Annotated in this window: 53 protein-coding genes (1 of these 53 running past the window's edge); 24 read left to right on the plus strand and 29 right to left on the minus strand. The window is 64.7% G+C overall.

Annotated features, from left to right (window positions below):
- On the minus strand, positions 1-667 hold the 5' portion of the coding sequence (locus tag J1M81_RS18710) for a LysR family transcriptional regulator (protein ID WP_032367892.1). It extends 269 nt beyond the left edge of the window; 667 of the gene's 936 nt are visible here — the first part of the coding sequence; its start codon is at positions 665-667; the stop codon falls past the left edge of the window.
- 137 nt (positions 668-804) lie between these two features.
- Between J1M81_RS18710 and J1M81_RS18715 the strand changes: the two genes are divergently transcribed.
- A complete protein-coding gene (locus J1M81_RS18715) occupies positions 805-2,223 on the plus strand; it encodes an SLC13 family permease (RefSeq protein ID WP_206498569.1) in 1,419 nt (472 codons plus the stop codon).
- Between the two features lie 113 nt (positions 2,224-2,336).
- Positions 2,337-3,473, plus strand: coding sequence for a PrpF domain-containing protein (locus J1M81_RS18720; RefSeq protein ID WP_241258257.1), 1,137 nt, complete (start codon positions 2,337-2,339; stop codon positions 3,471-3,473).
- A 60-nt stretch (positions 3,474-3,533) separates the two neighbouring features.
- Here the strand turns inward: J1M81_RS18720 and J1M81_RS18725 are convergent, their stop codons facing one another.
- Positions 3,534-4,133 carry a TetR/AcrR family transcriptional regulator gene (locus tag J1M81_RS18725; protein ID WP_283348108.1) on the minus strand — a complete coding sequence of 200 codons (600 nt, stop codon included), beginning with the start codon at positions 4,131-4,133 and terminating at the stop codon, positions 3,534-3,536.
- 62 nt (positions 4,134-4,195) lie between these two features.
- Between J1M81_RS18725 and J1M81_RS18730 the strand changes: the two genes are divergently transcribed.
- Positions 4,196-5,731: an acetyl-CoA acetyltransferase gene (locus tag J1M81_RS18730; RefSeq protein ID WP_241258258.1), complete on the plus strand. Its 1,536-nt coding sequence runs from the start codon at positions 4,196-4,198 to the stop codon at positions 5,729-5,731.
- Positions 5,715-6,524, plus strand: coding sequence for an enoyl-CoA hydratase/isomerase family protein (locus J1M81_RS18735; protein ID WP_032382313.1), 810 nt, complete (start codon positions 5,715-5,717; stop codon positions 6,522-6,524). Before J1M81_RS18730 ends, J1M81_RS18735 begins: the two co-directional genes overlap by 17 nt.
- Before the next feature lie 97 nt (positions 6,525-6,621).
- On the opposite strand, the gene J1M81_RS18740 is transcribed toward J1M81_RS18735, so the two are convergent.
- Positions 6,622-6,840, minus strand: coding sequence for a hypothetical protein (locus J1M81_RS18740; RefSeq protein WP_027494722.1), 219 nt, complete (start codon positions 6,838-6,840; stop codon positions 6,622-6,624).
- 224 nt (positions 6,841-7,064) lie between these two features.
- Here J1M81_RS18740 and bla point away from each other — a divergent pair, with 224 nt between their 5' ends.
- The gene (gene bla / locus J1M81_RS18745; RefSeq protein WP_206498571.1) at positions 7,065-7,994 is read left to right on the plus strand and encodes a class A beta-lactamase; all 930 of its coding nucleotides are present in this window, start codon (positions 7,065-7,067) and stop codon (positions 7,992-7,994) included.
- A gap of 2 nt (positions 7,995-7,996) precedes the next feature.
- On the opposite strand, the gene J1M81_RS18750 is transcribed toward bla, so the two are convergent.
- The 6 genes from J1M81_RS18750 to J1M81_RS18775 all read right to left on the minus strand — a co-directional run bounded on the left by J1M81_RS18750 (position 7,997) and on the right by J1M81_RS18775 (position 14,552).
- Complete coding sequence (locus J1M81_RS18750) at positions 7,997-8,449, minus strand: MarR family winged helix-turn-helix transcriptional regulator (protein ID WP_206498572.1); 453 nt, start codon at positions 8,447-8,449, stop codon at positions 7,997-7,999.
- 68 nt (positions 8,450-8,517) lie between these two features.
- Positions 8,518-9,327 carry a CoA ester lyase gene (locus J1M81_RS18755; protein WP_204847090.1) on the minus strand — a complete coding sequence of 270 codons (810 nt, stop codon included), beginning with the start codon at positions 9,325-9,327 and terminating at the stop codon, positions 8,518-8,520.
- Complete coding sequence (locus tag J1M81_RS18760; RefSeq protein WP_027494718.1) at positions 9,324-9,809, minus strand: MaoC family dehydratase; 486 nt, start codon at positions 9,807-9,809, stop codon at positions 9,324-9,326. The genes J1M81_RS18755 and J1M81_RS18760 overlap by 4 nt, the downstream gene beginning before the upstream one ends.
- Positions 9,806-10,972 carry an acyl-CoA dehydrogenase family protein gene (locus tag J1M81_RS18765; protein WP_027494717.1) on the minus strand — a complete coding sequence of 389 codons (1,167 nt, stop codon included), beginning with the start codon at positions 10,970-10,972 and terminating at the stop codon, positions 9,806-9,808. Before J1M81_RS18765 ends, J1M81_RS18760 begins: the two co-directional genes overlap by 4 nt.
- Positions 10,969-12,969 (minus strand): acetyl/propionyl/methylcrotonyl-CoA carboxylase subunit alpha, encoded by a 2,001-nt coding sequence (locus J1M81_RS18770; protein WP_206498573.1) that lies wholly within the window; start codon positions 12,967-12,969, stop codon positions 10,969-10,971. The genes J1M81_RS18765 and J1M81_RS18770 overlap by 4 nt, the downstream gene beginning before the upstream one ends.
- A gap of 5 nt (positions 12,970-12,974) precedes the next feature.
- A complete protein-coding gene (locus J1M81_RS18775) occupies positions 12,975-14,552 on the minus strand; it encodes a carboxyl transferase domain-containing protein (RefSeq protein ID WP_206498574.1) in 1,578 nt (525 codons plus the stop codon).
- A 116-nt stretch (positions 14,553-14,668) separates the two neighbouring features.
- Between J1M81_RS18775 and J1M81_RS18780 the strand changes: the two genes are divergently transcribed.
- From J1M81_RS18780 to J1M81_RS18790, 3 genes are all read left to right on the plus strand, one after another.
- Positions 14,669-15,271, plus strand: coding sequence for a TetR/AcrR family transcriptional regulator (locus J1M81_RS18780; RefSeq protein ID WP_371831421.1), 603 nt, complete (start codon positions 14,669-14,671; stop codon positions 15,269-15,271).
- A 126-nt stretch (positions 15,272-15,397) separates the two neighbouring features.
- Complete coding sequence (locus tag J1M81_RS18785) at positions 15,398-16,519, plus strand: HoxN/HupN/NixA family nickel/cobalt transporter (protein ID WP_051365299.1); 1,122 nt, start codon at positions 15,398-15,400, stop codon at positions 16,517-16,519.
- A gap of 53 nt (positions 16,520-16,572) precedes the next feature.
- The gene (locus J1M81_RS18790) at positions 16,573-17,673 is read left to right on the plus strand and encodes a S9 family peptidase (protein WP_155288933.1); all 1,101 of its coding nucleotides are present in this window, start codon (positions 16,573-16,575) and stop codon (positions 17,671-17,673) included.
- On the opposite strand, the gene J1M81_RS18795 is transcribed toward J1M81_RS18790, so the two are convergent.
- The 4 genes from J1M81_RS18795 to J1M81_RS18810 are packed head-to-tail and all read right to left on the minus strand — an operon-like array spanning position 17,670 to position 22,151.
- Positions 17,670-18,485, minus strand: coding sequence for an SDR family oxidoreductase (locus J1M81_RS18795; protein ID WP_032392900.1), 816 nt, complete (start codon positions 18,483-18,485; stop codon positions 17,670-17,672). The two genes, J1M81_RS18790 and J1M81_RS18795, sit on opposite strands and share 4 nt — an antisense overlap.
- On the minus strand, positions 18,482-20,089 hold the full coding sequence (locus J1M81_RS18800) for a bifunctional 3-(3-hydroxy-phenyl)propionate/3-hydroxycinnamic acid hydroxylase (RefSeq protein WP_206498576.1): 1,608 nt from the start codon (positions 20,087-20,089) through the stop codon (positions 18,482-18,484). The genes J1M81_RS18795 and J1M81_RS18800 overlap by 4 nt, the downstream gene beginning before the upstream one ends.
- Positions 20,086-21,021, minus strand: coding sequence for a fumarylacetoacetate hydrolase family protein (locus tag J1M81_RS18805; RefSeq protein WP_206498577.1), 936 nt, complete (start codon positions 21,019-21,021; stop codon positions 20,086-20,088). Before J1M81_RS18805 ends, J1M81_RS18800 begins: the two co-directional genes overlap by 4 nt.
- Positions 21,018-22,151, minus strand: a complete 1,134-nt coding sequence (locus tag J1M81_RS18810) for a VOC family protein (protein ID WP_045841497.1) — start codon at positions 22,149-22,151, stop codon at positions 21,018-21,020. Before J1M81_RS18810 ends, J1M81_RS18805 begins: the two co-directional genes overlap by 4 nt.
- A 124-nt stretch (positions 22,152-22,275) precedes the next feature.
- On the opposite strand from J1M81_RS18810, the gene J1M81_RS18815 reads away from it, so the two are divergent.
- Complete coding sequence (locus J1M81_RS18815) at positions 22,276-22,920, plus strand: TetR/AcrR family transcriptional regulator (protein ID WP_094644156.1); 645 nt, start codon at positions 22,276-22,278, stop codon at positions 22,918-22,920.
- A 16-nt stretch (positions 22,921-22,936) separates the two neighbouring features.
- On the opposite strand, the gene J1M81_RS18820 is transcribed toward J1M81_RS18815, so the two are convergent.
- The 4 genes from J1M81_RS18820 to J1M81_RS18835 are packed head-to-tail and all read right to left on the minus strand — an operon-like array spanning position 22,937 to position 27,326.
- Complete coding sequence (locus J1M81_RS18820; RefSeq protein ID WP_094644157.1) at positions 22,937-23,770, minus strand: SDR family NAD(P)-dependent oxidoreductase; 834 nt, start codon at positions 23,768-23,770, stop codon at positions 22,937-22,939.
- Complete coding sequence (locus J1M81_RS18825; RefSeq protein WP_206498578.1) at positions 23,767-25,290, minus strand: NAD(P)/FAD-dependent oxidoreductase; 1,524 nt, start codon at positions 25,288-25,290, stop codon at positions 23,767-23,769. The genes J1M81_RS18820 and J1M81_RS18825 overlap by 4 nt, the downstream gene beginning before the upstream one ends.
- A gap of 15 nt (positions 25,291-25,305) precedes the next feature.
- Positions 25,306-26,415, minus strand: a complete 1,110-nt coding sequence (locus J1M81_RS18830; protein WP_283348107.1) for a PDR/VanB family oxidoreductase — start codon at positions 26,413-26,415, stop codon at positions 25,306-25,308.
- Positions 26,412-27,326 carry a metal-dependent hydrolase gene (locus J1M81_RS18835; RefSeq protein ID WP_027494703.1) on the minus strand — a complete coding sequence of 305 codons (915 nt, stop codon included), beginning with the start codon at positions 27,324-27,326 and terminating at the stop codon, positions 26,412-26,414. Before J1M81_RS18835 ends, J1M81_RS18830 begins: the two co-directional genes overlap by 4 nt.
- Positions 27,327-27,428: 102 nt before the next feature.
- Between J1M81_RS18835 and J1M81_RS18840 the strand changes: the two genes are divergently transcribed.
- Genes J1M81_RS18840 through J1M81_RS18850 form a run of 3 tightly spaced genes read left to right on the plus strand, consistent with a single transcriptional unit; the run spans position 27,429 to position 29,978 of the window.
- Positions 27,429-28,010, plus strand: a complete 582-nt coding sequence (locus tag J1M81_RS18840; protein ID WP_032368713.1) for a TetR/AcrR family transcriptional regulator — start codon at positions 27,429-27,431, stop codon at positions 28,008-28,010.
- 23 nt (positions 28,011-28,033) lie between these two features.
- Positions 28,034-29,080, plus strand: a complete 1,047-nt coding sequence (locus J1M81_RS18845; protein ID WP_080729037.1) for an ABC transporter substrate-binding protein — start codon at positions 28,034-28,036, stop codon at positions 29,078-29,080.
- Positions 29,081-29,090: 10 nt separating this feature from the next.
- Entirely contained in the window at positions 29,091-29,978 is an 888-nt protein-coding gene (locus tag J1M81_RS18850; RefSeq protein WP_206498579.1) for a siderophore-interacting protein, read from the plus strand.
- A gap of 37 nt (positions 29,979-30,015) precedes the next feature.
- Here J1M81_RS18850 and J1M81_RS18855 read toward each other — a convergent pair whose 3' ends face one another.
- From J1M81_RS18855 to J1M81_RS18875, 5 genes are all read right to left on the minus strand, one after another.
- Positions 30,016-31,563: a long-chain fatty acid--CoA ligase gene (locus tag J1M81_RS18855; RefSeq protein ID WP_206498612.1), complete on the minus strand. Its 1,548-nt coding sequence runs from the start codon at positions 31,561-31,563 to the stop codon at positions 30,016-30,018.
- Between the two features lie 134 nt (positions 31,564-31,697).
- Positions 31,698-32,327, minus strand: coding sequence for a TetR/AcrR family transcriptional regulator (locus J1M81_RS18860; protein WP_306427547.1), 630 nt, complete (start codon positions 32,325-32,327; stop codon positions 31,698-31,700).
- A 28-nt stretch (positions 32,328-32,355) separates the two neighbouring features.
- Positions 32,356-34,530 (minus strand): 3-hydroxyacyl-CoA dehydrogenase NAD-binding domain-containing protein, encoded by a 2,175-nt coding sequence (locus J1M81_RS18865; RefSeq protein ID WP_206498580.1) that lies wholly within the window; start codon positions 34,528-34,530, stop codon positions 32,356-32,358.
- A gap of 24 nt (positions 34,531-34,554) precedes the next feature.
- A complete protein-coding gene (locus J1M81_RS18870) occupies positions 34,555-35,709 on the minus strand; it encodes an acyl-CoA dehydrogenase family protein (protein ID WP_204847088.1) in 1,155 nt (384 codons plus the stop codon).
- Between the two features lie 106 nt (positions 35,710-35,815).
- Complete coding sequence (locus J1M81_RS18875; protein WP_201010502.1) at positions 35,816-36,514, minus strand: FadR/GntR family transcriptional regulator; 699 nt, start codon at positions 36,512-36,514, stop codon at positions 35,816-35,818.
- A 191-nt stretch (positions 36,515-36,705) separates the two neighbouring features.
- On the opposite strand from J1M81_RS18875, the gene J1M81_RS18880 reads away from it, so the two are divergent.
- The 3 genes from J1M81_RS18880 (at position 36,706) to J1M81_RS18890 (ending at position 40,917) form a co-directional block, all read left to right on the plus strand.
- Positions 36,706-38,076, plus strand: coding sequence for an SLC13 family permease (locus J1M81_RS18880; protein ID WP_206498581.1), 1,371 nt, complete (start codon positions 36,706-36,708; stop codon positions 38,074-38,076).
- 142 nt (positions 38,077-38,218) lie between these two features.
- Entirely contained in the window at positions 38,219-39,418 is a 1,200-nt protein-coding gene (locus tag J1M81_RS18885; RefSeq protein WP_206498582.1) for a CaiB/BaiF CoA-transferase family protein, read from the plus strand.
- Positions 39,415-40,917 (plus strand): carboxyl transferase domain-containing protein, encoded by a 1,503-nt coding sequence (locus tag J1M81_RS18890; RefSeq protein ID WP_206498583.1) that lies wholly within the window; start codon positions 39,415-39,417, stop codon positions 40,915-40,917. Before J1M81_RS18885 ends, J1M81_RS18890 begins: the two co-directional genes overlap by 4 nt.
- A gap of 70 nt (positions 40,918-40,987) precedes the next feature.
- On the opposite strand, the gene J1M81_RS18895 is transcribed toward J1M81_RS18890, so the two are convergent.
- Complete coding sequence (locus J1M81_RS18895; protein WP_027494691.1) at positions 40,988-41,728, minus strand: SDR family oxidoreductase; 741 nt, start codon at positions 41,726-41,728, stop codon at positions 40,988-40,990.
- A gap of 106 nt (positions 41,729-41,834) precedes the next feature.
- Complete coding sequence (locus J1M81_RS18900; protein WP_027494690.1) at positions 41,835-42,698, minus strand: RNA polymerase sigma-70 factor; 864 nt, start codon at positions 42,696-42,698, stop codon at positions 41,835-41,837.
- Positions 42,699-42,745: 47 nt separating this feature from the next.
- Here J1M81_RS18900 and J1M81_RS18905 point away from each other — a divergent pair, with 47 nt between their 5' ends.
- From J1M81_RS18905 to catC, 6 genes are all read left to right on the plus strand, one after another.
- On the plus strand, positions 42,746-43,495 hold the full coding sequence (locus J1M81_RS18905; RefSeq protein WP_027494689.1) for an IclR family transcriptional regulator: 750 nt from the start codon (positions 42,746-42,748) through the stop codon (positions 43,493-43,495).
- Positions 43,496-43,561: 66 nt separating this feature from the next.
- A complete protein-coding gene (locus J1M81_RS18910; protein ID WP_032388050.1) occupies positions 43,562-44,737 on the plus strand; it encodes a 4-hydroxybenzoate 3-monooxygenase in 1,176 nt (391 codons plus the stop codon).
- A gap of 144 nt (positions 44,738-44,881) precedes the next feature.
- The gene (locus tag J1M81_RS18915; RefSeq protein WP_094651590.1) at positions 44,882-45,811 is read left to right on the plus strand and encodes a LysR family transcriptional regulator; all 930 of its coding nucleotides are present in this window, start codon (positions 44,882-44,884) and stop codon (positions 45,809-45,811) included.
- Entirely contained in the window at positions 45,808-46,911 is a 1,104-nt protein-coding gene (locus tag J1M81_RS18920; RefSeq protein ID WP_204858573.1) for a mandelate racemase/muconate lactonizing enzyme family protein, read from the plus strand. The genes J1M81_RS18915 and J1M81_RS18920 overlap by 4 nt, the downstream gene beginning before the upstream one ends.
- Positions 46,912-46,954: 43 nt before the next feature.
- Complete coding sequence (gene catA / locus J1M81_RS18925) at positions 46,955-47,821, plus strand: catechol 1,2-dioxygenase (RefSeq protein WP_032367867.1); 867 nt, start codon at positions 46,955-46,957, stop codon at positions 47,819-47,821.
- A 5-nt stretch (positions 47,822-47,826) separates the two neighbouring features.
- Positions 47,827-48,111, plus strand: a complete 285-nt coding sequence (gene catC / locus J1M81_RS18930; protein ID WP_032384188.1) for a muconolactone Delta-isomerase — start codon at positions 47,827-47,829, stop codon at positions 48,109-48,111.
- Positions 48,112-48,162: 51 nt separating this feature from the next.
- Here the strand turns inward: catC and J1M81_RS18935 are convergent, their stop codons facing one another.
- On the minus strand, positions 48,163-49,308 hold the full coding sequence (locus J1M81_RS18935) for an SGNH/GDSL hydrolase family protein (RefSeq protein WP_027494683.1): 1,146 nt from the start codon (positions 49,306-49,308) through the stop codon (positions 48,163-48,165).
- A gap of 141 nt (positions 49,309-49,449) precedes the next feature.
- Between J1M81_RS18935 and J1M81_RS18940 the strand changes: the two genes are divergently transcribed.
- Positions 49,450-50,934, plus strand: a complete 1,485-nt coding sequence (locus tag J1M81_RS18940) for an amidase (RefSeq protein ID WP_206498584.1) — start codon at positions 49,450-49,452, stop codon at positions 50,932-50,934.
- Positions 50,935-50,966: 32 nt separating this feature from the next.
- Here the strand turns inward: J1M81_RS18940 and J1M81_RS18945 are convergent, their stop codons facing one another.
- The gene (locus J1M81_RS18945; RefSeq protein WP_206498585.1) at positions 50,967-52,049 is read right to left on the minus strand and encodes an NAD(P)H-binding protein; all 1,083 of its coding nucleotides are present in this window, start codon (positions 52,047-52,049) and stop codon (positions 50,967-50,969) included.
- 56 nt (positions 52,050-52,105) lie between these two features.
- Here J1M81_RS18945 and J1M81_RS18950 point away from each other — a divergent pair, with 56 nt between their 5' ends.
- Entirely contained in the window at positions 52,106-52,906 is an 801-nt protein-coding gene (locus J1M81_RS18950; RefSeq protein WP_032400644.1) for an alpha/beta fold hydrolase, read from the plus strand.
- Positions 52,903-54,063 (plus strand): PP2C family protein-serine/threonine phosphatase, encoded by a 1,161-nt coding sequence (locus J1M81_RS18955; RefSeq protein ID WP_283348106.1) that lies wholly within the window; start codon positions 52,903-52,905, stop codon positions 54,061-54,063. Before J1M81_RS18950 ends, J1M81_RS18955 begins: the two co-directional genes overlap by 4 nt.
- Here the strand turns inward: J1M81_RS18955 and J1M81_RS18960 are convergent.
- The 3 genes from J1M81_RS18960 to J1M81_RS18970 form a co-directional block, all read right to left on the minus strand.
- Positions 54,040-54,399, minus strand: a complete 360-nt coding sequence (locus J1M81_RS18960) for an STAS domain-containing protein (RefSeq protein ID WP_032367862.1) — start codon at positions 54,397-54,399, stop codon at positions 54,040-54,042. The genes J1M81_RS18955 and J1M81_RS18960 overlap by 24 nt on opposite strands.
- Before the next feature lie 67 nt (positions 54,400-54,466).
- Positions 54,467-55,798: an MCE family protein gene (locus tag J1M81_RS18965; protein ID WP_206498586.1), complete on the minus strand. Its 1,332-nt coding sequence runs from the start codon at positions 55,796-55,798 to the stop codon at positions 54,467-54,469.
- Between the two features lie 139 nt (positions 55,799-55,937).
- Positions 55,938-56,393 (minus strand): hypothetical protein, encoded by a 456-nt coding sequence (locus tag J1M81_RS18970; RefSeq protein WP_032368697.1) that lies wholly within the window; start codon positions 56,391-56,393, stop codon positions 55,938-55,940.
- Positions 56,394-56,409: the final 16 nt, after the last annotated feature.

Raw genomic sequence — 56,409 nt, forward strand, 5'->3', positions numbered from 1 at the left:
CGGGCTCGAATCCTGCTACGCGACAACTGCGATAGAGAACTTCGGCAGCCGGGTGGTCGTTGCTGCGGATGATCCATCGCGCGTCACGAAGATCGTGCAGCGACACATCGTGCTGCACCCGATCGTCGTCGATCGGCAGCAGCAGCACGGTCGGGTCTTCCATCAGCGGCTCGAGTGACAGCGATCGTTCGGCCTCCTCCGTCCAGGCGTAGCTCCACAGCAGCGCCAGGTCGATCTCGCTCGAATGCAGCATGTCGAGCAACTGCGGGCGCACCGCCGATCGCACGCGAACGTCCACACCGGGCCATCGTGAGTGATAGTCCTTCAGCGCGTCCGAGAGCAGCGACGCGCTGACCGTGGGAAACGAGCCGAGCCGAACCGAACCGCGTTCGAGCCCTCGGATCGCTTCGAGGTCGCCGCTCGCGGCGCGCATCTCCCGTCGAAACAGACGGGCGCGGCTGGTGAGGATTTCCCCGGCTTCGGTGAGTTGTACGCCGCGTGGCAGGCGGGTCAACACGGGCTGTTTGATGCCGTGTTCGAGTTTGCTGATGCGTTGGGACGCCGCGGAGGGCGTCATGTTCGCCCGCTCGGCACCGGCCGTCAGCGATCCGGCCTCGGCGATGTCGAGAAGAAGAAACAACGTCACGACGTCGAAAGTGTGGTTCATGCGGACATCTTTCAGCTCAGCTAAACGGCTAGGTAGCAAAACGATATTGTCCTAAAAGGCCGGCGTCAATAATGTGACAGGGACAACGATCGAGTGCGGATGTAACCGAGCACCTACCAGCCACCTGAAAGACGCCCATGACCTCCATCGAGATCCTCCCGCTCATCGCATTGGTTGCGATGTTCGTGATCGCAACCTTCTTTCCGATCAACATCGGCATCCTCGGCTTCATCGGTGCCTTCGTGGTCGGGTACTTCGCGCTGGGATTCGACGACAAGGAAATTCTGAACGAGTTCCCCAGCTCGATCGTGTTGACCATCGTCGGAGTCACTTATTTCTTCGGCATGGCCAAACGCAACGGCACCATCGATCTTCTGGTCAACAGCTGCATCCGAGCGGTGCACGGTCGAGTGACGGTGGTTCCGTGGGTGTTCTTCTTCGTCGCCTCGGTCCTGACTGCACTCGGTACCTTCAGCCCCGCCGCGGTGGCGCTCATCGTGCCTGCAGCCATGGCATTCGCAGCTCGAACCGGCATGAGCCCGCTGGTCATGGGCATCATGGTCATCAACGGTGCCCATGCAGGCGCGTTCTCCCCGATCTCCGTCTCCGGTGTCCTGGTTCGCGACATCGTCGAGAACAACGGCCTCGCCCTGAACCCGTGGACGCTGTTCTTAGCCAGCTACGGCATCAACCTGCTGCTCTCGGTGCTGACGGTTGTCGGCTACGCGGCCCTGGCCCGCATGAAGGGCTTCGAGTACACCGCAACGGGGTCCACCGATCCCGCTCCCGGCAGTGGCCCCGTCGGCGGAACGCCGGTCAAGACGTCCGCCCCCACCGGCGGCGGTACCGGCGGTACCGGCGGTACCGGCGGTACCGGCGGCGGCAGCTCGGCAGGCGGCAGCACCCAGGTGCTCACTCGTCCGACCACAACCACCCTGGTCGACGCCCCGGCCCCGGTCACGTTCGTCCAGAAGCTCACGCTCTTCCTCATCGGCGCACTCCTGGTACTCGTTCTCGTACTGCACCTGCCGATCAGCTTCATCGCCATCGGAGCCGGAGCGGTCCTGGCGTTCACGGATCTGAAGAAGCAGAACGAGGCGATCGCAGACATCAGTTGGTCGACGGTTCTGCTGGTCGCCGGCATGGTCACCTACATCTCGATCCTGCAAGAAGTGGGCACCATCGATCACCTGGCCGAAATGGCGATCACCATCGGCGCTCCGATCATCGTGGCCATCGTGCTCTGCTACGTCATCGGCATCACCTCGGCGTTCGCGTCCTCCACCGCTCTGCTGGCCGCCGTCATTCCGCTGGCCATGCCGCTGCTGGGAACCGGTGCACTGCCGGTCGTCGGAGTCGTCGCTGCTCTGGCCATCTCGGCGACCGTCGTCGACGTCTCGCCCTTCTCTACCAACGGTGCGCTGGTGCTGGCCAACGCGCAGAACATCGAGCGCCCGCGCTTCTACCGTCAGCTGCTGCTCAATGCAGGAATCGTCGTCGCCATCGCGCCGGCCCTGTGCTGGTTGATCCTGGTGGTCGTGCCCGAGCTGTTCTGACCGGGACGCTTGCGTTAAGCGCTCCTGCACGGCCTGAACATATTTCGTAATTGTGCTTGACCATCCTCTGTCGCAGGGTGGAAGCATCGGATCCTGATCGGAAGGCACACCAGATGTTCACTCTTCGTGGAACGTGGATGCGTGGAGGCACCAGCAAGTGCTGGCTGTTCAACGCGGTCGACATCGACCCGTACATCGCCGACGCCGGCGGTCTCGACAACATCCTGACCGCGGCCTTCGGTTCGGGTGACCCGCGTCAGCTCGACGGGGTAGGGGGTGGCAGCTCCACCACCTCCAAGGCCGCCATCGTTCGACGCTCCAGCGCACCCGGTATCGATGTCGACTACCTGTTCGCTCAGGTCGCCATCGAGAACCGCACCGTGGAGTGGGGCAGCAACTGCGGAAACTGTGCGACGGCAATCGGCCTCTACGCCGTGCAGACCGGTCTCGTCGCTGTGGACGACCACGTCACCGTGGTTCGGATGCGCAACGAGAACACCGGCGCAATTCTGGCGGCGGAGATCGCGACCCCCGGCGGACGCATTCCTGCCGAGGGCGACGCGTCCGTCCCCGGCACCACGGCTCTCGGCGTCCCGGTGGGATTGACCTTCACCGATCCGGCCTCGGATCGAGTAACGATGCTTCCCACCGGTGCCGAGGTCGATCGAGTCGTTCTCGGCGGCAACGAGTTTTGCGGAACGTTCGTTCGAGCGGGTGCGCCCGCCGCATTGTTCGACGCCGCCGATTTCGGATTGACCGGGTCGGAGTCCAACGACGTCGTCGCCGCTCACGTCCCCACCCTCATCGCGCTACGGCGACAGGCCGCTCTGCGGATGGGGCTGAGCAAGCCCGAAGAACCTGTCTCGCATGCCATTCCGAAGGTCGGGCTCGTCGGCCCGCCGCGGGAGTACGTGACGACGACGGGTGAGCACGTAGCATCCGCGGATTACGACATCTCGGTACGCATGCTCTCGATGATGGCCCCGCACCCGGCGATCGGACTGACTTCCGCGGTGGCCGTGGCCGCAGCGGCGACGGTCATCGGTGGGGTCGTCACCGCCAACGCAGGGTCCGGCCGTCCAGGAACAATTCGGATCGGCACCGCCGCGGGAGTGCTCGAGGTCGACTACACGGTGGACGCCAACGGGTTACTTCAATCGGTCACCCTGCACCGCGCAGTGCGACGCATCGCCACCGCAGACCTCTTCGTAGTGCCGATGCCGGCTCTGGTCGGTGCGCACGCGTTCTGAGCAGCTTCCCTCGTGCGCGTTTTGCGTACCTGGAGGGCCGCAAAACGCGCACGACAGTAGCTACACACCACCGAGGACCGCGTCGACCAAACTTTCTGCGTAGACGCGGTCCTCGGTGTCTCCTCGATCGGCATCGGTCTGATGCGAGAAGATGACATGGCTGAGAACCGCTCCTGTCACGAGTTCGAGAATCCTGGTGGTATCGGCCGACTCGGGTAATTCGCCCCGTTTCTGGGCTCGGTGCACGATCAGCCGGGCCGCAACCAGTCGGCTTCGGTTGAGTGTGTCGATCATGTGCCCGAGTAGATCGGGGTGCACCCGCGCATCGAGGGCGACGCGCAGGCTGACGAGACCGGCCGTTCCTCGGTAGCCCTGCAAAAGCTGCACCGCCAATTCGACGAGATCCGCCCGCAGGTTGCCGAGGTCGATCGGTGTCGCGAGCGGACTTCGAGCTTCCAGCGCATCGACGACCAAGGCCCCCTTCGATTCCCAGCGTCGGTAGAGCGCCGCCCTGCCGACGGACGCGCGGCGAGCAACGGCGTCGAGCGTGAAACCCGACCAGCCTTTCTCCCAGTAGACCTCGAGCACTGCGTCGTAGACGCGGTCCTCCAGATCGGGATCACGCGGCCTGCCCCGTCGGCTCGTGGTTTTGTCGGTCACCCAGGGATTGTGGCACCTACCCGGCATTGCGGACAATCTGTGTCTGTAATAGGTTCCCGGTCATGAGTTCTGTACGCCACGAGGCGTCGACGGTGGATCCGAGACGTGTTCCGGTGATCGTGGCTATCGGTGAGACAAGCGGCCGCGGCGAACCCATGGGCGTCGAACCCATGGAACTGATCACGCGCGCTGCCACCGAGGCACTTCAGGATTCGCCGACGTCGGAGCCGTGGATTCGCAGAGCGGACAGCATCACGTTCTGCCACATCGCCAGCTGGGCTTACGCCAGTCCCGCCGCTGCGCTGGCCCGTAGATTCGGTGCCACCCCCACAGATGTGTTCGACGCGCCGATCGGTGGCCAGTGGCCCGCGCGCCTTCTCGATCGCGCAGCCTCGCGCATTGCGTCCGGGGAGTCGACGGTAGCGGTGATCGCGGGCGGTGAAGCGCAGGCCTCGATGGGCGCCTTGGTCAAGGCCGGGCGAGAGCCCGTGCGGGATGGGGGATGGAGCGCGGACCCGGGAGGTCCGCCCACCTTCGACCTCGATCAACTCGGAAGTGCCGCAATGCAAGAGGCCGGCCTCATCACTCCGGTTCGGATCTATCCGTTGTTCGAGAGCCGCTTCAGATTCGAGGCCGGACTGGATCCGGAGTCTCGACTGGTCGAGTGCAGCGACCTTTATGCGGAGTTTTCCGTTGTCGCCCAGAAGAACCCGTACTCGTGGAACGGGCGAGTGCGGACGGCTGCCGACATCGGCACGCCGTCGCCGAAGAACCGCATCGTGTGCGAGCCGTATCCGTTGTCGATGAACGCCATGCCCTTCGTCGACCAGGCGGCGTGCATCGTGGTGACCAGCTTGGCCGAAGCCCGAGAACGCGGTGTCCCCGAGGGCGACCTCGTGTTCGTCTGGGGCGGTGCGGGTGCCGAGGATTCGGTCGACATTCTCGACCGCAGCGATTTCGGCCGGTCTCCAGCGATGGAGGATGCGATGGACCGAGCCTTGCGCGCCGCAGAGATCGGAGTCGAACAACTCGACGCGGTCGATGTGTACAGCTGCTTCCCGATCGTGCCGACCCTCGCCACCCGACACCTCGGAACGCCGAAATCATTGGTACCCAGTGTGACCGGTGGTCATTCGTCCTTCGGTGGTCCCCTCAGTAGTCATTCGCTGCATTCGATCACCGCATCCGTCCGCGAGATTCGCGGCGGCAAGAACTGCGCACTGGTGCACGCGAACGGTGGCTATATGACGTATCACCACTCGGTGCTGCTCGGTGGCGACCAGCACCCACAGGGCTACGTAGGAAATCCCGAACCCGCAGTGCTGACGCCGGATTCACCGCCTCGTGCACCTGTACAGGACGGGACTCTCGTGGTGGAGACAGTGTCCGTCGAGCATTCTCGGCAGCAGGAACCGAACCAGGCGTTCCTCGTCGCGAGAGACGAACGCGGACGACGCGTCGCCGCACAGACGGCACCCGGGGACACGGCCAGCGCCCGTGCGCTGTCCCTGTATCGAACCGACCCGGCACGCGAAATCATCGGGACCACAGTCACTGTCGACACCATCGAGGGGAACATCCGTGTCCGAAGCCGCTAGCACCGAACCTGTCGTACTGACCAGGCGGGAAGGTCACGTACTCGTCGTCACCATCAACCGACCGCGAGCTGCCAACAGCATCGACGCCCGCGTGCACACGTTGCTCGGGGAGGCGTGGGAGTCCGCCGAGGCAGATCGAGACATCCGAGCCATCGTCCTGACCGGCGCGGGATCGGCGACTTTCTGTGGCGGTGCCGATCTGAAGGCCCTCGGCACCGGAGGACCCGGCGCGGTGACCCCGCCCGAGACCGAGCACTGGGGGTTCGCCGGCATTGTGCAACACCCGATCTCGGTCCCGGTCATCGCGGCCGTGAACGGGTCGGCGATGGGAGGAGGAACCGAGATCGCGCTGGTCTCGGACATGGTCGTCGCGTCGGACACGGCAGTGTTCGGCCTGCCCGAGATCCGGCGTGGTCTCATCGCTGGTGCAGGTGGCGCTTTTCGGCTGATGTCCGCGGTGCCGGAACACATTGCCCTGGAGATGATCTTGACCGGACAGCCGATCTCCGCGCAGGAAGCCGCACGGTGGGGATTGGTCAACAGAGTTGTGGCCCCGACCGAGGTCCTCGACACCGCCCTCGAACTCGCTCGGCTCTGTGCTGAAGGCGCTCCGCTGGCGGTGCGCGCATCCAAGCGTCTGGCCCGACGTATCACCGACGGTGCCATCGCGCACGAGAAAGATTCGTGGGCACAGAACCGTCAGGAATTGGATCGACTCACCACCACGCAGGACGTCGTCGAAGGAATCACCGCATTCCTACAGAAACGCGATCCGACATGGACCGCGCAGTGAACGCACGGCCGTGAGCGTGGGAAATCCAAGCTTTACTCAGGCGGTTGCAGTGCGGGAGGCACCGTCGAAAGCCGAGTGATCCTCCCGCAGTGTTCCTCTATCGGGCAGTGACCTGCTCGTGCTCGTCGCTTGTGGGATTCTCGGTCCAGGGATTGGCTTCCCAGGCGAAATTCAGTCCGAAGACGACGCCCGCACCGACCAGAACCATCGATGCGGCTCGCCAGAGCGGGATGTCCCCGCCGACGCCCCAGAGAATTGCCAGCGCGACGATGGCACCCACGACCGGGCTCAATATCGCGCGTGTGGTGGCGTTCATGAAGTGCCTCCTGATTGTTGTCGTCCGGGCGGCTCGTTCGAGGTCGATTGAGCTCTCCGTTACGTACCAGAAGTAACGATAATGGAGCCGAAGGTTCCACGCACCCGCGTGGTCGGCTTTCGCCACCAGGCGCTCGAGCCCGCGAACAGCTGCTGGGCCGAAAGCGGAATGGAAGGCCGAGGGGCCAGTAGCTACGTACCCAGGTTCTGTGATCGCATGACCCCATGCGTACCTCGACATCCACCCGACTGATCACCGTGATCGCGGCGGCAACGTTGACGGCAGGCGTCGCGTGCTCCTCGACGGCCACTACCGAACCACCGCAATCCGCAGCGAGTACATCTCGGACCGCGACTGATCAGGCGATGGCCGAACAGCCATATTCTCAGCTCGAGGCGAGGGACAGCGCTCGGCTCGGCGTCAGCGCACTCGATCTCACGTCCGGATCCATCCAGAGTTATCGCGGTGACGAACGTTTCGCGTTCTGCTCGACGTTCAAGGTGTATGCCGTCGGTGCCGTACTCGCCGCCGTCGACGCAGGCAGGCTGCGGCTGACCGACACCAGAACAATCGCCGCAGAGGACAAGGTGCCCGAGTCGGCCGTCGATTGGGCACCCGGCTCGGTCGTCACCATCGCAGATCTCGCCTCCGCAGCGTTGACGAAGAGCGACAACACATCCGGCAATCTGCTGATACGTGAAGCAGGTGGGACAGCGGCGCTCACCGATTTCGCGCGATCGCTCGGCGACACCGAATTCCGCCTCGATCGCATCGAGCCGGAGTTGAATACGGCCATCCCGGACGACCCTCGGGACACCACAACTCCCAACTCGATGGCCGCCGGCTACCGGACCCTGCTCGACGGCGACGTACTGACACAGGCATCACGACAGCAGTTGCTGGACTGGATGGCCGGCACACAAACCTCCACGGCCCGCTTCCGCGCGGGCATTCCCCCGCAGTGGACGTCGGCCGACAAGACCGGAACCGGTAGCTACGGTGTCTCCAACGACGCGGGCCTGGTGCTCGGACCCGAAGGTCAGAAGATTCTGCTCGTCGTCCTCAGTGCTACGACGTCGGGTGCGGAGGACTCACCGGCCATGAACGCCCTTGTCGCCGACACGACTCGGACGGTCGTCGAACAGCTGGATTGACGTCAGTTCTCGGATCGGCGGACGGCGTCGACGAGGGGTACGAGGTCCGGTTCACGTGCTGATTCGTCGAGGGCCGCACGAAGGGCCGCGTCGTTGGTCGGCCGCGCTGCCTCGAGCAGAGCCAGGCCGTCGTCGCTGACGTCGGTGTAGATGCCGCGGCGGTCGGTGGGGCAGAGATAACGGGTGAGTAGCCCGCGGTCCTCGAGGCGGGTGACCAGACGGGTCGTCGCACTCTGGCTCAGGACGACGGCGTCGGCCACCTGCTTCATCTGCAGGTGTCCGCCCACCCCGTCGTGTTGACGTGCCAGGACGTCGAGCAGCCAATACTCGCGAGCGCTGAGGTTGTGGCCGGCCTGCAGAGCCTTCTCGATGCGGCTCTCGATGCGACCGTGCAGGACGGACAACGCCAGCCAGTTCTGGGCCAGCGCCGTCAGGGCGGGGTCCTTCGCCGTCATTGCTGCGCCTTCCGTGCCGATGCTCGTACAGCCACCGTACAGCGCCTGCCGTTAATCGGCGTCTGCAACTACATCGGTCGGCGGGCGACGATGCGTCGAGCATGGGCCAGCACCGGTGCGTCCACCATCTGACCTCGGAAGGCGAACACCCCGCGATTGTGCTCGACGGCGTCGAGTACGGCTGTGGCCCATTCGATCTCGTCAGGCGTGGGAGCGTAGGCCTCGCGAATGACGGGGATGTGACTGGGGTGGATGGCCACTTTGCCGTCGAAGCCCACGGCCACAGCGTCGTCGGCCTCGGCGCGCACCCCGTCGAGATCGGGGATGTCGAGGTAGACCGAATCCAACGCGAACAGTCCCCGCGCCTTGGCGGCCAGCAATGTCTGCGACCGAACATGCTGTGCGACATCGCGGTACTGCCCACCGGTGTGTCGACTCGAATTCCCGCCCATCGCAGCGACCAGATCCTCGGCACCCCACATGGCACCGATGGCATTGTCGGCTGCGAGTGCGTCGAAGACCGTCACCGCGCCGAGCGGGGATTCGATCAGTGCGACGACATTCAGTGATGCCAGAGCTGTTATCTGATCGGCAGATTCACACTTGGGCAACATGACGGTCGTGTACTCGGTGCGCTGCAACGCGTCGAGGTCGGCGGCCTGGTCCTCGGTGCCGTGTGCATTGACTCGAACGATGGTGCGCGACGGGTCCAGCGGTGTCGACACCACGGACTCGCGAGCGCCGGCTTTGTCCGCGGCACCGACAGCGTCCTCGAGATCCAGAATGACGACATCGGCTCGGGCCGCTGCCTTCTCGTATCGCTCGGGTCGATCAGCGGGACAGAACAGCCACGCCGGGCCAGGGGGAATCCAGGTCATGACGCGTCGTCCTCGGGTCGCATCCGGACGAGAGTCTTGCGGACGGCAATCGCTACGACGTCACCGTGTTGATTTCGACCGGTGTGGGTGAACGTCACGATTCCCTCGCCGGGGCGGGACTTGGATTCGCGCTTGTCCGAGATCACCGTCTCCGCGTAGAGGGTGTCGCCGTGAAACAGCGGCTTCGGGAAGGAGACCTCGGAGAAGCCGAGATTGGCGACAATCGTGCCCTGGGTCAGCTGCGTCACCGACAATCCGACGAGGGTGGACACGGTGAACATCGAATTCACCAGCCGTTGACCGAAAGATGTTGTCTCACTGTAGGCGGCATCGAGATGCAGGGCCTGGGTGTTCATCGTCTGTGTGGTGAACGATGTGTTGTCGGCCTCGGTGATGGTCCGTCCGGGGCGATGTTCGTAGACGGTACCGAGCTCCATCTCCTCGAACCACAGGCCGCGTTGCCGAATGCGCTTGTCGCTCATAGCCCCAGGCTCCGCGCGATGAGCATCAGCTGAACCTCGGTGGTGCCTTCACCGATTTCGAGGATCTTGCTGTCGCGGTAGTGACGGGCGACGACATATTCGTTCATGAACCCGTAGCCGCCGTGAATCTGCGTCGCGTCGCGGGCGTTGTCCATCGCAGCCTCGGAGGCCACGAGCTTGGCGATGGACGCGGCCTTCTTGAAAGGCTTGCCCGCCAACATCAGTGCCGCCGCGTCGTAGTACGCCGTCCGCGCGGTGTGTGCGCGTGCCTCCATGCGGGCGATCTTGAACGAGATCGCCTGATTGCGGGCAATCGGAGCACCGAATGCCTCGCGCTCCTTGGCGTACTTGACGCTCTCGTCGACGCAACCCTGAGCCGCCCCGACCGATACGGCAGCGATCGCGATCCGACCCTCGTCGAGGATGTGCAGGAAGTTCGCGTACCCGCGGCCTTCCTGGCCGAGTAGGTTCTCCTGCGGGACTCGTACATCGGTGAAGCTGAGCGGGTGTGTGTCCGAGGCATTCCAGCCGACCTTGTTGTACGCCGCTTCGGCCACGAACCCGGGCGTGTCGGTGGGCACCAGGATCGACGAGATCTGCTTGCGTCCTGTTGTCTCGTCGACGCCGGTCACAGCGGTGACGGTCACGAGTTCGGTGATGTCGGTGCCGGAGTTGGTGATGAACTGCTTGCTGCCGTTGATGATCCAGTCACCGCCGTCGCGCTTGGCGGTGGTCTTGGTGCCGCCCGCGTCGCTACCGGCACCCGGCTCGGTCAACCCGAAGGCAGCCAGTGCCTTGCCTGCAGTGAGCTTGGGCAGCCACTGCTGCTTCTGCTCGTCGTTGCCGAAGCGGTAGACGGGCATGGCTCCGAGCGAGACGCCTGCCTCGAGTGTCATCGCGACGCTCTGATCGACCTTGCCGAGCTCTTCGAGTGCCAGGCACAGGGCGAAGTAGTCGCCGCCCATGCCGCCGTACTCCTCGGGGAAGGGCAGACCGAAGAGGCCCATCTCGGCCATCCCTGCGACCACCTCGTACGGAAAGGAGTGCTCGGCATCGTGTTTCGCCGAGACCGGCGCGACGACGGTGCGGGTGAAGTCCGCCACGGATTTGACCAGTTGCTGGTATTCGTCGGGCAGATTGGACGACGACAGATGTTCGGTCATGACTTGTCCTCTTCGGTGTCGGTGGGAACGATGCGGGCGAGGACCTGGTCGACGCGGACCTGATCTCCTACTGCGACTGTGAGTTCGACGGTGCCGTCGATGGGCGTGGTCAAGGTGTGTTCCATCTTCATCGCCTCGACGACGACGATGGCCGTGCCTGCGGTGACGGCGCTGCCGGAGGTCGTTCCGATCGCGATGATGGAACCCGGCATCGGCGAGAGGATCTCTGCGTCACCGGACTGCGTGTCGTCCTCGCGCACATTGGGTTCGGCGATTCGATCGATTCTCCAGGTGCCGCGTGAGCTGGATACCCAGGTGGACGATTCGTTTCGGGCCACGGTCATCGACTCGCGTCGATCGTCGAGAACGAGGTCGATGGAATCCTCGATAGCGGAGGCTCGCAGTCGGCGCGGTTCTTCGTCGTCGTCGACGACGACCGTCGCCGCATCGAGTGTCCCGGTGATGGACACGTGCGCGGTTCGAGTGCCGGACGTCAGCCGGAGCTGGAACGGTGCGTGCGCTCCCACCCGCCATCCCGACGGCATTCCCCAGATGTCCTGGCCCGCCTCCTGCCACGTGTCGAGCCAGGCGACGGTGGCTGCGGCGATCATCGCCTCGTCCGGGGCGTCGGCGGCAACGAAATCCTCGACGCGGCGGTCCAGTAGGCCGGTGTCGAGATTGCCGGCACGGACCTCGGTGTCGGCGAGCAGGAATCGAGCGAACTCGATGTTGGTGACGACGCCGAGTACCGAGGTATCGGCCAGGGCACGATCCAGGCTGCGCAGCGCTGTGCTGCGATCGGGGCCGTGTGCGATGACTTTCGAGAGCATGGGGTCGTAATTGCTGCCCACCTCGGTGCCGACGGCGAGACCGGAGTCGACGCGGATGCCCGTGCCGGTGGGCTCGCGCAACCCGACGACGGTGCCGCCGGTCGGGAGGAATCCGCGGCCGGGATCCTCGGCGTAGACGCGCGCCTCGATGGCGTGCCCGGTCAGTCGAATATCGTTCTGACTCAGCGTCAGTGACTCGCCGGCGGCGATCCTGACCTGCCACTCCACGAGGTCGATGCCAGTCACCATCTCGGTCACCGGGTGTTCCACCTGGAGTCGAGTGTTCATCTCCATGAAGAAGAAGTCGTCGGGATGATCGGCGGAGACGATGAACTCGACGGTGCCTGCGCCGGAGTAGTCGACGCTGCGAGCGGTGTTGCAGGCAGCCTCGCCGATACGCGCTCGGGTCTGCGCGTCGAGCAGTGGAGACGGCGCTTCTTCGATGACCTTCTGATGGCGTCGCTGCAGGCTGCATTCACGCTCACCGAGGTGGATGACGTTGCCGTGACCGTCGGCGAGGACCTGCACCTCGATGTGCCGGGGACGCAACACGAATCGCTCGAGGAACAGCGTGTCGTCGCCGAACGAGGAGGCCGCCTCGCGGCGGGCACTGGCCAGCGCGGCGGGCAGATCCTCGGCGCGCTCGACCAGACGCATGCCCTTGCCGCCGCCACCTGCGGACGGTTTGACCAGGACCGGGAATCCGACGTCGGGTGCACCGGCGACGAGGTCGTCGTCGGACAGTCCCGGTCGGGAGATGCCGGGTACAACCGGGACACCGAAAGCGCTGACCGCGGCCTTGGCGGCGATCTTGTCGCCCATCACCTCGATGGCCTTCTCCGGCGGCCCGAGGAAGGCGATTCCGGCTTCGGCGCAGGCCGCAGCGAAGTGGGAGTTCTCCGAGAGGAAGCCGTAGCCGGGGTGAATTCCCTGTGCGCCGGTGGCTTTCGCGGCGGCGATCACCTTGTCGATGTCGAGGTAGCTCTCACGTGCGCTGGCAGGGCCGAGTCGTACCGCGGTATCGGCTTCGCGGACGTGCCGGGCGTCGGCGTCCGGATCGCTGTAGACGGCGACGGTCCGAATGCCCATGCGGCGCAACGTTCGAGCGACGCGTACCGCGATCTCACCGCGGTTGGCGATCAGAATGGTGTCCAACATCGTGGTCATCTCTCTCACATCCGGAAAACGCCGTAGGAGACCGGCTCGAGCGGCGCATTGGCGCATGCCGAGAGTGCCAGTCCGAGAACAGTTCTGGTGTCGGCGGGGTCGATGATGCCGTCGTCCCACAGCCGGGCCGTCGAATAGTAGGGGTTGCCCTGACCTTCGTACTGATCTCGAATCGGTGCCTTGAAGGCCTCCTGGTCTTGCTCCGACCACGGATTACCCGACGCATCCAGTTGGTCACCTCGGACGGTGGCAAGGACGGACGCGGCCTGTTCACCGCCCATCACCGAGATCCGCGCGTTCGGCCACATGAACAGGAAGCGCGGGGAATACGCTCTGCCGCACATGGAGTAGTTGCCTGCACCGTACGAGCCGCCGATGACGACGGTGATCTTCGGAACGCGGGCGCAGGCCACTGCGGTGACCATCTTTGCGCCGTGCTTGGCGATGCCGCCGGCTTCGTAGTCTCGGCCGACCATGAAGCCGGTGATGTTCTGCAAGAACACCAGTGGGATGCTGCGCTTGTCGCAGAGTTCGATGAAATGCGCGCCCTTCATCGCAGATTCGGCGAACAGCACACCGTTGTTGGCGATGATTCCGACGGGATGGCCGTGGAGGTGGGCGAATCCGGTGACGAGTGTCTTGCCGTATTCGGCTTTGAACTCGTCGAATTCGCCTGCGTCGACCACCCGGGTGATCACCTCCCGCACGTCGTACGGGGTGCGTGGGTCGGTGGGGACGACGTCGTAGATCTCGCTCTGGTCGACGATCGGGTCGCGGGTGGGAACGACATCCCATGGCCGTGGGGTGCGGGGCCCGAGGGTGGAGACGATCTTCCGGACGCGGCGCAATGCGTCGCGGTCGTCGTCTGCCAGATGGTCGGTGACTCCGGAGACCTTCGAGTGCAGGTCTCCGCCACCGAGTTCTTCGGCGGTGACGACCTCGCCGGTCGCGGCTTTCACCAGGGGCGGGCCGCCGAGGAAGATGGTGCCCTGGTTCTTGACGATGATGGCCTCGTCGCTCATTGCAGGCACGTATGCCCCACCCGCAGTGCACGAGCCCATCACGGCGGCGATCTGCGCAATTCCTTTGGCGCTCATGGTCGCCTGGTTGAAGAAGATGCGTCCGAAGTGGTCGCGGTCAGGAAACACCTCGTCCTGGCGCGGGAGGAATGCGCCACCGGAGTCGACGAGGTAGATGCACGGCAGTGTGTTCTGCAGGGCGATCTCCTGCGCGCGCAGGTGCTTCTTCACCGTCATCGGGTAGTACGTGCCGCCTTTGACGGTGGCGTCGTTGGCAATGATGATGCACTCTCGACCGGCCACGCGACCGATGCCTGCGATCACGCCTGCCCCGGGGCACTCGTCGTCGTACAGGCCGTTGGCCGCCAGCGGTGCGATCTCGAGGAACGGGCTACCCGGATCCAACAGCTCGTCGACCCGGTCGCGGGGGAGCAGCTTGCCGCGGGCGATGTGCCGTTGCCGGGACTTCTCGCTACCGCCGAGTGCTGCCACGGCGAGCTTCTGGGAGAGCTGCTGCGTGAGTAGCTGATGATCTGCGCGGTTGGCAGCGGTATCGATCGCCATGAGATGCACGCCTTCAGGGGTTGGACGTCGGTGTCACACAGGGTTCAGTTAATGGTTGATAACTGACATGATAGTAAACTACGATTAACCGAGAGTCCAGGTTCGAGGGGGTGGCTGTGCAGGAGATCGAGGTCAAGCCGGCCACGGTGCGTGAGCAACGCAAAGCCGAACGTCGGCAGCAACTGCTCGATGCCGCGGCCTCGCTGTTCGCCGAACGCGGGTTCACGTCGGTGCGGCTCGAGGATCTGGGTGCAGCCGTCGGCATCAGTGGACCGGCCGTCTATCGCCACTTCCCGAACAAGGAGGCGGTGCTCGTCGAACTGATGGTCGGAATCTCGGAGTATCTGCTCGACGGCGGTCGCGAGGTGGTCGGCTCGCGGAAGGTCGATGAGGAGACGGTGTCGGCCCTGGTGGACTTCCACCTCGACTTCGCTTTCGAGACACCGGCTTTCATTCGAATTCAGGATCGCGACCTGCAGAGCCTCCCTGAGGGAGCGCGACGCAAGGTGCGCCGCATGCAGCGCGAGTACGTGGAACTGTGGGTGGCGACCCTGTGTGCCGTCGACCCGGAACTGAACGAGGCCGATGCCCGAACCACCGCGCACGCGGTGTTCGGACTCATCAACTCCACGCCCTACAGCGCGGGCCGCACGCCGTCGCGCAATGCTCGACCGGTGCTTCGAGCAATGGCATTGGCGGCATTGGGGGTATTGCACTGACCTCAGCGCCCACAATTCGACTACGTAAGCGGGATTCCGCCTGCAGATACGAATAGTGGGCGCTGAGGTCACCTCTGCGCCGCGCACAGGAAGAGCAAATCGTCGTTATCGGAGACAATGATCGACATGACGACCCAACTTTCGCCCGTCGAGATCGGCCGACGGCAGAGTCGATTCACTCGTGACGAGGTGCCGCGACTGCTGGCGATGGCCGGCTTCATCGCCGCTCTGCATGTGATCGGTTGGGGCCTGTTCACCCACTACGACTCGATTCCGAGCATTCACGGCCTCACCGGAGCCGACGGCACTCTCGTCTACGCCGGAGCCGGTGTGCTGGCGTACACCCTCGGTCTCAGGCATGCGTTCGACGCCGATCACATCGCCGCCATCGACGACACCACCCGCTTTCTGCTGCAGAAGGGCAAGCGGCCGTTGGCCGTCGGGCTGTTCTTCTCGCTCGGGCATTCGACCGTCGTGTTCGTCTTCGTCGCCGCGATTGCCTTCGTCGCGTCGCAGGCGACGGCGTTTCAGGACGCGTTCGCCGGGGTCGGCGGCATCATCGGCACGTTGGTGTCCGGAACCTTCCTGTACCTTATCGCCGCGCTGAACATCGCGGTCCTCGCCGGCATCGTCGGAGTCTGGCGGCGCGCAAAACGAGGTGACGTCACCGAGGCCGGGCTCGACGAGCTGTTGGCCAAGCGTGGCTTGATGAATCGACTGTTCCGGGGCCGCTACGACAAGATGATCAACCACTCGTGGCAGATGTACCCGCTCGGCTTACTGTTCGGACTCGGTTTCGACACCGCGACTCAGGTCGGTCTACTCGCGATCGCCGGCACCACCGCTATCGCCGGCGGACTCCCACCGATGGCGATCATCGCGCTTCCGGTCCTGTTCGCCGCGGGCATGACCACGATGGACACGATCGACGGCATCTTCATGTCCAAGGCGTACGGCTGGGCGTTCGTCACTCCGGTCCGCAAGATCTACTACAACATGACGATGACGGGCCTGTCGGTCTTCGTTGCGTTGGTGATCGGGACGGTCCAGCTGCTGACGCTGCTTGCCGAGCAGTTCGAGCTGACCGGTGGCCTGTGGGACGCACTGGCCGTCATCGACCTCAACCTCGCGGGCCAACTCGTCGTCGGCACGTTTTTCGTTGTCTGGATCGGCGCGGTCGTGTATTACAAGGTGGCGCGCATCGACGAACGCGGTGGCGCACACTCGAACGCAACGGAGACCCAGTGATTGCTCGTCGTCGGATCGGTGCCCTTGCAGTAGTTACGGCGCTGGCGTCGAGCATGGCTTCTGGCCTGCTGACCGCCCCTGCCTCGGCTGCGCCGACGATCACCCAGAACATCGGCGATGTCGTCTCCAGTCGCGCTCTACCGCAAGAATTCTGGATCCCTGGCTCGTCCTCGGCCGAGGTGCTCACCTACGTCACCACCGACACGTTCGGCGAGAAGGCGCTCAGCACCGGCACCGTCTTCCTTCCTCAGGGCACTGCGCCCGAGGGCGGTTGGCCGGTGATCTCGTGGGCTCACGGCACCTCCGGGCTCGGTGACTCGTGCGCGCCGTCGGTCGCGGGACCGGCGCTGGCCGAACGAGATCTGCCGTACCTCGGTAACTGGCTCGCGCAGGGCTACGCCGTTGTGGCCAGTGACTATGCCGGCCTCGGCACCGAAGGATTGCAGGCATATCTGGACGGGCGGACCACGGCGCACAACGTGGTCGACATGGTGAAGGCAGGCCGCCACTACAGCGATCAACTCTCGCGCAAGTGGGTGACGGTCGGTCAGTCTCAGGGCGGCGGCGCAGCGATCTACACCGCGCGCTACGCAACCGAATTCGGTGGATCGGATCTGGACTATCGCGGCGCAGTGGGCACCGGGACTCCCGCGTACATCGAGAAGCTCGTCTCGATCGGTGGACCGGGGATGCCGCCGGTGGCGCTCCCGGCCGGTCTGACCGCGTACGTCGCGTACATCGCTGCTGCTCTTCGCTATTCGCACCCCGAGCTGGGCCTGGACGACATCCTCACTCCCGTAGGAAGGACGTACGTGGATCTGGCCGAGACGGCCTGTGTCGCGGACCTCGAGGAGCAGCTCGAGGGCGTCAAGGTCGGTGATTTCTTCACTGCGCCGCTGACCAGCCTGCCGAATTTCACCGCAGTGCTCGACGACTACATGGCCATGCCCGAGGCCGGCTTCGACAAGCCGTTCTTCATGGGCCACGGGCTGCGGGACACCGATGTCCCGTTCCCGACGACCGCCGCGTACGTCGCCAGGCTCACCGCCAACGGTCAGCCGGTGACCTTCCGGCCCTACGACGCCGATCACAGCGGAGCGCTCGTGCAATCACAGGCCGACACGATTCCGTTCGTCGCAGGGCTGTTCCGCTAGGTCACCGGTCGCTTGCTGGGCAGTCCGTATGCCCGGGCGGTGAACTTCTCGAGCACGGTGCGCGGCAGCAGTCGCTGCGCCATGAACACTGCGGGAGCATTGCTGCCGACGGCATAGAGGGGCCGAGTCTTCTTGTCCTCGACGGCTTTCAGGACCGTCTCGGCCACGGTGTCCGCGGAGATACCCTGTGCCTCCTTGGCGTCGAGGTGCGAGATCACCGTTGTGAAGTCGCGGAGGTACGGCGAATGCGGTCCGCAGTACTTGGTGCGGCGGGCGGAGAGTCCGGTGGCGATGGAGCCGGGTTCGACGGTGGTGATGTCCACCCCGTAGGGCGCGAGCTCGAAGCGGGCCGCCGTCGAGAAGCCCTTGATCGCTGCCTTGGTCGCGGCGTACGACGAGCGATAGGCCAACGGGAAGCTGGCCAGCATCGAGCCGATATTGACGACCTTGCCCCGACGGCGTTCGCGCATCCCCGGCAGTACGGCTTGCATGAGCTCGACGGCACCGAACACGTTGAGCTGGAACAGTCGGGTGACCGCCTCGATCGGGAGTTCCTCGATGGGGCCGCACTGGCTTTCGCCCGCATTGTTGATCAGAACATCGATCTCCACGTCGGCAAGTCCGTCGACGAACGTCCGGATGGAGTCCGGGTCGGTCAGATCGAGATCTCGGTACTCGACCCCGGGGATGGGGTCGACCACGGTGGAACAACTGCGGCTCGTGCCGATGACGCGGTAGCCGCGAGCGAGCAGTAGTTCGGCGACAGCTTGGCCGATACCGGACGTGGCTCCGGTGACAAGTGCGGTGTTCATCTACGCCTCTTCGTTGCGGTGTTTCCGGTTCTCGGGGTGGCTACTGCCGCCGTGGGAGTGGTTCGATCGATTCTTCGCAACCTGGTGCTCGGAACTCGGGTGTGCAAGGCCGGCACCGACTTACCCGCCGCCATGACGGTTCGGTCCGGTCGTACGACAGCCGCTACCGCGTGACCGCGCCGCAACCACAGTCCGAGCTCGGAGGAGGCCGCGACCTCGACGACGACAGCGCCACGACGATCGACCTCGCGTCGCTGTTCGACGGTCAACGGGGTCGTCGAGACGAAGAGAAACTGTCCCGGCGCGATGCTGTCCAGTCGGGCGCCGTTGTCCAGGGAGCTGTTGGGGCACAGCGCGCCTACCACCGAACGGATCTGCGCTGCCGGACGCTGGACGAAATCGGAACGGGTGAGCGGAGGAGTGGCGCTGTCGGACACCTTCGCTCCGATGAGGGGCAGGTGGCCGAGAGCCGGTGCGAGCGTGGTGCGCAGAATTCCGGTCAGTCGGCTGCCACCGGTCATTGTCCAGCCCATGGCGACGGCCATCCGAATCATGGCCGTGGCATGAGTCTTTCGCTCGATTTCGTAACTGTCGAGTGCCGAATCGGAGACGTGCCCGTCGAGGGCCCCGACAATCTTCCAGACCAGGTTGCGCGCATCACGCAGACCCGCGCCCATTCCCTGTCCGATGAACGGTGGAGTCAAGTGCGCCGCGTCGCCGAGGACGAACACACGTCGATCCCGCCAGCTATCGGCCACCTGCGCCCGAAATGTGTACTCGGCGCTCCGAATCAGCTCCATCGAGGGGTCGTCGACGTGCCGCAGCCACGGCGCTATGAGCGGCCGGACAGCGGCGAGATCCTCGAACTCGTCGAGGGTTTCGCCGTCGAGCATCCGAAATTCCCAGCGGTAGCGGGTGGAACCGATTCGCATGTACGTGGCGGATCGTTCGGAGTCGCACACCTGGTGAACGCCGTCCCACTGATCGAGTTCGGCATCGGTGGCGATATCGATCACCAACCACCGTTGCGCGAACCCGAGGTCCTCCATCTTCGACCCGATGGACCGGCGCACGATGCTGTTGGCACCGTCGCAGCCCAGTACGTAATCCGCGGTCACCCAGTGTGGGGTTCCGTCCTCGGTGGATGTGTACGACACTCGGACCGTATCTTTCAGGTTCTGCACGTCGGTGATCTCGCACCCGCCGCGCATCTCGATCGTGTCGTATCGGGCGACGTGCGTGCGCATGAGGCGCTCGAGGTCCGGTTGATCGAACATGTTCGCCTGGGGATAGCCGTGTGGTCTGTCGTCGGGATCGCGTTCGAACTCGGCCAGGATGCGCAGATCTTTGGTGCACAGTCGCAGCCCACGGCCGGGACGTGAGATAGCGGCGAAATCCTCTGCGACACCGATGTCGTGCAGAATTCGGTACACCTCGTCGTCGAGATGTACTGCGCGCGGCCGCGGATAGACGTCGGCCCAGCGATCGAGCACCAGGCAGGGGATGCCGTACTGCGCCAACAGCAGAGCGGCCGTCATGCCCGTCGGGCCGGATCCGACGATGACCACCGGGTGGTGGGTGCCGTCGGATCCGCGTTCGGTCATCGGTACGAGACCCGGGTGCGCTGCACTCCCAGGTCGAGGGATCCGTCGGGGGTGGAGCACGTCAGTTCGAGAACGTCGCCGTCCTGCAGGAAGTCGGGATTCTTGGCCTGCTTCTTGAAGAACACCTTCCACTTGAGCGCCGGCGGGATCAGGGATCCGATCATCTCGATCGGCTTGGCCGGAACCTTCAGCGCAGTACCACCGGGAGTGCCGGTGAGCAGCAGATCGCCCGCGTCGAGCCGCTGGAAATTGCTCAGCGCCTTCAGCGATTCGACCGGCCGGTAAATCATGTCGGCCACGGTACTGTCCTGTCGCACAGTCCCGTTGACGCGCAGTGTCAGAGTCAGCTCGCCGAACCGGTCGAATTCTCCGGCCTCGAGAAGGAGCAGTCGTGGGCCGACCGGCGTGAACGTGGGGTACGACTTGCCCTCGTAGAACTGGGTTTTCGGTAGTTGGACGTCTCGCGCAGACACGTCGTTGGTGATGACGAGTCCGGCGACGTACTCGGCCACGTTGCTGGCATCGATCTTGGTGCCGACGGTCAGCGTCTTGCCGAATACCAGGCCGATCTCGATTTCGTAGTCGAGGAGTTTCACGTGCGTCGGCTTGACGATGTCGTCGGTGGGGCCGCTGATCGAACCGGACGTCTTCCGAAAGAACGTCAGTGGCACCGTGTCGGGGTTCATTCCCGAGTCCTTGACGTGCGAGACGAAATTGGTCATGTTCGCCACTACCCGGCACGGTGCGGTGACCGGGGAGAGGAGCGAAAGCGTCTCCACTGCAAGCACATCGGTGCCGGTACGCGCTGCGTCCACAGCGGCGCGATCGGCGAGAAGCTCGGCGGTCGTGGTTGCCGACGTGTCGATGCGCGACGCCCCGGCCGGGGTCTCGACCCACCAGGCGTCGGCGGTGCGTAGTACAGCGATGCTCATGAGGAAGCCACTTTCATCAGGCCGCGAAGGCGTTCGGTGTCGAACTCGTTGTCGGTGCGTAGGGAGGACAGGATCGATTTGAGCTCGTGCAGAGAGGCTTTGCTCGGGGCGATACCGAGAAAGTCCTTCGATGCCGGTGGGCCCCACTGGGCGAGGCCGGATGCCGTCATCGGTGCCCAGCCGGGTTCGAGCGAGCTGTCGAACATGTCGCCGTCGCTGAAATGCTCCACCAGGAAACCGTCGGGATCGCGCCAGTAGTCGAAGATCTGACTGCCCTGGATGTGTCTGCCGATGCCCCAGGAGTGCTTGTACCCACGCTCGGTGAGGAATTCGCCACCGGCGGCGATGGCGTCGATGTCGGTCACCTGGTACGCCGAGTGCACGTAGCGATTCGACGGGCCGAGAGTCATCGCGAGCGTGTGGTGATCGGACGGGATGCTGCCCCGATCGCAGCGGATGAAGCTCATCACCGGTCCACGGTCGCGTTGGCCGTCGTAGTAGAGGAAATCGCTGACGATCAGACCCAGGTGGTGTAGGTACCAGTTCAGATTCTCCAGGTAGTCCACTCGCTGCAGCACCACGTGCCCGAGCCGTTGGACGCGCGCCGGCTGACGCGGGGGCCTCTGGGTGGCGTTGATCCGGTTGCGTGGATCGCCGAAGTTGTAGGTGTGCGCGTCCTGGCCCGGGAGTTCGGGATGTTCGGTGTAGCCCGACACGATCTGCACAGGCTGTCCGCCTGGATCGGTCAGAGTGACGGCGATGCCGCCGAGTGTGTCGGGTAGCCGGTGCACGCGCTGCCCGGTGGCATCGGCGAGGCGGACGACGTCGGCGTCCTCTGCGGCAGCGAATGCCGCGCCGACGAACCGCGTTCGTTTGCCGCGTCGGATGATCACGCACGGCGAACCGACGTGCGTGCCGCGCAGGTGAATCTCCTCGGACGTGCGCAGTGAGACGGTGAAACCGAACGCCACCGCGAATGCCTCGGCCTTGGCCAGGTCGGGTTTGCGGAACTCGAGCCACGCGATGTCGCGCACCTTGATGATCGGATCGCTGGCTTTCCCCGGGTGTTCGCCTGGAAGCGCGCCCTGATCCACATGCATGTTCTTGTGGCCGTCGACGTCGTGTCCCATCAGTCCTCCCTCGTTGGTGACACTATCGTCACCTATGACTAATCGGTCAGTCAAGAGTGTTGACAAATTCGTCAGCGGTGAGGAAGGGTCAAGGCGGCGACAAATGCACTCAGGAGTAGGGACCATGACCGAAACCCCGAATCGCCTCGAGCGACGCAAAGCGCGCACGCGCGGTGCCCTGATCTCTGCCGCGCAGAGCTTCATCGCCCGCGGCGAATTGCACGTGCCGATTGCCGAGATCACTCAGGCCGCAGACGTCGGCATGGGGTCGTTCTACAACCATTTCGAGAGCCGAGAGCAGCTGTTCCAGGCTGCGGTAGACGGTGCCCTCGAGCTGTTGGGCATCTATCTGGACTCGCTGAGCGACGACGAGGACGATCCCGCGGAAGCGTTCACCCGGTCGTTCCGCATCGCCGGCCGACTGTTCCGGCAACAACCGGATCTGAGCCGAGTGCTCATCCACTCCGGGCCCGAGTTGATCACCTCGAAGCACGGTCTCGGTCCGCGGGCCTCGCGTGACATCGAAGCCGGAGTGCTGAGCGGGCACTTCCGCGTGCAGGACACCCAGCTGGCTCTGGCCCTGGCAGCGGGGGCACTGCTGGGCATGGGGCAACTACTGCTCGAACAGCCGGAACGAAGCGACGTCGACGCCGTCGACAACATGGCGCACAGCGTGCTGCTCGCCCTCGGGATGTCCGACGCGGATGCGCGTGAGCTGTGTGCGCGGACCCTGCCTCCGCTGGACGCGGTTCCCAGCGTCGACGCGTAACGGGCCCGTCCGGGTGTCAGTGCGCCCGGCTGTGTTCGAGGTCGCGAATGATATCGCCGACTGCGTTGTCACGCAGTAGCTTCCACTCCAGGATCGGGTTGAGGATCCCACGGAACCAGAAGTACGGTGCCCACACTGCGGGGGCGATCAGCCGTGCTCGACGCGTACGGACCGCGTCGACCAGGAGGTCCGCCGCCCGTGAGGACGGGAGTCGACGGCTCAACGGCCAGGGGAGAAATGCACCGATCCGCTGCCCCATCGGATCGTTGTCGAGGGTGTGGCGCGCCAGATCGGTGTCGACCACCCCGAAGTACGCCAGACCGGCCGATGCACCGACCGCTGCGAGTTCGATGCGTAGCGCGCGGCCCAGCTGTTCCACGGCTGCCTTGCTGACCATGTAGGCAGACCCGCCCATGCCAGGAGTGAATGCAGCACAGGACGATACGAGCAGAATGTGCCCACCACTGGTCACGATCTCGTCCGCCGCGGCGCGGACGATGGTGAGCACACCGCCGAAGTTGACCGCCATGACGGAGTCGAACACCGCGCGGTCGACGGTCCTGATGGTGGCAGGCGGCGGTGTGATGCCGGCGTTGGCGATCACGATGTCGATCCCGCCGAAGGCGCGCACCGTCGCCTGCACGCACTCCGTCATCGCCTCCGGATCCGTGACGTCCCCGGTCAACAGCAACACCCGTGCAGCGCCCGCCGCGTCGGTCGGGAAGTGAAGATCCACCACTGCCACGGATGCACCGGCGGCCACCAGTTTTGCTACGGTCGCGGCACCGATGCCGCGTGCACCGCCGGTCACCAGTGCGACCTTGCCGGTGAGGTCCATGTGGTTCCTCATGCGGACTCCTCGGTGACGGCGAGTGTGCCCGGCACATCGAGAGTGGCACTGCGGCAGGAATAGTGGTCGAGTTCGATGGTCGACATACGACGGGTGAAGTTGCGTACCGAACCCGGCCAGTAGGTGACGTTGCGGCCCGATGGGCTCAGGTAGTAGCTGCTGCACCCACCCGAGTTCCACACCGAACCGGCCAACCGTTCGTCCGTGTAGTCCGCGAATTCCGTCTGTGCAGTGCGGGTGACGTCGATTGCGGCCAAGCGCTTGTCGTCCATCGCCCGCAGTGCTGCGAGAACGTAGTTCACCTGTGCTTCGATGGTGACGACCTGCGAGGTGTACACCACCGAGTTGGGGCCGAGCACCATGAAGAAGTTCGGAAAGCCGTGCACCGTCGTCCCTCGATACGACGACATCTCTCCGTCGGGCCAGGTCTGCGCCAACGACCGACCGCCACGACCGACGATGCGCCGAAAGCCTGAATGCCCGGCGACGGTGAAACCTGTTCCGAGAACGATGGTGTCGACCTCGTGGACCGTTCCGTCGGTCGTGACGACGCCCTCGGGCACGACGCGGGAGATGGCGGTGGTCTCGACGGTGACGTTGTCGCGGCACAGGGCGGGGTAGAACTTGTTCGAGAACGTCGGCCGCTTGCAGCCGAATGTGTAGGTGGGAGTCAGCTTCTCGCGGAGTACGGGATCCTTCACCTGTCTGCGTAGGTGAGCCCGGCCCAGTGCGGTCAACGGCGTCAGCAGGGCGCGGTGCCGAATCAGGCCGGGCACCAGAGCTTCCTGGAACAGATCGAACGTACGACGCATGGCGCGCTGAGCCGCCGGAAACTTCCTCAGCGCGGATCTGCCGGACTCGGAGATGGGACGGTCCGGGTGGGGAAGGATCCACGTGGGCGTGCGTTGAAAGAGCGTCAGATGTGCGGCCGACGGAGCGAGTCGGGGTACGAACTGCACCGCCGATGCGCCGGTGCCGATGACGGCGAGACGCTTACCCTCGGCCGAATGGTCATGGTTCCATCGGGCCGAATGAAAGACGTTGCCTCCGAACGATTCCAGACCGTCGATACTGGGAGTGGCGGGTTCACTGAACGGGCCGAGGGCTCCGATCAGAATCCGAGAAGTCCATGTTCCGCCGCTCGTTCGCACGATCCAACGCGCCCGGTCGTCGTCCCACGTCGCGTCGAGCACCTCGTGTCCGAACCGGATTCGATTCCGGATACCGAACCGGTCGGTGCAGTCGTTGAGGTACTGCTCGATCTCGGGCTGCAGTGGATACAGGCGGGTCCAGTCCGGGTTGGGTGCGAACGAGAACGAATACAGCGCCGAGGGAATGTCGCACTGGGCGCCGGGATAGGTGTTCACATGCCACGTCCCGCCGACCGCGCTGTCACGCTCGAAGATCAAGAAGTCGCCGCGGCCTTCCTGTTCGAGCCGTATTCCAGCTCCGAGACCGCCGAAGCCGGCACCGATGATGGCGACGTCGATATGCGACGCGGCAGAGTCGTTGTCGGTCATGATGTGTGGCTCCTTCTACAGATCGAGAACGACGACGTCGCCGTCGACCGCGGCGCGTGACACGCACAGGGTGAGTGAGTTCTCGCGTTCGGTGCGGCTCAGCACGCGATCGCGATGGTCGACGCGGCCGCCGGTGAGGCCGACGACGCAGGCACCGCAGAAACCTTGGCGGCAGGAGAACGGCTGATCGGGACGGACTCGTCGGAGGGCGTCGAGGGCGGTCTCCTGTGCGCCGACTTCGACGGTGTCGCCGGACCGTGCGAGCTTCAGCACGAACGGACGGCCGTCGACCACGGGGGCGGGCGCGAACAGCTCGGTGTGGAACTCCCGAACCGCGGTACTTCGGGTGGCCTCCTCGCGCAGCCGGCGCGAGAGTGCCGCGGGGCCGCAGACGTACAGGGCCGAGGGTCCCGTCCCAAGATCGACGATGTCCGACGGACTCGGAAGTCCGTCCACGTCATCGGTTTTGACGATCACGTGCCCGCGGGAGGTGAGCGCCAGATGCTGCAGTTCGGCGACGAACGGCAGGCTCGCGCGAGATCTCCCGTGGTAGTAGAGGGTCCACCGTGTGCCGTCGGCGACGGCGCGCTCGATCATGGACCGAATGGGGGTGATGCCGATGCCGGCCGCGACGAACAAGTAGTGCTCGGCGGCGGCCATGGGAAATGCGTTGCGGGGTCCACGGACTCGGAAGGTGTCTCCTGGAACGAGACCGTGTATCTCGGTGGAGGCCGCGCCGCCGGGGATCCTGCGGACACCGATGCGATATCGATCGCCTCCTGCCGGCCGACCTGCGAGCGAGTACTGCCGAACCGAGCCTGCCGGTGTGGTCACGTCGATGTGTGCACCGGGCAACCAGGTCGGCATTGCGCTTCCGTCGCTGCGACGCAGTAGAAGTGAGCGCACGTCCTCGGCCTCGTCGACGATCTCGTCGATGGTGGTCTCGAATTCGTAGCCGACGCATCGGCGCGGTCGCGCCGGGGAGAGGGCGGTCACGACGGACGAGTCGGTGACCAGTCTTGCGTACACCCGAGATGCCGTAGCGATGGCTCGGAGACCACGGCCGGGGTCGGTCACCGTGATCTCACCCAGATGGCTGTGTCTCGGGGCTGTTTCGGTGGTCACTGCTGGGCCGCCAGTGCTGCAGGTGACGTCGCCAGGTATCGCACGGCCTTGTCGATGTCGCCCATCTTCGATGGGTGAAAACCCGGTCGGATGTACAGGGCGAGTTGTACGAACAGAAACGACAGGCCCGGTATCAGTTGCTTGCGGGATGCTCGTGCGAAGGCGAGAGGCCAGGGGGTGCGAAGTCGGCGCTTCCCGGTGCGCGGGGTGGCCACCGAGTTCTTGTACAGGTACGCGGCGGTGCTGAACCAGAGCACGGCCAACCCCGCGCTGGCTATCACCGCGGTGCGGGCGCGGCGAAACGCACCCCCGTCGACGTACTGGAATGCGTCGAAGGCAACGTTGCGGTGTTCGAGTTCCTCGGCTCCGTGCCAGCGAAGCAGGTCCAGCATCGTCGGATCGACACCGAGGCGATCGAATTCGGTGTTGTCCAACAGCCATTCGCCCACTACTGCGGTGAAATGTTCGGCTGCGGCGTAGATCCCGAGGCGCTCGTTCAGCCACGCTTTGCCCGCGCGGCCGGTGAGGCCGTGATCGCCGAACACCACGCCCACCGCGAATCGAATGCGCTGCAGGATCGGCTCGATGTCGACGCCGTGCGCGACGAGGTACGTACGAAAGCTCTCGTGCGAGGACGCGTGCGTGGCTTCTTGTCCGACGAAACCGACGACCTCCTCGTGCAGTCTGCGGTCGTCGATGTACGGAAGCGCGAGGGCGAACACGTCGGCCATCGCCCGTTCGCCCTCCGGCAGCACCAGGTGCATCACGTTCCAGAAGTGCGTGGCGTACCACTCGTGCGGAATGTACTGCAGCGGAACGCCGGTCCAGTCGAACGTCACCGCGCGGGCCACGATCGCATAGGACTCGTCCAGGTGGCGCGCGTTCGGGTCGATCGCTCGGTCACGAGACATTCGAGCTCCATTCGTCGAAATGCTGATGAGGTGATGCTACATAGCAACAGATAGTGTTGCAATGTTGCATACAATCATCGAGGGTGCCGTTAGGATCGGACGATGCATCCAGACGGTGACGACGGGCCGATCCTCGATGCCGCGTTGGAGTTGTTCGGCGAGGTCGGCATCCCCAGAACGACCATCGGGGACGTGGCCAAGCGCGCCAAGATCAACCGGGTGACGGTCTATCGCCGCATCGGATCCAAGGACGAGCTGGTGCGCGCGGTCATGGCACGTGAGTCGACGAGACTGTTCGTCGCGGTGGCGGCAGCGGCCGCCGAACAATCGTCTCGGGCGGATCGTGCCGCGCACGGATTCGCGACGACGATCGAGTCGGTGCGAACCAATCCCGTCCTGCTCAAGATGTTCGACTCCGAGAGTGCGTTGGTACTCGAACAGTTGACGACCAATGCGTCGACCCTGCTCGCGTCTGCAATAGACGCTGCCGCCCAGATCGCCCGGGGAGGGCTGGACTCGGACAGTTTCGCAGTACCCGACGCCCCGGAAATCGTGGTCCGCGTCGTGCATTCGATTCTGCTGACTCCGGCAGCGGGTGCTGCACTCGAGACGTACGACGATCTGCTGGCCTTCGCGCACCGCAGCATCGTGCCGTTGCTTGTCGGCGATGACCACCGCGGCTAGGAGTTAGGCTAGGCTGCCCAGTCATGCCTCGATTCTTCGTGTTCCACGGCCGTGCAACCGGCCGGATGAGACGTTCCGCCTCTGCCGGGCTGTACACGCTCCTCGGCGCTCTCTCTCTGGCTCTGGTCGGATGCTCGAGCGCCACGTCGGAACCGTCCGGTCCAGCCGAGGCCGCCGGCACCAGGACGGTGCAGGACTACTTCGGCCCGGTCGAGGTTCCCGAGCGACCCGCCCGGGTCGTCGCCGCCGACCCCATCTCACTGGCCCTGATGCTGTCGCTCGAAGTGAATCCCGTGGCCGCGTCCTTCAACCCGCTGGCGCTACCCGCGCACGTCGACGAGCGCATCGGCGACATCGCAAACATAGCGGGTGAGGGTGGCGGCTTCGATCCCAACGTCGAGGGAATCCTGGCTCAGGACCCCGACCTGATCGTGGTGGTCGCCGGGTACGACGGCGAAGGCGAGAAGGCGTGGAACAAGGAGATCTACGACAAGCTCGCCGCCAGCGGAGTGCCGACCTACGGCTTCGCCTACAACGACGGGGTGTCGCTCGAGGACGTCTCGCATGGAGTCGCGGCCATAGGGGATGTGCTCGGAAAGCAGAGCGAGGCAACGGACCTCATGCAGAATCTGATGGACCGGATGGCCGCGCTGAAGCAGCGAGTTGCCGACGCGGACCTGGCCGACAAGCCGGTCTCCGCTGTTCGATTGAGCGAGCGCGGGGAGTACTCGATTCGCGTCGGAACGGGTGAGAGCATCGCCTTCCGTGGTCTGGGCATGGCGCAGCCGGAGGGCCAGCAGGATCCGAGCCTGTTTCGTATCGACATCACCGACGAGACGCTGAACACGCTGAACTCCGCCGACACCCTGTTCGTGTACACCGACCAGGGTGCCGACAGCGAACGGGACGCGATCAGTGCTGCACCGTTGTGGTCCACACTGCCTGCCGTGCAGCAGAATCGGGTGCACTGGGTCTCGGCGAGCGTGTGGAATTCATCGGACCCGATCGGCCTGGGCAAAATCATGGACGACATCGAAAAGATGTTCATCGAGCCGGCAGAGCAGAGCTGAAGGCCTCGTCATGGCCGGCCGACGTGACGAGGGCGGTTACCTCACAGCGCGAGTAATCGAAGCGAACCGCTTGTCGCCGTCGCTGATTCGAGTCGTGTTCGATGCTTCCGATGCGCGCGGGTTCGAGTCGAGTGGAGTGCCCGACGAAATCGTGCACCTGTACTTTCCGGCCGACGGAGAGGACGTACCGCCCGAGATGATCCGACGCGACGGCGTTCTCGCGCATCACGACGACGTGGTTCGTGAATGCCGCAATTACACCGTCCGGCGCTGGGACGGCGACCGGATCACGATCGACTTCGTGGACCACGTCGGCGGCGTGGCCGCGGACTGGGCTCGCTCGGCCGAGCCGGGTACGGCGCTGGGGATGTGGGGAACACGGTCGTGGTACGAGCCGCCCGCCGACACGGAGTGGATGTTGTTGATCGCCGATCTACCGGGGCTACCCGCTCTGTGCCGTGCTCTCGAGCAGCTGCCTGCCGGACTCCGCGCGCATGCGATCGTCGAGGTGGCTCACGGCGACGACGTGTTGGACGTTCGATCGGCGGCCTCGGTGACGATGGACTGGAGGGTGGCCGGAAACGGGCGCGCACCATCGCAACTCGTCGATGCTGTGCGCACGTTCCGAGTTCCGACGGGAAACGGGTACGTCTGGTTCGGCGGTGAGGCGTCGGCGGGTAGAGGCATACGTAAGCACTTCCGCAGTGAGATCGCATTCCCTGCCCGCCGCATGGCCGTCGTCGGATACTGGCGAGACGACAAGGAAGCATGGATCGAACGCTATGAGCGGGTCGCCGATTCACTGATCGGCGACTACGAGCGCATCGCGTCCGCTGGCATGGGTGAGGCCGAGGCCGAGATCCACTGGGACGAGATTCTCGAGCGCGCCGGACTGTGACTCGAGGACTCGACGGACGGCATTCGCCGTCGCGCGATCACAGAACTGCGTCGGCCGATTCCTTGGCCACGTAGGCGTCACGCAGGTCGCGCTTGAGGATCTTGCCTGCTCCGCTCATGGGTAGCGCCGTCACGAACTCGATGGTGCGGGGAGTCTTGTACCCGGCAACGTAGGTGCGAGTGTGCTCGCGTAACTCGGCTGTCGTGGGTGAGAGTCCCTCGGCCAGAACGACACACGCATGAACTCGTTCACCCCACTCCTCGTCCGGAACGCCGATCACGGCACAGGCCAGAACGGCGGGATGACGACTGAGCGCACTCTCCACCTCGGCGCTGTAGACGTTCTCGCCGCCGGTGATGATCATGTCCTTCAAGCGGTCGACGACGAACAGGAATCCGTCGGAGTCGAGGTAACCCACGTCGCCGGTGTGCATCCAGCCGTCTCTAACGGCGGCCGCGGTCTCCTCCGGCTTGTTCCAGTACCCCAGCATCACATGACCGCCGCGGACGCAGATTTCGCCGACGTCACCGGTGGCGAGCTGCTCGTCGTCCGGGCCGAGGATGCAGATCTCCGAGTGAGGGGCCGCGCGTCCCGCCGAGCCGATACGTTGTCCAACATGATGTTCCGGCCACAGCAGAGATGCGACCGGCGCGAGTTCTGTCATGCCGTAGGCCTGAGTGAGGCGGGCCTGCGGTAGCCGGGCGAGGGTCCGTTCGAGGACCCCGGCGGAGATGGGGGATCCTCCGTACAGCACGCGGCTGAGTGACGAGGTGTCGAACTCGCTCAACGTGGGGTGGTCGACCAGAAGCTGAATCATCGTCGGTACCAGCAGAACATCGGTGATCGAATGCTTCGCGATCGCGCCGAGGACGGCGGTCGGCTCGAAGAACGGAACCATGACATGGGTGCCACCGAGCATGACCTGCCCTACCCATGCAGCCAGATCGGCGAGGTGGAACATCGGTGCGGCGTGGAGCAGTACCGACGCGTCGTCGAGCAGCTGTCCGGTGGCCACCGTCCCCAGGCCGGACGTCACCAGATTCGCGTGGGAGAGCATGACGCCCTTGGGGAATCCGGTGGTGCCGCCGGTGTAGAAGAGGCCGGCCAGGGCGTCGCCGCTGCGTCGTACATCGGGAACGGGACCGTGGGATGCCACCAGATCCTCGTACGACACCATGCCGTCAGGGGTGGAACCGTCCCCGCAGTAGACGACGGTGGCCAGGTCGGGGCACGACGCGCGTAGAGCCGGAACCATCGCCCCGAAGGTGTCGTCGACGATGAGTACCTTGGTCCCGGAGTCGTTGAGTGCATACGCAACTTCGACGGGTGACCACCGAATGTTGACGGGATTGAGCACGGCATCGGCCCACGGGACCGCAAGCAGGTACTCGGAGTAGCGATCACTGTTGAACGCCAGCATTGCCACTCGATCGCCGCTCTCGACTCCGACGGAATGCAGACCGGCCGCCAACCTCGCCACACGATCGATCTGTTCCGAGAAGGTGCGCACGCGATCGCCGAACACCGTTGCAGCGCGATCAGGTGTGGTGGCTGCGGAGCGATGGAGGCCTTGAGTGAGATACATGGCGAGGTCCCTTGTGCGAGAGGGGGCGCGGTACGCCCGAGTGAATACGGTCACAGTTCCACCTTGTTGGCGTGGTGTCAATAGCGAAGCCGTGGGTGATCGACGGGATGTGAACCGTGAAAAGGATTGCCCAGCTACCGTTCTGGGGCGTTGTCGAGAGAGCGTGCGGTGGAGAGAACGGTGACGAGCACGTCTGTCAGAAGTGTTTCCACCTGGTCCCGGGTCAGCGTGCCGCGCACCAGCCACTCGCGACCTGCCGCCTTCACCATGCCGCCGAACGCCCGCACTGCCGACGTTGCGATGCGTCTGTCGCCGCGGTGTGTCTCGAAAGCCGTTGCGTCCAAGACGCGCTCGGCGGCAAGGTCGTCCGCCTCGTCCAGAATCTGCGCCACCTGCTGGTCCACGCCCGAGCCGCTCGCCACCGACACCCACGCCGTTCCGTGTGCCTCGATGACGCCCACCAGCCAGTGCACACTCCCGCGAGCCCTCTCCTCGACCGAGCCCGTGGGCAAGTGCACGTCCTCGATCGGCGGCACGGTGACCAGGAAACGAACACACTCGAGGTACAGATCCCGTTTGCTGCCGATGTAGTGATGAATGAGCCCGCGTGCAACACCCGCAGCCGCAGCCACGTCGGCCATGGAGACCTCGGCGTACGGCTTGTCGCCGAACAAGCGAACGGCGGCGGCCAGGATCTGGGTCCGTCGCTCGTCCGGTTCCAGTCGATTCCACTTGGGTGTGCTTGCAGCCGGCATGGTTGTCATGATCGCACCGAACCGAGCGAGCGCGATCTCAGAGGTACCGCTCGGTGCGTGCTCGCAGCGACGCGGGTACGACGAACCTGTCGCCGTATCGCGCCCGCAACTCGTCGGCTCGGTGCACGAATCCCGGGAGACCGCCGTCGAACTGATTGACGAACTGCAGCACACCGCCGGTCCAGGCAGGGAAGCCGATACCCAGAATGGACCCGATATTGGCGTCGGCGACGGTTCGGAGAACGCCCTCGTCGAGGCACGCGACCGAATCCAGTGATTGGGCGACGAGCATGCGATCCATCATGTCCTCGAACGGAATTCCGTGATCGGGGCGGTGGTAGTGCTCCACCAGGCCCGGCCAGAGCCGGACCTTGCTGCCGTCCTCGGCGTACTCGTAGAACCCGCGCCCCGCCTTGCGTCCCGGACGGTCGAACTCGTCGACGAGGCGATCGACCAGGGCGTACGAATTCGAGACGATCCAGGGGCGACCGTCCGCGCGAGCGGCCTCGGCCATGCCCTCGCGGATGTGCCGCGACAGGGTCAACGAAATCTCGTCCATCAGAGCAAGTGCGCCGGACGGGTAGCCGGCCTGGAGTGCGGCCTGCTCGACGGTGGCCGGATGCACGCCCTCCGCGACCAGCGAGATCGCCTCGTCCATGAATCGGCCGATGACGCGGGTGGTGAAGAAGCCGTGACTGTCGCCGACGACGATGGGTGTCTTGCCGATCAGACGGACGAAGTCGAATGCGCGGGCAAGAGCGGAATCACTGGTGTGTTCTCCCACCACTATCTCCACCAACGGCATCTTGTCGACGGGGGAGAAGAAGTGCGTGCCGATGAAGTCGGCGGTTCGCGAAACAGACTGCGAGAGTGCGGTGATGGGGAGGGTGGAGGTGTTCGAGCACAGCAGCGCGTCGGCGGTCAGGTACTTGTCGACGTCCTCGAAGGCACCCTGCTTGACGGCGGGATCCTCGAACACTGCCTCGACGACCAGGTCGCAACCCTCGGCGTCCGCCGCGTCGGAGCTGGGGGTGATGAGCGCGAGCACCGCATCGGCATCGGCCTGGGTCTTTCGTCCCTTCGCGACAGCTTTGCCGAGAATCGAACGCGCGTAATCTTTTCCGCGCTCAGCAGACTCGATCGAGACATCGCGGAGGATCACTGGAACCTGCGCCGAGGCGACGACGTAGGCGATGGCGGCACCCATCATTCCGGCCCCGATCACCAGCACTTTCTCGGGAACTCGATGTGGTTCGGCCGGAGGGCGGGAAGCGCCTTTGGTGATGGAGCCGAGATCGAAGAACATCGACTGGATCAGGTTGCCCGAGATCGGCCCGCAGGCGAGCGACGTGCAGTAGCGGGTTTCGACGAGGGAGGCGGCCTCGAAGTCGAGTACCGATCCTTCCACTGCCGCGGCAACCACTGCGATGGGGGCAGGCATCGGCGCGCCCTTGACCTGTTCACGCACTGTTGCCGTGAGTGCCGGCAGCTGCGCGGCCACAGCCGGTGCTGACGCCGTACCGCCGGGGATCGTGAATCCCGCCCTGTCCCAGGGCTGGAGGGCCTCGGGATTGGCGGTGATCCATGAACGTGCCTGCGCCATCATCTGCTCGTGGGTGTCGACGACCTCGTCGATGAGTCCGAGTTCGAGGGCCTGCGCCTGCCGATATCGCTGGCCCTGGCCCACCACCTGTGTCAGAGCCTCGACGATGCCGAACATCCGAACCGTTCGGGTGACGCCACCGGCCCCGGGCAGCAACCCGAGTGTCACCTCGGGCAGCCCGAATCGAGCCGTGCTGTTGTTCAGGGCAATTCGATGATGGCAGGCCAGGGCGATCTCGAAGCCGCCGCCGAGCGCGGTGCCTCCCAGTGCGGCCACCACCGGCTTGCCGAGCGTCTCGAGCCGCCGAAACTTGTCCTTCGTGAAATCGAGCGCACCCGCGATCGTCGCGTGGTCGGACGGATCGGCGTCGCGCAGCAATTCGAGGTCGCCACCGGAGAAGAACGAATCCTTGCCTGACGTGACGATGATGCCGTCGTACGCATCGAGTTCGGTCTCGAGCCAGTCGACGGTCTGCTCGAGCGATTCACCGAATGCCGCGTTCATCGTGTTCGTGGAATGCGCAGGATCGTCGATCGTCAGCACGACGATACGGTCGGTACCGATCTCGCCGGTGATGGTGGAAGTGTGCAGTGCGGCTGGGCTGTTCATCGGATCCTCGGGTCGGTGCGGGTTCTACAGAGAGCGAGAGATGAGGTCTTTCATGACTTCGTTGGCACCGGCGTAGATGCGGGCGATGCGACCGTCGACGAACATGCGGGCGATGGGGTATTCCTCCATGTAGCCGTAGCCGCCGAAGAGTTGCAGGCAGCGGTCGACCACCTCGAATTGTCGATCGGTGGTCCAGTACTTGACCATCGCAGCCGTCGTCACGTCAAGTGATCCCGAAATATGCTTGGCCACTGCGTCGTCGACGAAGGTGCGGACGACGCGTCCGATGGTGGCGCATTCGGCGAGCTCGAACTTGGTGTTCTGCAGGTCGAACAGTGTCTTGCCGAACGCGTTTCGTGTCTTGGTGTAGTCGACGGTCTGCTGGACGGCGGCCTCGATCATCGCGGCGGCGGCAATACCGCAGATCAGCCGTTCCTGAGGAAGCTGCTGCATCAACTGCGCGAAGCCGCGACCTTCTTCACCCAGGAGGTTGGCAGCCGGGACGCGTAGACCGTCGAAACTGAGTTCTGCTGTGTCCTGGCCTTTCTGGCCGATCTTGTGCAGTACCCGTCCGCGGTGGAAGCCTTCGGTGTCGTCGGAGACCTCGGCCACGAGCAGCGACAACCCGCGGGCTCCGGCGTTTGGATCTGTCTTGGCGGCGATGATGATTAGATCGCAGTGAGCTCCGTTGGAAATGAACGTCTTTCCGCCCGTGACCACGTACTCGTCCCCGTCGCGCACCGCGCGGGTGGTGATGCCCTGGAGGTCCGAGCCGGTTCCCGGTTCGGTCATCGCGATCGCGCCGATCCACTCGCCGGAGCACAGCTTCGGTAGCCAGCGCTGCTTCTTCTCCTCGGTTGCGTACGCAAGGATGTAATGCGGAACGATGCCGCTGTGCACACCCAACTGCATGGCCGAGTCGCCTGCGCGGACCTGCTCCTCGAACAGCACCGCCTCGTGGCGGAAGTCGCCGCCGCCTCCGCCGTACTGCTGGGGTATCGACATTCCCAGGAGTCCATGGTTGCCCGCACTCCGGTAGACCTCGCGGCTGGGGCGTCCGGCCGTCGCGAATTCCTCGCGGTGCGGCGCGACCTCCTTCTCGAAGAAGCTGCGGGCGAGCTGTCGGACGTCGGCGAGCTCGGTGGTGACGTCGTCGGTGCGGTCTGCGAGTGCAGTCATGGAGGGTCCTCGGGTCGGAGCGTACGACGCGTTGTTGGCGCTGTGCCAATAACGATGCACCGACGTGGCCACGGATGTCAACCATGTGCTGTGGCGGGTGAGTTCTCTAGCTGTCCGCGGAGCGGAGCAGTGCAACGTCCGAGACGAGGCGGATGTGCTCGGCCATTGCACGTCCTGCTTCGGCCGGATCTTGTTGTCGCACAGCCTCTGCGATGCGGCGGTGGTGTTCCAATGAAGTCTGCGGACGGTTCGACTGCGACAATGATTCGATTCGAGTTTCGCGAATCAGGCCGGCGATTTCACCCATGAGGCGGGCGAGTAGCGGCGAGTGTGCGGCCTCGGTGATGGCGTGATGGAACAGCTCGTCGCCGGAGTCGCCGCGATTTCCGTCGGTGATCTCCGAGGCCATCACCGACAGGGCGTGGTCGATCGCCGCCATTTCGGCGTCGCTGCGGCGGGTTGCGGCGAGCTCGGCGAGCTTGACCTCGAGTGCCTCGCGGGCTTCGATCACCTCGGGCAGGCGATCGGCGTGCTCGCGCAGGGCGCGAATGGCCATGTCTCCCACGGGCCGTCGCACGAGTACCGCTCCGTCGCCGTGGCGCACGGCCAGTATGCCCTGTACTTCGAGTGCGACGAGGGCCTGACTCAGTGAGGCTCTGCTGACGCCGAGGTGACCCGCCAGTTCACGCTCGGGCGGGAGTCGATCGCCGGGCTTCATGTCGCGATCGGCGATGTGTTTGCACAGCTGCTCCACGATGACCTCGTACAGCCGCGGTCGGGTCACCGGGCGAATTTGCTCAGCCACTGTGTCACTCGCTCTCTGCTCCTCTGGACCCCCACCTTAACCGTCCGGTAGATAGTGGCCCGGGTCATAGCAACTGTTGACAAGTGATCCACTTCACTGGTTCAGTCTGTAAAGACTCAGTGGCTAGTCCAATTGGCCACGGAACCCGGGCATCCGCTCGGGGACAACCTCAGACGAACCGGAGACCTTCGATGTCGACCGAGTTGATACCCATCATTGCGCTCGTCGTCATGTTCCTCGCTGCGACCGTGTTCCCGGTGAACATGGGCGCGCTGGGGTTCGTGGCGGCGTTCTTCGTCGGAACCATTGCCGTGGGCATGGGCACCGACGACATCATCGCCGGCTTCCCGAGCAGCTTGTTCCTGACGCTGGTCGGTATCACCTACCTCTTCGCGATCGCCCAGAACAACGGTACGGTCGACCTCCTGGTCCGCGGTGCGGTGCGGCTGGTCGGTGGCCGGGTCGCCCTGATTCCGTGGGTCATGTTCGGTATCACCGGCGTGCTGACCTCCATCGGAGCGCTGGGACCGGCAGCCGTGGCGATCGTCGCACCGATCGCACTCGGCTTCGCGGCGCGGTACAAGATCAATGCCCTGCTCATGGGCATGATGGTCATTCACGGCGCACAGGCGGGCGGGTTCTCGCCGATCAGCATCTACGGCGTCACGGTCAACAACATCGCTCAGAAGGCGGGTCTGGTCAACAGCCCACTCACCTTGTTCCTGGGCAGCATGCTGTTCAACGCGGCAATCGGTGCGTTGCTGTTCATGTTCCTGGGCGGACGTGCGCTTCTCGGTCGTAGCGTGCACGACGAGGACGGCACCCGCCCCGAGGGAGATTCGGGCGGAGTGGGCGGGGGTGGCTCGAGGACTGTGATGCGCGGCTTCGGATCGTCGACGCCCACGCCGTCCGGTCAGACGGTCACGGTCGAGAACGCGCCACCCCTGGCCACCGCCGTCAAGGCCATCACGTTCGATCAGATCCTTACGCTCGTCGGGCTGGCCTCGCTGGCGTTGTTCTCACTCGTCCTCGATCTCGATGTCGGCTTCGTGTCGATGACGGTCGCCGTGGTCCTCGCCCTGGCGTCGCCCAAGGCGCAGAAGGGTGCGATCAACCAGATCAGCTGGTCGACGGTACTGCTCATCGGTGGCGTGCTGACGTTCGTCGGCGTGCTGCAGGAAGCCGGCACGGTCGAGTACGTCGGTGATGCGGTTACCGGCATCGGCATTCCGCTGCTCGTGGCTCTGTTGCTGTGCTACATCGGTGCCATCGTCTCGGCGTTCGCGTCGTCGACGGCCATCCTCGGTGTCACCATCCCGCTGGCCGTTCCGTTCCTGCTCGCCGGCGAGGTCGGTGCCATCGGTGTGATCGTGGCCCTGTCCATCGCCTCGACGATCGTCGATGTCAGTCCCTTCTCCACCAACGGCGCTCTGGTGCTGGCCAACGCCCAGGACATCGATCGGGACGTCTTCTACAAGCAAATACTGAAATACAGCGCGTTGGTCGTCGTCATCGGCCCGTTGATCGCCTGGGCGGTACTGGTCGTGCCCGGCTGGCTCTAGCTCTCGAGCTGCGCGGACGTCCGAGAACTTGATCTTGACTTCCCCCCGGATCGCTGGTCCAATGAAATTGGCTAGGCCACTGACTCAATGGGCCACACTGGCGATTCACCCCCTCATTGCTTTCGACGTAAGGATCAATTCGATGCCCCTCAACACGACAGGCAGAACCGGACCGCTCGACGGCACCGTGGTGGTGGATCTGACGCGCGCCCTGGCCGGCCCGCACGCGGCGATGATGCTCGGAGATCTCGGTGCGGACATCATCAAGGTCGAGACCCCCAAGGGCGGCGACGACACTCGGGTGTGGGGGCCGCCTTTCGTCACCCCGCGTGACGCGGAGCGCGAATCGACGTACTTCCTTTCGGCCAACCGCAACAAGCGGTCGATCGCGCTCGACCTCAAAACCGACGATGGCCGAGAAGCGTTGGAGCGCATGATCGAACGCGCGGATGTTCTGCTCGAGAACTTCCGCACGGGAGTGCTCGATCGGCTCGGCTTCTCGCCCGAGCGCATCGCCGAGATCAACCCGCGCACGGTCGTGCTGTCGATCAGTGGATTCGGACACGACGGCCCCGAGGGTGGCCGATCCGGCTACGACCAGATCGCTCAGGGCGAGGCCGGGTTGATGTCGTTCACCGGCTCCGGTCCCGACGATGTTCAGCGCGTGGGGGTCCCGATCGCGGACCTGCTGGCCGGAATGTACGGAGCCTTCGGTGTTCTCGCTGCGCTGCGCGAGCGCGACCGCACCGGCCGAGGCAAGGTGGTTCGAACGTCGTTGCTGGCCAGCGTCGTCGGGGTGCACGCCTTTCAAGGCACCAAGTGGACCGTCGCAGGCGAGATCGGTGAGGCGCAGGGCAACCACCACCCGTCGATCTGTCCGTACGGCCTCTTTCCCACTTCCGATGGAGCCGTGCAGATCTCGGTGGGCAGCGAGGGTCTGTGGCATCGCTTCTGTGAGGGCTTCGGTATCGATCCCGACCTCGAGGGTATGGCGACCAACCCGCAACGCGTCGACAGTCGCGACGACGTCGTCGAACTCGTGTCCAAGATCTTCCGTACCTACGAGACCGAGCCGTTGTTGGCGCTTCTCGACCAAATCGGTGTCCCCGCAGGCAAAGTACGCAACGTGCAGGAAGTGTACGAGTGGGAGCAGACCAAGTCTCAGGGCCTGCTCATCGACGTCGAGCACGAGACGCTGGGCACGGTGACCCTGCCCGGGCCGCCGCTGCGATTCTTCGAATCCGACGGGACGGAGGTCACCGAGAACCGACATCTGGCACCGCCGGTTCTCGGAGCCGACGACGAACTCGTCCGCGACTGGTTGAAAGAAGCGGTCCGATGACGAGGATGACCGCGCTCGAACTCCTCGATCTGGTGATCGATCCCGGAAGTTTCGAGTCGTGGGACAGCCCGGCTGCCGACTACGTCATCGACGACGAGTACGCGAACGAACTGGCTGCGGCGCGTGAGAAGACGGGTCTCGACGAATCCGTTCTCACCGGATCCGCGACCGTGCGCGGACGCACGGTGGCAATCCTGTTGGGCGAGTTCGCCTTTCTGGCTGGATCCATCGGAGTGGCCGCCGGTGAACGTTTGGTCAGCGCGGTGCACCGATCCACCGCCGAGCGGCTTCCACTGCTCGCGTTGCCGACCTCGGGTGGAACGCGCATGCAGGAGGGCACCGTCGCGTTTCTGCAGATGGTCAAGATCACCGCGGCGATCACCGCACACAAGGCGGCGAATCTGCCGTACATCGTCTATCTGCGGCACCCCACCACCGGCGGCGTCTTCGCATCCTGGGGATCGCTCGGTCACGTCACCGTTGCCGAGCCCGGTGCGCTCGTCGGATTTCTCGGCCCCCGTGTCTACGAGGCGTTGTACGACGCGAAATTCCCCGCCGGCGTGCAGACCTCGGAGAACCTGCAGGCGCACGGACTCATCGACGCCATCCGTCCGCCCGAGCAGCTCGGTGAGATCGTCGACCGGGCACTACGCATCATGACTGACGTGCCGTCGTGTCGCGTCCGGCATTCCGATGCTCTCGAGTGGGAGATCGAGGACGTGCCGGCATGGACCTCGATTCTGGCCTCACGCAGGAGCGATCGGCCGGGGGTGCGCGAATTGCTGTTCAACACAGCGGCAGACGTGTTACCGCTCAACGGAACCGGTCAGGGCGAGTCCGATCCGGGCCTCATTCTGGCGCTCGTCCGGTTCGGCGACATGCCGTGCGTTCTGCTCGGCCAGGACCGGAGGAGCCAGACGACGAAGACGCCACTCGGCCCCGCGGCTCTGCGTGAGGCCCGACGCGGCATGCGGCTGGCGCAGGATTTGAAGCTTCCCCTCGTCACCGTCATCGATACTGCCGGCGCAGCGCTGTCCAAAGAGGCGGAGGAAGGCGGCCTGGCCGGCGAGATAGCGCGGTGCATCGCAGACATGGTCGACCTCGAAACCCCCACGCTCTCCTTGCTGTTGGGGCAGGGAACCGGCGGTGGTGCCCTTGCGCTGGTGCCCGCGGATCGAGTTCTCGCTGCTCAGCACGCCTGGCTCTCGCCGTTGCCGCCCGAGGGTGCCTCGGCCATCGTGCATCGCGACACCACCCACGCCGCCGAGATGGCGACCAAGCAGGGAGTGCGCTCGCTCGATCTCTTCCGGGCCGGTGTCGTCGACATCATCGTTCCCGAGTTGCCCGACGCCGCAGACGAATCACAGCAGTTCTGCGATCGAGTGGGCGCGGTACTGCACCGAGAACTTGCCGAGCTGATCGCTCAGGACCCTTCGATGCGGATGATCGCGCGCGAAAAGCGTTACAATCGAATCGGTTTTGCCGCTGCCGCTGTGTGATATCCGCCGAGCTCGAAGTTATGGACGGATTTCAGGCCGAATGTGTCCATAACTTCGAGTTCGGCGAGAATCAGGACTCGAGCCAGGCGGCGAAAGTAGTAGTGGACAGTTCGGCCCCATCGCCTGGAACCAGTTCACGGCCGTGCAACAGTGCGCCGAAGTACGGAGCCTGGTCGTCGGCGACTACGGTTCTGCTGTCGCCGCGTGCCTTCAGACCTCTTTCAACGAACTCGTTGAGCCCGAACGCTTCCGGGCCTCCGATCTCGATCGTCTCGTTACGCGGTGCCTCGAGAGCGACACGAGCGACAACGGTCGAAACGTCGTGTGCCGCGATCGGCTGGACGAGACCCGAGCTCAACCGGACTTCGTCGCCCGTCGTCGCGCCCTGTGCGATGGCGGAGAAGAACTCGAAGAACTGCGTTGCGCGCACGAGGGTGTACGGAATCGACGATGCGCGAATCAGTTTCTCTTGAGCCACCTTTGCGCGCAAGTAGCCGCTGGCGGGCAGTCGGTCGTTGCCGACCACGGACAGTGCAACGTGGTGCTGCACGCCCGCACTCGCTTCGGCTGCGAGGATGTTGGTCGTCGCGCGTGTGAAGAAGTCCAACACGGCCGCGTCCTCGAACGACGGTGAATTCGAGACGTCGACAACGATATTCGCACTGACGAGAGCATCGGCCAGGCCCTCGCCGGTCAGAGTATTCACACCGGACTTGGGCGACGCCGCTATCGCATCGTGACCGTGCTCGGTCAACATGCTCACAACTGCAGAACCTATGAGGCCGGTTCCGCCGATGACAACGATCTTCATGAGAATCCTCTCTTCGCCGCAGGAGGGGTGCCTGCGAGACGAGCCGGTCAACTCTTGTCTGCTGCCGGTCGCAGTGTTGACAGGGCAGCGCTCCGATCTGTGACACCTAGCGCGGCAGCGCGTGCAGCTTGTCCGGATTCATCACCCACAGGACGGTCCCGATCCCGTCCTCGGTGGCATCGATCGTCAGCAGCGTGGTCACCGTCGACTCACGAACGATCAGTACGGCAGCCCTTCCGTTGACCTGGATGAACGACGTCGTGGTTCCTATCCAGAAATGCGAGGAGAACGCCGCAACGAATGCGGCGACTCGGCTGCGTCCGACAATGGGTATTCGGGCTGCAGCCTTCACCTTGCCGCCGCCGTCGGACAGGCTCACTACGTCCTGCGCAAGAATCTTTTCCAGAGCGGCCAGATCGCCCCCCTTGGCTGCGGCGAGAAAGGCGTCGAGCAGTCGATGATGGCGGTCGGAATCGACAGGGGTCGGACGAGCGTCGGCCACATGTCTGCGGGCGCGCGTCACCAGTTGACGCGCGTTGGCTTCGGTTGTCTCCACTATGTCGGCGATCCGGCCGTACGGATAGTCGAATGCTTCCCGGAGAACGTACGCGGCTCGCTCACGAGCCGGAAGTCGTTCCAGCACAACAAGAACGGCAAGCTCGACCGTGGCGTCGTTGTCTGCCACCGTCGCCGGATCGGCTCGGGTGTCGATCGGTTCGGGCAGCCACGGGCCGACGTACGACTCCCGCCGCACCCGCGCCGACTGCGTGACGTTGATGGCCAGGCGTGTCGTGACGGTGGTGAGGAAGGCGAGTGAATTACGGACGGTGGTGCGGTCGGTGGCGTGCCACTTCAGCCAGACATCCTGCACCACATCTTCGGCCTCGGCGGCGCTGCCCAGCATGCGATAGGCAATCCCGAACAATCGCGGGCGTGCCAGCTCGAATGCGGCGGTGCCGTCGTCGGTCATCGGCGTGGTCTCACTCTCTGTCTCGTGGGGACACTATCGTCCATGTCATGGCTGGCAATGCTCGAGACCCCGGAGTCTCGGTGGCCGCGCGGCTGCTGGCCTTGCTCGGGGTGTTCGACGAGAAGGCTCCGTCGCTGACCTTGACCGACCTGGCCGCCGGTGCCGACCTACCCATCGCCACTGCGCATCGACTGGTGCGAGAACTGGTGGAGTGGGGTGCGTTGGTCCGGGGCGACGACGGGCGCTACGTCGTCGGTAGGCGGTTGTGGAAACTGGGCTTGCTCGCACCCGATCAGTCCGATCTTCGCGACATCGCATCACCGTTTCTGCACGACATCTACGGAGCGACCCTTGCGACGGTGCACCTGGCCATCCGCGACGGGTGCGAAGTGCTCTATCTCGACAGGTTGGCCGGCCACGCATCGGTTCCCGCGGTCAGTCGCGTCGGCGCTCGGCTGCCGCTGCACGCCACCGGCGTCGGCAAGGTGCTGCTGGCGTACGCGCCGCGGGAGGTGCAGGAGCAGGTGATGCGCTCCCTGGATCGCCTCACCCCGTACACGGTGACGCATCCTGGCCAGCTGGAGAGCGAGTTGCGTCGAGTGCGTCGCGAGGGCTTCGCGCAGACGGTCGAAGAGATGACACTCGGTGCGTGTTCGGTGGCTGTGCCGGTCCATGCCGGCGACAGTGTGGTCGCCGCATTGGGAATCGTGGTTCCCAAGCTGGGCCGCGATCGAGTGAGACTGGTTGCCGCACTTCAGGTTGCGGCCCAGGGGATCGGACGAAGTCTCGGCGGGTAGTCGGCCGTTTTCACTCAGTGGAAGTGCGGTCTTGTTCGGCTCGAAATCCCGGGGTCTACTGCTTGCATGCGTACACAGGTTGCCATCATCGGTGCAGGGCCCGCGGGTCTGCTGCTGTCCCACCTGCTCGACGAGCAGGGGATCGACTCCATTCTGATCGAGTCACGTACTCAGGAATACGTGCTCTCCCGAATCCGGGCCGGAGTCCTCGAACACTCGACGGTCCAGTTGCTCGACGAACACGGACTCGGTGAGCGTCTGCACCGCGAGGGCGACGAGCATCGAGGCATCTACCTGCAGTGGCCGGAAGAGCGGCACCACATCGACTTTCGTGATCTCGTCGACCGGAGTGTCTGGGTGTACGGGCAAACGGAGGTCACCAAGGACCTCGTCGTGGCACGCGAGAAGGCCGGCCAACAGATCTACTACGACGTCTCGGATACGGCGTTGCACGACGTCGAATCCGACGCCCCCTACGTCACGTTCACCGACGCGTCGGGCAACGCGGTGCGAATCGACGCGACAGTCGTTGCGGGATGCGACGGTTCCTTCGGACCGAGCCGGGCGGCCATGCCCGATTCGGTGCGCAACACCTGGGAAAGGGTCTATCCCTACTCCTGGCTCGGGGTGCTCGCCGATGTCGCCCCCTCGACGGACGAACTGATCTATGCCTGGCACCAGGACGGCTTCGCCATGCACTCGATGCGCTCGTCGACGGTCAGCCGGCTGTATCTGCAGGTGCCGAACGGAACCGATATCGACACGTGGTCCGACGACCGCATCTGGGATGCGTTGGCGTTAAGGCTCGGTCACGGTCAGGACGGGTGGACTCTGAACCCCGGCCCCATCACCGAGAAGAGCGTGTTGCCGATGCGCAGCTACGTGCAGACACCGATGAGACACGGCAACCTGTACCTGGCCGGCGACGCCGCGCACATCGTGCCGCCCACCGGAGCGAAGGGCCTCAACCTCGCGGTAGCCGACGTGGCTCTGCTCGCGCCTGCCCTGGCGCAGAAGCTGAAGGAGAACGATTCTCGGGCCGCAGACAGCTACAGCGACGACGCCCTTCGACGCGTCTGGCGCTGCACCCACTTTTCGTGGTGGATGACCACGATGCTGCATACCGGCGACGACCCCTTCGACGCGCAATTACAACTCTCGCAACTGAAATGGGTGGCGTCCAGCGAGGCGGGTGCCATGGGACTGGCGGAGAACTACGCCGGATTGCCGATCGGATTCTGATCGGCGGGCGGCGTGTGCACCGCGATGAATTGATCGCTCCGACTTATCAATGAGCTGCAAATAGGTCTTTGTCATCAATGGATTGCGGGCTTACTGTGGGCAGGGTCACGCCTGAGCGTGATACGAACCGACAGGAGGCAATCGATGGAACTGAGGCATCTTCATCAGTTCGTCGCCGTGGCCGAGACCTGTCACTTCGGTCAGGCAGCCAAACGCCTGCATCTGGCGCAGCCGGCATTGTCTCAGTCGGTCCGACAGCTCGAGGCCGAACTGGGCGTCACCCTGCTCACCCGAACCACGCGTCAAGTGAGCCTGACTCCGGCGGGGGAGTTCTTTTACCGCGAGACCGTCCGCAACCTCGACAATCTCGAACGCAGCAACCGCGGTGTCCGACGCATCGCCGATGGCCGGTACGGGTTGGTACGTATCGGCTTCACCGGCACGGCGGCATTCGATCAGTTGCCGCCGATCGCCCGTGCGATCAAGCAGCGCCTTCCCGGGATCGCGCTCGAAATTCACGGGGATCTGTTGACCCCCGCTCAGGTGGAGGGATTGCGGTCGGAGCAGCTCGACGTCGCGGTTCTGCGGCCACCCGTGGCAGGTGACGACCTCGTCGTACGCACCATCACCACCGAGTCGCTGCTGCTTGCGGTGCCCGTAGATCACCGGTACGCCGCCGAGGCAGCGCTCGGCATGGCCGACCTCATGTACGAGGATTTCGTGATGTATGCGGACACGCACTCGGTGATGAACGACGCCGTGGTGCGTAGTTGTCGCGCAGCGGGTTTCAGTCCTCGTCGTGAACACGAAGCCCCGGACACCTCGGTTCTGCTGGCGCTCGTCGCGGCCGGGTTGGGTGTGGCATTGGTTCCCGAATCCGTCCGCGCCCTGCAGTTGAACGGCGTCGTGTTCCGCGACATCGCCGGAGCGAGCACGATCGACCTGGCATTGGCGTGGCACCGCGACCGACCGTCGGCACTCGTCGATGCGCTCGTCGGTGCCCTCGAGGACGCAGGAGTGCTCCCTCGGCTCGAACCATCCGTTCCGTCTGCTCAGCTGAAGGACATGTCATGAAGATCGTCGCAGTCGATGCGATCCCCTACTCGATTCCGTACCGAAAGCCGCTGAAGTTCGCCAGCGGCGAGGTCAGCGCGGCCGAGCACGTACTCGTTCGGGTACATACCGACGACGGCATCGTCGGTGTCGCCGACGCTCCGCCTCGGCCGTTCACGTACGGCGAGACCCAGCGCGGGGTGGTGGCGGTAATCGAGACCCTGTTCGCGCCGGCCGTCGTGGGACTGCCGCTCACCTCGAGGGAGGTGGTCAATGCCAAACTTGCTCGTACAGTGGGTAATCCGGTTGCCAAATCTGCCGTGGACATGGCCATCTGGGATGCGCTCGGGCAGACACTCGACCTACCCGTCACCGAACTCCTCGGCGGCTACACCGACCGTATGCGGGTGAGCCACATGCTCGGATTCGACACGCCTGCAGCGATGGTCGACGAGGCGAGTCGGATGCGAGAGACATACGGCATCGTAGTCTTCAAGGTCAAAGTCGGGCGACGGCCCGTAGAGCTCGACACCGCCGTGGTCCGCGCACTGCGAGAGGGGCTCGGTGAGACGGTCGAACTGTACGTCGACGGCAATCGCGGATGGACCGCTGCCGAATCTGCGCGTGCCATGAAAGAGATGTCGGATCTGGGGCTCACTCTTGCCGAGGAACTGTGCCCGGCCGACGACGTCCTCGGGCGTCGTTGGCTGGTACAGCAACTCGATGTTCCGTTCGTTGCCGACGAATCGGCGACGACCCCGGCGGAGGTCACTCGCGAGATCCTCGGTGGGTCCGCAACGGCCGTCAGTATCAAGACTGCTCGCACCGGATTCACCCGCTCGCTCCGCACTCATCACCTGTGCGAAGGGCTCGGTGTCGACGTGGTGATGGGAAACCAGATCGACGGCCAGCTCGGCACAGCCTGCACCGTCGCCTTCGGCGCGGCCTTCGAGCTCACCTCACGCCGAGCAGGCGAGCTGTCGAACTTCCTCGACATGAGCGACGACCTGCTGACCGAAAGCCTCGTCATCCGCGACGGCGAACTGCACGTACTGCCGGGCTCGGGCCTCGGCGTGCGTATCGACCCCGACAAACTCGCGAAGTACCGCACCGACCACTGATCTTCAGCCCCGAAGAACGCAACTGTGAGCCAAGGAGTTCTCCATGAGCATCGACCACGCACCCTCGACGGAATCCGCTACCGAGGTGGCCACCGCAGCCGCGTCGGGGGCGAACGCCACCGAGCGTTTCACCTCCGACAAGCAGGCAGCCGCCGACACCCCGCCGGAGCGAGTCAGTCTGCTTGCTCGACAGGTCATTTCGGCAGTCCATGACACAATTCGCGAACACAAGGTCACTTACGACGAGTACAACGCCCTCAAGGCCTGGCTGATCAACGTCGGTCAGACCGGTGAGTGGCCGCTGTTCCTCGACGTCTGGGTAGAGCACGTCGTCGAAGAAGTTGCCGGCGAAACCCGTGAAGGCAGCAAAGGCACCATCGAAGGTCCGTACTACGTTCCGAATGCCCCGGAACTCGGGTCGGCCGCGATCCTGCCCACTCGCGACGGCGAACAGGGCACACCGCTGCTGTTCCAAGGTCAGGTCACGAGCGTCGACGGTAGCCCACTGCCGCATGCGGTCATCGAGATCTGGCACGCCGATTCCGACGGCTTCTACTCGCAGTTCGCGCCCGGAATCCCGGAGTGGAATCTGCGCGGCACGGTCACGGCAGACGATCAGGGCAACTTCTGGATCCACACGATGAAGCCCGCCCCGTACCAGATCCCGACCGACGGGGCCTGCGGCAAGCTGATCTCCGCGGCCGGCTGGCACCCGTGGCGTCCTGCACACCTGCACCTCAAAGTTGCGGCTGCCGGGCATCAGCAGATCACCACCCAGCTCTATTTCCCGGGCGACGCACACAACGACGACGACGTCGCCAACGCCGTCAAGCCCGAACTGATCCTCGATCCTCGGGAAGTCGACGGCGGCCAAGAAGTGACGTACAACTTCGTACTCGACAAGGGCTGAGCCACATGATTTTTGCCGTGAAGATGCACGTCGCATTGCCGCAGGACCTCGATGCGGACGTACGAGCGGACACCCTCTCCAGGGAGAAGGCGTACTCGCAGCAACTGCAGCGGGACGGGGAGTGGGTGAGCATCTGGCGCATCGTCGGCCAGTACTCCAACCTCAGCATCTTCGATGTCCGGGACAACGAGCGGCTACACGAAATCCTGTGGAATCTCCCACTGTTCCCGTACATGACGATCGAGGTGTCCCCGCTCGCGCAACACCCGTCGGACATTTCCGCGGGGTGATCGACCCCGCCGAACTCGAAGTTGGGGACGGAATTTCCGCGGAATCTGTCCCTAACTTCGAGTTCGCGGGAAGATTCGGTCGACGACGCGTTCGGCGATCAGCTCATGCGTCGACTGGTCGGGGTGCAGCCTATCCGGCAACGGGTGGTCCTCGACATCGTTGTCTCCGTACAGTTCTCGGCCGTCGAGGTAATGAAGGTGGGGGTCCTCGGTAGCGCGCTCGGACACGATACGGGCGAGTTTCTCGCGGATCACGGTCAGAGTCAGCTTACCGGCACGCACCTCGGCGGGATCACCCGTCGCCGCGAATTTCACCGTGTCCGACGCCAATGCCGCCGGATCGAATGCACCTGGGCCGGGGGTGTTCTCGTGGATGGGGCACAGCAGCGCGGAGATCACGAACAGTGGGGTGTGGGGGTGACCGTCGCGGATGGTGTCGAGAAATCCGTGCACCGCGGAGGTGAATGCGCGTAGCCGCATCACGTCGGAGTTGACGAGGTTGATTCCTATCTCGAGGCTGATGAGGTCGGCGGGCGCGTCCCGAATGGCCGTCGCTACGAAGTGATCGAGCAGTGCGCTTCCGCCGAAACCCAGATTGCGCAGTTGCACACCGGCTGTCGCGGCGGCGAGGGCCGTCCAGGTGGTGCTGGGCCCTGTGGCGTTGGACCCCTGACTGATGGAGCTGCCGTAGTCGATCCAGATCGGTCGGGTGTCGACGACGGGTGAGACAGCGGCGTCGGTACGCAGCGCGACCAGCTCGATGATTTCGTTGTGCGGCAACCAGATTTCGACGTGTTTGTCGGTTGCGGGCAGCCCGGAGAACCGCGCGACACCGGTCGGCTCGACCTGATCGGTGACCGACCCCGTCGCCAGGTCGATGGTCGTGGTGATGCCACCCGTCGTCGGAACGCGCTCGATGAGGGCGCCGTCGATTCGCAGGTCGAACAGTCCGGCCGGCCGCGGCGGCAGGCCCAGGAATGCGCGACGGGTCGCCACTGCGTCGATCTCGATGATGGTGGCGGTCGTGGTGAAGACCAACCGAACTCCGGACGGCTGAGATTCCGCCATCGTGAGCTGGGGGTCGGTGAAGCGCTGACGAGCTGCGCGTGGCAGGCGATGAGGAAGCACGCCGTTGTCGGTTCGTTCCAGCTCGGTCGCGCCGTGCAGAAGTGTGTCGGAGATGTCGGTAGTGATCATGGGGGTCTCGATCTCTGGGGTGTCGGGCTGAGGTAAGGGCAGCTGGCGCACCTGCCTTCCTATACAAACCGTATATTTGCCTAATGCACTTAGGCAAACCGTTTCGCACACGGATGGGCCGCACGTAATTAAGGTGGCCACATGCGCATCGACGAGTATCGGACGTACGACGGCCTCGGGCTGGCCGAGTTGGTCTCCACAGGCGATGTCACCCCGCGTGAACTTCTCGATTGCGCACTGGAGCAGGCGAAGTCGGTGAACCCGGGTCTCAACGCGATCGTGCGTCCGATGCGCGAGGAGGCCGAGCAACGGCTGGCCGGAACGCTGGAAGGTCCGTTCGCCGGGGTGCCGTTTCTGATCAAGGACCTGTCCCAGGATTACGCGGGGCTGCCCACGTCCAGTGGTTCACGTGCACTCTTCGAGCTGCCGATGCCAGAACACGCGACGGTGGTGCAGCGCTGGCTCGACGCCGGTCTCGTCATCTTCGGTAAGACGAACACCCCGGAGTTCGGTGCCAAGGGAATCACCGAGCCGGCATTGTTCGGCCCGGCTCGAAACCCGTGGGACCGCAGCAGAACTCCCGGTGGTTCGTCGGGTGGCTCCGCCGCGGCGGTCGCGGCCGGGATCGCGCCGGTGGCGGGAGCGAACGACGGCGGCGGCTCCATCCGCATTCCGGCGGCCTGCTGTGGACTCGTCGGGCTCAAGCCCGGCCGCGGGCTGGTGCCGTCGGGACCGACGTTCGGCGAGCCGATGCACGGGGCCGCAGTGCAGGGCGTGGTGTCGCGGTCGGTCCGCGACACCGCCGCGATGCTCGATGTCCTCGCCGGTGGTGAGCCGACGTCGGGATACTCGTCCACGCCGCCGCCCGACGGGTTCCTGTCTCGGATGGACACCGACCCGCGGCCGTTACGGATCGGCATGTACGCCGCGACCTCGGTGAATCCGTCTCCGGCCCCGGAGGCGATCGCTGCGATGGAATCGGCAGCGACCACGCTCGGCGAACTGGGCCATGCCGTCGAACTCCTCGAGGCCCCGCCGTTCGACGACGCAGCGCTCAACCGCGAATTCCTGCTCGCCTGGTTCACGTACCTGGCGTGGGAAATGGAAGAGGTCAAGCGCAGAACCGGGTGCGGTGACGACGCATTCGAGCGGGACACCCGAATCATGGCCGCGCTCGGCCGATCCGCGAGCGGAGTCGACTACCTCGATGCGGTGGAGGGCCGACACGTGCACGTGCGGGCCCTGGCCACCTACTTCGAGACGTACGACCTGCTGCTGACCCCGACTCTGGCCGAGCTGCCCCCGAAGATCGGGGCGTTCGAGCTCGCGAAGCCGCTGCAGTTGGCATCGGACTTGCTGTTGCGCAGCCGAACTGCGGGAATGCTCAAGTACACCGGCATCGTGGATCAGATGATCGACGAGAACATCTCGTGGATCCCGTACACCCAGACCGCCAACGTCACCGGGCGTCCCGCCCTGTCCGTTCCGCTGCACTGGACGAGCTCAGGTCTGCCCATGGGTGCACACTTTCTCGCCCCGCTGGGCGGGGAGGGGCTGCTCGTCCAACTCGCAGCGCAGTTGGAACGAGCAGTGCCCTGGGCTCATCGCTACAGCGACATCGGCTGACAGCTACATCAGCTGACAGACAGCGACATCGGCTATCGGGTCGCGCCGAGCTGGACCTTGCCGGCGATGCCGGACGGACGCTGTCGCACGGTGCCGTCGACGATGTCGACGACTCCGCCTGCCCAGTCGGGATCGGTGTCGGCTGCGGCCTGAGGATCGGCGTGTGCGTCCGTACCTTCCTCGGCTGCCACCGTGATGGAGCGTTCCAAGGCCTCCCGAACGCTGAGCAACGTCGTATCCGGTTCTGCGAACACTTCCGTCGCGGCATTACCGCGTCGCACGACCATGTCGTGGGTGAGGCTCTCCACCAACGAGATCACGGTGCCGGGCGGCATCGCGGTGATGACTGCGACCGCGCGGCCCACCAACCCCGTCGGCAGCAGTGGCACCGGAATTTGTGCCCGACGCAGACCGGCGACGCTGCCGTACGCCTGCAGCAGTTCCGGGTAGCTCATCGTCTCGGTGCCGCCGATGTCGAACGATCCGGGACGGGCTGTATCGCCGAGGGCGCGGGCGATGATGGCGACGACGTCCACGACGGCGATCGGCTGCACCTGCCTCCGCATCCACGTCGGAATCGGCGTCACCGGCAGTCGCTCGGTCATGCGTCGCACCAACTCGAAGGACGTCGATCCGGAGCCGAGGATAATGGCGGCCCGAAGGACGGTGGCATCGACGGAACTGTCGAGGAACGCCTCCTCGACCTGCAGCCGTGAGCGCAGGTGGTCCGACAGCGGAGTGCTGTCGTCGGGAATCAGTCCGGACAGGTAGACGATTCGCTGGAGCCCGTTGCGTTCCGCAGCGGCGGCCATGGACTGCGCGGCATGGCGATCCTTCTCGACGAAATCGCCTTCGTCCATCGAATGCACCAGGTAGACGACCGCGTCGACGTTCTCGGTGGCAGAGTCGAAGCTGTCGTGGTCGTCGAGGTCGAAGTGGACTGCCGTCACATGCGCACCCCAGGCGAAACGCGACTTCTTCTTCGGATCACGCATCGCGGCGTGCACCTCGTGGCCCTGTTCGAGAAGCACGGGGATCAGCCGAGATCCGATGTATCCGGTTGCGCCGGTGACCAGCACTCGCATGAGATTCTCGTTTCTGTAGACAGGGGTCATACCCCGTCCAGGCGGTCTCACTCCCCGCTGCCGGTGCCGGATGACACACTGTGCGGGTGAGTGCACGTATCAGGAACAACGTGAAAGTCGTCGGAGCTGCCGACGGCCCGGTCGTGATGCTGGCGCACGGCTTCGGCTGCGACCAGACGCTGTGGCGTGGCGTCACCGAAATCCTGGCTTCGCGGTTCCGGATCGTCCTGTTCGACCATGTGGGGGCCGGGGCATCGGACCCGGCGGCCTGGGACGCCGAGCGATACGCCCACATGAGCACGTACGCCGCCGACATCGTCGATATAGCGCAGGAACTCGACCTGACCGACGTGACGTTGGTCGGTCACTCGGTGGCGTCGATGATGGGGGTGCTGGCCGCAACCGCTGCGCCCGATCGATTCACCAAGTTGATTCTGCTGACTCCGTCTCCCCGGTACATCGACGACGGCGACTATCGCGGCGGGTTCAGTTCCGAGGACATCGACGAGCTGCTCGAATCGCTGGACAGCAACTACCTCGGTTGGTCTGCATCGATGGCATCGGTGGTCGTGAACGCACCCGATCGACCCGAACTCGAGAGCATGTGGACCGCGAGCGTGTGCCGAACCGATCCGGCCTGCGCACGGGTGTTCGCCCGCACGACCTTTCTGTCCGACAATCGGGCGGATCTGCCTGGAGTACCGGTGCCGACGTTGATCATCGACAGTGCGCGCGACTCGCTCGCACCGTCTCAGGTCGGCCGGTTCGTGCACGAACAGATCCCGGGGAGCGTCCGCATCACGCTCGACGTCAGTGGCCATTGCCCGCAGATCACCGCACCCGAACTGACGGCCGAGACCATCGCGGACTTCGTGAGACCGTCGTGATCGATGACCTCGATGTCGAGGACCTGTACGAGAATGCGCCATGCGGGTACCTGTCCGTACGCCCCGACATGCGGATCGCGCGACTGAACTCGACGCTGGCAACCTGGCTGGGCTTCGAGGTCGACGCGCTGGTCGGTACCGACTTCGGGGAGCTGCTCACCGTCGGTGGACGCATTCACTACGAGACCCACTTCGGGCCGATGCTGTTGATGAACGGCAAGCTCGACGGCATCGCACTGGACCTGGTGACGGCAGATCGTCGACGGCTGCCGGCGTTCATCACGGCGAACGTCAAGATCGACGCAGCGGGCCGGCCGGTACTGATCCGCATCACGGCGCTCGACGCTCGCGATCGCCGTACCTACGAGCGCGAATTGCTGCAATCACGCACGCGTGCAGAACTGTTGGCCAAGACGCTGCAGCGGTCGCTGTTGCCGCCTGCTCTGCTACCGCCGTCGGGGATGACCGCCGCGGCGCACTACCGGGCAGCGTCCCGCGACGAGGTGGGTGGCGACTTCTACGACCTGTTTCCGTTGTCCGACGACTGCTGGGGCTTCTTTCTCGGCGACGTCTGTGGCAAGGGTGCATCGGCAGCCGCTGTGACGTCGCTGACGCGGTACACGTTGCGCGCGGCAGCGGTGTACGACGAGAACCCCGTCGCGGTGCTGCAGAATTTGGATTCTGTTCTGCGACAAGAGTTTCGGGATGCCAATGCGCAGTTCTGCACCGCAGTCTTCGGCATTCTGAGCCGAACGGACACCGGATTCGAGGTATCGATGGCCAGTGGCGGGCACCCCCCACCGCTGGTCCTTCGTGCCGACGGCACCGCCCACTACGTGCCCATGACGGGCGGCCAGCTGATCGGGATACTTCGGCACGCTCGCTTCGTTCCGGCGACCGTCACGCTCGAAGCAGGGGACACCCTGATGCTCTACAGCGACGGTCTCACCGAAGCGCGAGTCGGCCGGGGCCGATACGACGACGACGGGGCTCTCCTGGAATTCGCGACGGCACACGCTCCGGCGACTCCGGCAGCGATCGTCGACGATCTGCGGTTGCTGCTGCGCAGTTTCGGCGACGGTCTGGCCGACGACGCCGCCGTGATGGCACTGGGCGTATCTCCGGCCCCCGACTCAGCCGAGGGCAGCGAGGGCTGACGCCAGGTCGGCGTGCAGGGTGAATTCCTGATCCAGGCCCATCAGCTTGATCGGCCGGCTGGTGGTCGGTCCGTCGGCGACGACCGAGAACGACAGGGACTCTCCGTGATCCTGTTGCGCCGTCGCGAGAACGGTCATGGCCGCCGAGGCCAGGAACGACACTCCGCTCAGGTCGACGATCAGTGCAGCCGGGCCGGTCGCGGTCTGTGCGGTGATGGCCTCGGACAGTGCCGGAGCGGTGGTGACGTCGAGCTCGCCCGCTACCGAGATGACGGCCGCGCGCCCGTCGTTGGAGGACTGGATCGAGAATCCTGCGGCGTTCGTGTCGACTGGCATCTGTACTCCTGAATCGTTACCCGCCGCGCTCGTCGACGGGGGATGCGGACCATTCAATCAGGCGGTGTCAGCGGAGCGTGACCTGAGTTCCTCGAAGCGCAGGCGCGCCCACCGTCGTGGTCCAGGAGGGGACGGCCTCCGGTGCGATTCCGGTGGCACCGCCGTAGATGACGGCCAGGGTCTGCTGCTCGGTGACCGAGCCCGCGTAGGAGGCGGGAACAGGAGAGAGCTGCGGAGCCGAGAGCACCGGGATGTTCTGCTCGCCCGGGTTTCTGGTCGGCACCTGGTACGAGCCGTCGTTGGGTGACCCACCCGGGTACTGCGGGAAGTATTCGCCCGCATTGCGGTCGAGCGGGGTGTAGCAGCTCGGTCCGCGGGTCTGCTCGAACAGCCGTGGCTCGTCCTGGTTCGGCAGGTATCGACCCTTCGGGTTGACGAACGGCATCGAGACGTTGATGCCGGGATACTCGTCGCCGACGCCGGTGACGATCCTGCCGCGTCGGGCCCCTTCGGCGAACTGCGCGACCGTGCAACCCAGGGCGGGGGAGAACTCGGCCAGCACTTCGAGTGCCTCGCGCGAATTCGCGGCGAGACCGATCAGCTGCGTCGAGTTCGCCTCGAGAAAGCCGGCCGTCGTGTTCGAGGCGGATGACACCGACGTGTACAGCGTCGCGAGCGCGGATTGCTCCTCGACGACGGTGTTGCCGGTGGTCCGCAGATTGTCGAGAGCGCTGACCAACTCGGGAGCTGCATCGGCGTAGGTCTGGGAGAAGTCCGCCAATCCGCGTAGGTCCTGCTGGATGGCGGGGAGTTCGGTGTTCAGTCCGGAGAAGATGTTCTCCAGTCGATCGATCGTCAGGCCCAGCTGTTCTCCGCGGCCGCTGAGCCCCTGTGCCAGTGCGCCGAGGGTGTTCGAGAGATCCTGTGGCGGCACGGCTTGGAGCAACGGCAGCAGGCCGTCGAGCAATTGCCCCACCTCGATGGCATTTCCGCTGCGATCCTGCTTCAGCACGGTGCCCTCGGTGATGGGCGAACCGGGCTTGCCGTCCGGCGGAATCAACGCGACGTACCGCTCACCGAAGAGAGTCTTGGGCAGCAGGCGAGCCGTGACGTTCGAGGGGATCATCGGCGCTTTGTCCGGCTCGATCGCCAGTTCCGAGGTGACGACGCCGTCGGTGGTCGTAGCCGATCGGACCTCTCCGACGATCATGCCGCGCACCTTGACGTCGGCATTGCGGGGCAGCGCGTTGCCGACGCTGTCGGTCTCGAGGGAGACGGTCACGACGTCGACGAAGGTCTTGTTGTACGAGGTGACACTCCACCCGACGAACACCACGATGAGCACGACCAGTCCGATTCCGAGGAGACGGTTCTGCACCGGCGAAGGGGCGCCGGTCATGCGACGGTCTGTGCGACAACAGCAGTCATGACGCGAACCTTAGTGCTACATCGAGTCACACTTACTGCTCCGACGCCCCTTCTGAGATGCACCTATCAGTGCCCGGTTGATGCGATACAGATCACACGCGGTCGGTGTGTCAGTCCGCGATCAGTTGCGTCGACGAGAACCAGCCGTCTCCGCCGCGTTCGCGCTGACGACCGATGACGTATCGGCCGGGTGCAATTCCGGTGGCTCCGTGTTCTGGGTGAATGAGGTAGGCGGTCTCCGAATTGCTCAGGATGCCCAGAGCGAGGCGTCGAACGTCGTGCACCGGACTCGACCACGTGCACCCGCGGCCGTCGGCGACGAGGCTGTGCGGATTGCCGCCCGCCGCACTGCGGAGGAGTTCGATGCCGGACAACGGCACGGTCTCGTGTCGTGTCCGTTCGGTGGTGACGACGATGCCGTCGAGTACGGCGAGCGGGACGACGATCAGATCTCCCTGGGCCTGCGACCCGTTGACGACGGGCACCGATATCTCCTTGTCGAGGTAGTCGAAGACATCCAGACCGGTGCGGCTGGTGAGAGTGGACAGCGTGATGTTCGAGTTCATGGGGTCACCTGTGGTT

Origin of the sequence: Rhodococcus sp. KRD175 (assembly GCF_017168275.1) — a bacterium.
GTDB lineage: Bacteria > Actinomycetota > Actinomycetes > Mycobacteriales > Mycobacteriaceae > Rhodococcoides > Rhodococcoides fascians.

Coding starts and splice junctions, on each gene's coding strand:
- J1M81_RS18820 (WP_094644157.1), bottom strand. CDS start 23,770: ATGAGGAACCACATGGACCTCACCGGCAAGGTCGCACTGGTGACCGGC.
- J1M81_RS18935 (WP_027494683.1), bottom strand. CDS start 49,308: ATGATCACTACCGACATCTCCGACACACTTCTGCACGGCGCGACCGAG.
- J1M81_RS18870 (WP_204847088.1), bottom strand. CDS start 35,709: ATGACTGCACTCGCAGACCGCACCGACGACGTCACCACCGAGCTCGCC.
- J1M81_RS18720 (WP_241258257.1), top strand. CDS start 2,337: ATGTTCACTCTTCGTGGAACGTGGATGCGTGGAGGCACCAGCAAGTGC.
- J1M81_RS18920 (WP_204858573.1), top strand. CDS start 45,808: ATGAAGATCGTCGCAGTCGATGCGATCCCCTACTCGATTCCGTACCGA.
- J1M81_RS18795 (WP_032392900.1), bottom strand. CDS start 18,485: ATGAACACCGCACTTGTCACCGGAGCCACGTCCGGTATCGGCCAAGCT.
- J1M81_RS18755 (WP_204847090.1), bottom strand. CDS start 9,327: ATGACCTGGATTCCCCCTGGCCCGGCGTGGCTGTTCTGTCCCGCTGAT.
- J1M81_RS18765 (WP_027494717.1), bottom strand. CDS start 10,972: ATGACCGAACATCTGTCGTCGTCCAATCTGCCCGACGAATACCAGCAA.
- J1M81_RS18805 (WP_206498577.1), bottom strand. CDS start 21,021: ATGAGCATCGCTGTACTACGCACCGCCGACGCCTGGTGGGTCGAGACC.
- J1M81_RS18850 (WP_206498579.1), top strand. CDS start 29,091: ATGGCCGGCCGACGTGACGAGGGCGGTTACCTCACAGCGCGAGTAATC.
- J1M81_RS18825 (WP_206498578.1), bottom strand. CDS start 25,290: ATGACCGACAACGACTCTGCCGCGTCGCATATCGACGTCGCCATCATC.
- catA (WP_032367867.1), top strand. CDS start 46,955: ATGAGCATCGACCACGCACCCTCGACGGAATCCGCTACCGAGGTGGCC.
- J1M81_RS18770 (WP_206498573.1), bottom strand. CDS start 12,969: ATGACCACGATGTTGGACACCATTCTGATCGCCAACCGCGGTGAGATC.
- J1M81_RS18775 (WP_206498574.1), bottom strand. CDS start 14,552: ATGGCGATCGATACCGCTGCCAACCGCGCAGATCATCAGCTACTCACG.
- J1M81_RS18840 (WP_032368713.1), top strand. CDS start 27,429: ATGCATCCAGACGGTGACGACGGGCCGATCCTCGATGCCGCGTTGGAG.
- J1M81_RS18865 (WP_206498580.1), bottom strand. CDS start 34,530: ATGAACAGCCCAGCCGCACTGCACACTTCCACCATCACCGGCGAGATC.
- J1M81_RS18970 (WP_032368697.1), bottom strand. CDS start 56,393: ATGAACTCGAACATCACGCTGTCCACTCTCACCAGCCGCACCGGTCTG.
- J1M81_RS18845 (WP_080729037.1), top strand. CDS start 28,034: ATGCCTCGATTCTTCGTGTTCCACGGCCGTGCAACCGGCCGGATGAGA.
- J1M81_RS18910 (WP_032388050.1), top strand. CDS start 43,562: ATGCGTACACAGGTTGCCATCATCGGTGCAGGGCCCGCGGGTCTGCTG.
- J1M81_RS18750 (WP_206498572.1), bottom strand. CDS start 8,449: ATGACGGCGAAGGACCCCGCCCTGACGGCGCTGGCCCAGAACTGGCTG.
- J1M81_RS18895 (WP_027494691.1), bottom strand. CDS start 41,728: ATGAAGATCGTTGTCATCGGCGGAACCGGCCTCATAGGTTCTGCAGTT.
- J1M81_RS18905 (WP_027494689.1), top strand. CDS start 42,746: ATGGCTGGCAATGCTCGAGACCCCGGAGTCTCGGTGGCCGCGCGGCTG.
- bla (WP_206498571.1), top strand. CDS start 7,065: ATGCGTACCTCGACATCCACCCGACTGATCACCGTGATCGCGGCGGCA.
- J1M81_RS18885 (WP_206498582.1), top strand. CDS start 38,219: ATGCCCCTCAACACGACAGGCAGAACCGGACCGCTCGACGGCACCGTG.
- J1M81_RS18855 (WP_206498612.1), bottom strand. CDS start 31,563: ATGTATCTCACTCAAGGCCTCCATCGCTCCGCAGCCACCACACCTGAT.
- J1M81_RS18800 (WP_206498576.1), bottom strand. CDS start 20,089: ATGACCGAACGCGGATCCGACGGCACCCACCACCCGGTGGTCATCGTC.
- J1M81_RS18890 (WP_206498583.1), top strand. CDS start 39,415: ATGACGAGGATGACCGCGCTCGAACTCCTCGATCTGGTGATCGATCCC.
- J1M81_RS18860 (WP_306427547.1), bottom strand. CDS start 32,327: ATGACAACCATGCCGGCTGCAAGCACACCCAAGTGGAATCGACTGGAA.
- J1M81_RS18900 (WP_027494690.1), bottom strand. CDS start 42,698: ATGACCGACGACGGCACCGCCGCATTCGAGCTGGCACGCCCGCGATTG.
- J1M81_RS18715 (WP_206498569.1), top strand. CDS start 805: ATGACCTCCATCGAGATCCTCCCGCTCATCGCATTGGTTGCGATGTTC.
- J1M81_RS18790 (WP_155288933.1), top strand. CDS start 16,573: ATGGCTTCTGGCCTGCTGACCGCCCCTGCCTCGGCTGCGCCGACGATC.
- J1M81_RS18740 (WP_027494722.1), bottom strand. CDS start 6,840: ATGAACGCCACCACACGCGCGATATTGAGCCCGGTCGTGGGTGCCATC.
- J1M81_RS18965 (WP_206498586.1), bottom strand. CDS start 55,798: ATGACCGGCGCCCCTTCGCCGGTGCAGAACCGTCTCCTCGGAATCGGA.
- J1M81_RS18835 (WP_027494703.1), bottom strand. CDS start 27,326: ATGTCTCGTGACCGAGCGATCGACCCGAACGCGCGCCACCTGGACGAG.
- J1M81_RS18810 (WP_045841497.1), bottom strand. CDS start 22,151: ATGGGACACGACGTCGACGGCCACAAGAACATGCATGTGGATCAGGGC.
- J1M81_RS18730 (WP_241258258.1), top strand. CDS start 4,196: ATGAGTTCTGTACGCCACGAGGCGTCGACGGTGGATCCGAGACGTGTT.
- J1M81_RS18940 (WP_206498584.1), top strand. CDS start 49,450: ATGCGCATCGACGAGTATCGGACGTACGACGGCCTCGGGCTGGCCGAG.
- J1M81_RS18815 (WP_094644156.1), top strand. CDS start 22,276: ATGACCGAAACCCCGAATCGCCTCGAGCGACGCAAAGCGCGCACGCGC.
- catC (WP_032384188.1), top strand. CDS start 47,827: ATGATTTTTGCCGTGAAGATGCACGTCGCATTGCCGCAGGACCTCGAT.
- J1M81_RS18880 (WP_206498581.1), top strand. CDS start 36,706: ATGTCGACCGAGTTGATACCCATCATTGCGCTCGTCGTCATGTTCCTC.
- J1M81_RS18945 (WP_206498585.1), bottom strand. CDS start 52,049: ATGACCCCTGTCTACAGAAACGAGAATCTCATGCGAGTGCTGGTCACC.
- J1M81_RS18915 (WP_094651590.1), top strand. CDS start 44,882: ATGGAACTGAGGCATCTTCATCAGTTCGTCGCCGTGGCCGAGACCTGT.
- J1M81_RS18785 (WP_051365299.1), top strand. CDS start 15,398: ATGACGACCCAACTTTCGCCCGTCGAGATCGGCCGACGGCAGAGTCGA.
- J1M81_RS18960 (WP_032367862.1), bottom strand. CDS start 54,399: ATGCCAGTCGACACGAACGCCGCAGGATTCTCGATCCAGTCCTCCAAC.
- J1M81_RS18760 (WP_027494718.1), bottom strand. CDS start 9,809: ATGAGCGACAAGCGCATTCGGCAACGCGGCCTGTGGTTCGAGGAGATG.